The sequence below is a fragment of the Streptomyces sp. B6B3 genome, assembly GCF_039871525.1.
Taxonomy (GTDB): Bacteria; Actinomycetota; Actinomycetes; order Streptomycetales; family Streptomycetaceae; genus Streptomyces.
In genome coordinates this window covers 798,822-855,257 of record NZ_JBDPLU010000001.1, presented here as the reverse complement: position 1 = coordinate 855,257, position 56,436 = coordinate 798,822, and the positions used below count along the sequence as shown (strand labels likewise).

The window sequence follows — 56,436 nt, the reverse complement described above, 5'->3', positions numbered from 1 at the left end:
CTACGAGGAACTCGCCGACTTCGCCAGGCGCGGCGGCGGCTGCGTGGTCCAGCGGCTGCACGGCGATCTGCACCTGGGCCAGGTGCTGCGCACCCCCGACCCGACCGGCCGGGGCAGCCGCTGGTCGCTCATCGACTTCGAGGGCGAGCCGGCCCGGCCGCTCACCGACCGACGCAGACTCGGCCCTCCGGTCCGCGACATCGCCGGCATGCTCCGCTCCTTCGACTACGCCGCCTGCCAGCACCGGACCGGTGGCGCCTGGGCGGACGAGTGGTCCCGGGCCAGCCGCACCGCCTTCTGCCGGGGCTACGCCGAGGCCTCGGGCGCGGACCCGATGGCCCAGCGGGAGCTGCTGCGCGCCTACGAGACCGACAAGGCCGTCTACGAGGTGCTGTACGAGGCGCGGCACCGTCCGGCCTGGTTGCACGTGCCGATGGCCGCCGTCCGCCGGCTGGCGGCCGCGGACTGACCCCGTCGTGACCCACCCGCTGAGAGGAACGCCCGTGTCCGTGCCCGTGCCTGGTCTGGACCCCGGGGAGCGCGCCCGCCTGCTGGCGGGGGCCCACCACGACCCGCACGCCCTGCTCGGCGCCCACCGCCTCCCGGACGGCGTGCTGTTCCGCTGCCTGCGCCCGCTCGCGCGCCGGGTCGAGGTCCTCGTGTCGGGCGCGGAGCAGGCGGCGGGCGGCGCCGGGGGCGAGCTGCGCGCCGAGTTGGTCTCCGAGGGCGACGGCCTGTTCGCGGCGGTGCTGCCGCTACCCGCGGTGCCGGAGCGCTACCGACTGGCGGTGACGTACGCGGCCGACGGGCCCGAACCGCCGGCGCCCGACGCGTACGCCTTCCTGCCGGCCCTCGGCGATCTCGACCTGCACCTGATCTCCGAGGGCCGGCACGAGTGCCTGTGGGAGGCGCTGGGCGCGCGCCCCCTGGAGCACCAGGGCGAGCGCGGCACGCGCTTCACGGTGTGGGCACCGAACGCGCGCGGCGTCCGGGTGGCCGGCGACTTCAACGCCTGGGACGGCACGGGGTTCCCGATGCGCTCGCTGGGCGCCAGCGGCGTCTGGGAGCTGTTCGTGCCGGGCGTCGGCCCCGGCACCCGCTACAAGTTCGACGTCTGCCGCCCGGACGGCGGCCACACGCTGCGCGCCGACCCGCTGGCCCGCCGCACCGAATGCCCGCCCGCCACCGCCTCGGTGGTCTGGGAGAGCCGGCACGTCTGGGACGACGCCGAGTGGCTCGACCGCCGCGCCCGGCGCCCGGCGCACGCCGCCCCGCTCTCCGTCTACGAGCTGCACCTCGGCTCCTGGCGCCCCGGCCTCGGCTACCGGGAGCTGGCGGAGCAGCTCCCGGCGTACGTCCACGACCTCGGCTTCACGCACGTCGAGCTGATGCCGCCGGCTGAGCACCCGTTCGGCGGCTCCTGGGGCTACCAGGTCACCGGCTACTACGCGCCGACCGCCCGGCTGGGCACGCCCGACGACTTCAAGCACCTCGTCGACGCCCTGCACCGGGCCGGCATCGGGGTGCTGATCGACTGGGTGCCCGCGCACTTCCCCAAGGACGACTGGGCGCTGGCCCGTTTCGACGGCACGCCGTGCTACGAGCACCCCGACCCGCTGCGCGCCGAACATCCGGACTGGGGCACCCTGGAGTTCGACTACGGCCGCCCCGAGGTGCGCAACTTCCTGGTCGCCAACGCGGTCTTCTGGTGCGAGGAGTACCACGTCGACGGGCTGCGGGTGGACGCCGTGGCGTCCATGCTCTACCTCGACTACTCGCGCGCCGACGGCCAGTGGACCCCCAACGCCGACGGCGGCCGGGAGAACCGGGACGCGGTGGCGTTCCTGCAGGAGACCAACGCCACGGTCTACCGCCGCTGCCCCGGCGTGCTGACCGTCGCGGAGGAGTCCACCGCCTGGGACGGCGTGACCCGGCCCACCCATCTGGGCGGTCTCGGCTTCGGCTTCAAGTGGAACATGGGCTGGATGCACGACTCGTTGGTCTACCTGGCCAGGGACCCGGTGCACCGGGCCTGGCACCACGACGAGATCACCTTCTCCATGGTCTACGCCTACTCGGAGAACTACGTCCTGCCCATCTCGCACGACGAGGTGGTGCACGGCAAGCGGGCGCTGGTCTCCAAGATGCCCGGCGACTGGTGGCAGCGCCGGGCCAACCACCGCGCGTACCTCGGCTTCATGTGGTCCCATCCCGGTAAGCAACTGCTCTTCATGGGCCAGGAGTTCGCCCAGGGGGCGGAATGGTCGGAGACCGAGGGCCCGCAGTGGTGGGTGCTCGACCCGGGCTACGTCGCGGCGGGCGACCACCGCGGCGTCCAGGACCTGGTCCGCGACCTGAACGCCCGTTACGTCGCCACCCCCGCCCTGTGGGAGCGGGACACCGACCCCGAGGGCTTCTCCTGGATCGCCGCCGACGCGGCGGAGGACAACGTGCTCGCCTTCCTCCGGTACGCCGCCGACGGCTCCCCGCTGCTCGCGATCACCAGCTTCTCCCCCGTGGTCCGCCACGGGTACCGGCTCGGCGTCCCGGTACACGTGCCGGCCTGGACCGAGGTGCTGAACACCGACGACCCGCGCTACGGCGGCAGCGGTGTCGGCAACGCCGACGGGCTGAAGGCCGAGTCGATCCCCGCGCACGGCCGGGACGCCAGCATCGCCCCGACGCTCCCCCCGCTCGCCACCCTCTGGTTCCGCCCGGCGTGAGCCGGAGCGCGGTCCGGGGCCGTCCGACGTCGCCGGACGGCCCGGAACCATCAGGAACGGCCCGGCCGGTCAGGACGCGGGCCGCTCCTCCCGGTAGTACGGGTCGACGACCCGGCCGCGGCGCGCCGCCTCGTCGTACGCGTAGACCTCGCGGCCCTCGACGAAGACGGTGAGCGCCCGGCTCATCACGTCCAGCGGGTCTCCCGACCAGATCACGACGTCGCCGTCGAGGCCGGGGCGGAGCGCCCCGACCCGGTCGTCGAGGCCCATGATGCTGGCCGGGTTGGTGGTGATGGTGCGCAGCCCAGCCGCCCGGTCCAGGCCCTCCTTGACGCTGAGGGTGACCTGGTGGACCAGGAAGTTGATCGGAATGACCGGGTGGTCGGTGGTGATCGCCACCGTGACGCCGGCGCGGTCGAGGATGCCGGGGTTCTCCAGCGTGCGCTGCCGCACCTCGACCTTGCTGCGCGTCGTGAAGAGCGGCCCGCTGATCACCGGCACGCCGCGGCGGGCGATCTCGTCGGCCAGCAGATGCGCCTCGGTGCCGTGGTTGATGATCACCCGGTAGCCGAACTCGTCGGCGAGCCGCAGCGCGGTGGCGATGTCGTCGGCCCGGTGCGTGTGCTGGCACCACGGCAGCTCGCCGTCCAGCACCCGGACCAGCACCTCCAGGCTCGGATCGTGCTCGAACGGCTTGCCCTCGTCGGCGGCGTGCTGGCGCTTGGCCCGGTAGTCCCGGGCCCGGGTGAACGCGTCCCTGATCACCGCGGCGACGCCCTGCCGGGTGGAGGGCAGCTGCTTCTTGTCGCCGTAGACCCGCTTGGGGTTCTCGCCGAGGGCGCTCTTGACGCTCACCGGCTGCCGGATCAGCATCTCGTCGACGCTGCGGCCCCAGCACTTCACCGCGACCGTCTGGCCGCCTATCGGGTTGCCCGAGCCCGGCTTGATGACGGCGCTGGTCACGCCGCCGGCGAGGGCGTCGGCGAAGCCGGTGTCCGCGGGGTTGATGGCGTCCAGGGCCCGCATCCGAGCGCCGTTGGGATCCGTCATCTCGTTGGTGTCCTGGCCGGCCCAGCCCTCGGCCTCCTCGTGCACGCCGATGTGCCCGTGCGCCTCGACGAAGCCGGGCAGCACCCAGCGGCCGGTCGCGTCGACGGTGCGGACCCCGTCGGGGACGGTGACCTCGGCGTCAGGCCCGACGGCGGCGATCTTGCCGTCGACGACGAGCACGGTGCCGGACTCGATGGGCTCCCCGTCGACGGGGACGACATAACCGGATCTGATCGCGATGTCCATGGCCGATGAACTTATCCCATGACCCCGGGCGGCCGGGGTCCCACCAGGAGCGAACGCCGGTACCGACGGACCGTCCGGTCTGCCTACCCTGCCAGGGTGACGCTCACCTACGACGACGTGAAGGCCGCCACCTGGCGGGTGCGCGGCTCGGTCAGGACCGTGGCGCTGGCCCCGGCGGGACCCGACCTGTGGTTCGCGCTCGAGCACCTCCAGCACACCGGCTCGTTCAAGGCCCGCGGCGCGCTGAACTTCACCACGGCCCGGCTGGAGTCCGGCGCGATGCCGGAGGCGGGCATCGCGATCGCCTCGGGCGGCAACGCGGGGCTCGCCTGCGCGTGGGCGGCGCGGCAGCACGGCCTGCCGGCCACCGTGTTCGTGCCCGAGACCGCGCCGCCGGTCAAGGTGGCGGCGCTGCGCGCGCTGGGCGCGGACGTCCGCCAGGTGGGGCGGGAGTACGCGGAGGCGGCCGAGGCGGCGGCGCGGTTCGTGGCGGAGACCGGGGCGCTGGCCTCGCACGCCTACGACCACCCGCTGATCGCGGCGGGCGCCGGCACGCTGCTGGAGGAGATCCGGGCGGCCGGGCCCGACGTCACCACCGTGCTGGTGGCGGTGGGGGGCGGCGGGCTCTTCGCGGGCGTGGCCACGGCCGCCGCGGAGCACGGCATCCGCGTCGTCGCGGTCGAGCCCGAAGGCTGCCGGGCGCTGAACGCGGGCCTGGCGGCCGGCCGTCCCGTGGACGTGCCGGTGGACTCGGTGGCCGCCGACGCGTTGGGCGCGCGCCGGGCCTCGGCGGACGCGGTCCGGCTCGCCGCCAGCCCGCACGTGCGCTCGGTGCTGGTCCCCGACGCGGCCGTCGTGGCGGCGCGCCGGCAGCTGTGGCGGGAGCACCGGATCGCCGTCGAACACGGCGCGGCGACGGCGCTGGCCGCACTGCACACCGGCGCGTACGCGCCGTCCGGCGAGGAGAGGGTCTGCGTGGTCCTCTGCGGAGCCAACACGAACCCCACCGACCTGACGACGTAGCCCACCCGCACCCCCCGGCCGGGGCCGGGACCCGCTGCCCGCGGGACGGAGGGCGCGGACGATCCGCCACCGGACCTCGCGCCGCGGCGACGGCGCTCGCCGCCGCGCCGGCCACCCGGCTGGACGAGCTGCGGCTGGCGGCCAGGGAGGATCTCTGCGAGGCGGAGCTGGCCCGCGGCGTCGGGGCGCGCGAGGCCGCCGCGGTGCTGCCCGAACTGGCGGCACTGGCCGCGGAGCAGCCGCTGCGGGAACGGCCGCTGGCGCTGCTGATGCGGGCCCGGCACGCGGCCGGGCGGCCGGCCGAGGCGCTGGCCGCCTACCGGGACTACCGCGCCCGGCTCGCCGACGAGCTGGGCGTCGACCCCTCACCGGCCCTGGCGGAGCTGCACCTCGCCGTGTTGCGCGGCGAGCTGCGGCCGCCCCCCGGCGCGCCGGCGGGCGACGTCCCGCCCGCGCCGGCCCCACCCCCACCCGGCAACCTGCGGGCCGCGTTGACCAGCTTCGTGGGCCGCGACGAGGAGCTGCGGCTGATCGGCAAACGGCTGGCCGAGGCCCGGCTGGTCACCCTCGTCGGCCCCGGCGGCTCGGGCAAGACCCGGCTGGCCAGCACGGCCGCCGCCGACCTCGTCGGGCACTACCCGGGCGGCGTCTGGCTGGTGGAACTGGCGTCCGTCAGCGATCCGGACGACGTGCCGCGGGCGGTGCTGGCCGCGCTGGGGCGGCGCGTCTCGGGGCTGCTGGACCGGCCGCGCCAGCCGGGCGGTCCCGGGCCGAACGCGCCGGACGCGCTCGGCCGGGTCGTGGGCTCGTCGAGGTAGACCACCTCGGGATGGGCGACCAGGCTGGCGGCGAGGTCGAGCCGCCGGCGCATGCCGCCCGAGTAGGTGCTCGCGCGCCGCCCCGCCGCCTCGGTGAGGTCGAACCACTCCAGCAGTTCGGCGGCCCTGGCCCGGGCCGCGGCGCGGGACAGGTCGAGCAGGCGGCCGATCATCACCAGGTTCTCGGTGCCGGTGAGGTCCTCGTCGACCGAGGCGTACTGGCCGGTCAGCCCGATCCTGCGACGCACCTGCTCGGCCTGCCGCACCACGTCGAAGCCGGCGACCCGGGCGGTGCCGGCGTCCGGCCGGAGCAGCGTGGCCAGGATGCGGACGGCGGTGGTCTTGCCGGCCCCGTTGGGTCCCAACACGCCGAGCACGGTGCCGGGTCTGGCCGCCAGGTCCACCCCGGCCAGCGCGGTGGTCTCCCCGAACCGCTTCACCAGCCCCTCGGCCTGGAAGGCGTAGCTCACGACGGTCTCCCTCTCTCGTCTCGCGATGACGAGACCGAGACTCCCGCGCCCCGCTGTCAGCTCCCGCACAGTCCGCTGACGACGGACCGCGCACGCTGTCAGGTCGCGGGTGGGGGACGGGCCGACCATCCACCCCCGGGCCGGGCCGCGGCCTAGAAGACCGCCTCCGCCTCGTCCATGCGGTTCTGCGGGACGTGCTTGAGCTCCATCGTGGCCGTGGCCAGCGGGGTCATCACGATCTCCGTGCCGCGCAGCGCGGTCATCCTGCCGAACTCGCCGCGGTGCGCGGCCTCCACGGCGTGCCAGCCGAAGCGGGTGGCGAGCACCCGGTCGTACGCCGAGGGGGTGCCGCCGCGCTGGATGTGGCCGAGGATCACGGGACGGGCCTCCTTGCCGAGGCGCCGCTCCAGCTCGTTCGCCAGCCGGTTGCCGATGCCGGCGAACCGCTCGTGCCCGTACTGGTCGATCTTGCCGCGCTCGTACTGCATGGAGCCCTCGGCGGGGCGCGCGCCCTCGGCGACGCAGATCACGGCGAACTTCTTGCCGCGGGCGAACCGGTCCTCGACCATCTTGCAGAGGTCGTCCACCTGGAAGGGCCGCTCGGGGACGCAGACGCCGTGCGCGCCGCCGGCCATGCCCGCCTCCAGGGCGATCCAGCCGGTGTGCCGGCCCATGACCTCGACGACCATGACCCGCTGGTGCGACTCGGCCGTGGTCTTCAGCCGGTCGATGGCCTCGGTGGCGACGCCGACGGCCGTGTCGAAGCCGAAGGTGCGGTCGGTGGCCGAGATGTCGTTGTCGATCGTCTTCGGCACGCCCACCACCGGGATGCCGGCGTCGGCGAGCATCCGGGCGGCGGTCAGGGTGCCCTCGCCGCCGATGGGGATCAGCGCGTCGAGGCTGAGCTTGTGCTGGAACGCCTCGGCGTTGTCGCAGGCCTCGGCGAGCCGGTTCCGCTCCAGGCGACTGGAGCCGAGGATGGTGCCGCCGCGCGCCAGGATGCCGCTCACGGCGTTGATGTCGAGCTCCCGGTAGCGGCCTTCGAGCAGCCCCTTGAAGCCGTCTTCGAAGCCGATCACCTGGTCGCCGCGGTCCACCACGGCCCGGTGCACGACAGAGCGGATCACGGCGTTGAGGCCGGGGCAGTCGCCGCCTGCTGTGAGAACGCCAATACGCATGGGAATGCTCTCCTGCTCCCTGGTGGCTTGCGGGGCCGCCGGAATTCTTTCACGAGCGGCGGTCGCGTTCGAACGGCGCTCACAAAGATGGTGCACGCGCCCCCTGAGTTCCGGTTGTCCGGACGGGTAACCCAGGTGAACGGCATGGTGACGCGCAGTTGTGCGGACTGTCTGCTCTCGACATACCGCCCCAACCGCCCTCGTCCGGGGTACCCGCCGGCGTAACCGGGGAAGACGCTTCCCCATTATTCCGCCTCGGAACAAAACGATAGGATCGCGGGCATGCGTCGTTCCAAGATCGTCTGCACTCTGGGCCCCGCCGTTGACACCTTCGAGAAGCTGAAGAGCCTCATCGAGGCCGGCATGAACGTGGCCCGGTTCAACTTCAGCCACGGCAGCCACGCGGAGCACGAGGAGCGCTACCAGCGCCTGCGCGCGGCAAGCGAGGCGACGGGTCAGCCGGTCGGCGTGCTCGCCGACCTGCAGGGACCGAAGATCCGCCTGGAGACCTTCGAGGGCGGGCCCGTCGAGCTCAGGCGCGGCGACGAGTTCACCATCACCACCGAGGACGTGCAGGGCGACCGGACGATCTGCGGCACCACCTACAAGGGCCTGCCGGGGGACGTCGCCAAGGGCGAGAGCATCCTGATCAACGACGGCAACGTGGCGCTCCAGGTGATCGAGGTGGACGGCCCGCGGGTGCGCACCATGGTCATCGAGGGCGGCGTGATCTCCGACCACAAGGGGATCAACCTGCCGGGCGTGGCGGTGAACGTGCCGGCGCTGTCCGAGAAGGACGTGACGGACCTGGAGTTCGCCCTCCGGCTGGGCTGCGACATGGTCGCGCTGTCGTTCGTGCGCAACGCGGACGACGTGCGGGACGTGCACCAGGTGATGGACCGGGTGGGACGGCGCGTCCCGGTGATCGCCAAGGTGGAGAAGCCGCAGGCCGTGGAGAACATGGACGAGGTCGTCGCCGCCTTCGACGGCGTGATGGTGGCCCGCGGCGACCTGGCGGTGGAGTACCCGCTGGAGAAGGTCCCGATGGTGCAGAAGCAGCTCATCGAGAAGTGCCGGCGGAACGCCAAGCCGGTGATCGTGGCGACCCAGATGATGGAGTCGATGATCGAGAACTCCCGTCCGACGCGTGCCGAGGCGTCCGACGTGGCCAACGCGATCCTGGACGGCACGGACGCGGTGATGCTCTCCGCGGAGTCCTCGGTCGGCCGGTACCCGATCGAGACGGTCAAGACCATGTCGAAGATCGTGACGGCCGCGGAGCGAGAGCTGCTCTCCCGCGGCCTGCAGCCGCTGGTGGCCGGCAAGAAGCCGCGCACCCAGGGCGGTTCGGTGGCCCGCGCGGCCTGCGAGATGGCGGACTTCCTGGACGGCAAGGCGCTGGTGGCGTTCACCAAGTCGGGAGACACCGCCCGCCGGTTGTCCCGGTACCGCGCCCAGCAGCCGATCCTGGCCTTCACCACCGAGCCGGCCACCCGGAACCAGCTCACGCTCACCTGGGGCGTGGAGACGTTCGTGGTGCCCTACGCCAACCACACCGACGAGATGGTCGAGTTGTGCGACGCGGAGGTGCTGAAGCTGAACCGGTACCAGCCGGGCGACACCATGATCATCACCGCCGGCTCGCCGCCCGGGGTGACCGGGACCACGAACATGGTCCGGGTGCATCACCTGGGCGGCCAGGAGTCGGGAGTCTGACCGACCCGGACGCCCGCGACCCACGCAGCGCGACGTCCCCGGCGCCGATGGCGCCGGGGACGTCGATGTGTGCGGCCGGGATGGGCTCCCGGCGGGTCACTCCGTCGGCGTGGGGCCGTCCTGGGTGATGTACGACCGCATGCCCTGCAGGGTGAGCTCGCCCCCGAACTGGCCCGCCTGGGTGACGAGGACGTTGGTGAAGTTGGCGATCGGCAGGTCCAGCGGCGGCTGGTGCTCCGGGTCGAAGACGACCGGGATGATGCCGAACAGGTTGCCCTCCAGGCGCTCGGTGTACATCGTCACCTGGCCGTTGCGGAAGGTCGAGACGGAGCCGGGCTCGGTGCCCACGTGCCGGCGGATCTCGTCCGGGCCGTCCACGATCTGGTGCAGGTCGCCGATGTCGATCTGGTCGGCGGTGAACTTCAGCACCTGCTTGACGGTTCCGTTCGCCGTGGTGACGTTGACGACGCCGTGGTAGTCGAGACCGTAGAGGGTCAGTGACGACGCCTCCAGGTACCAGGGGTCGTTCGGCAGCGTCAGAGCGGTCTCCTCGTCCACGCCCGCGACCTGCTTCTCCTCCGGACAGGGGAACGGTTCCTGGCCCTGCTCGTTCGGGGCGAACGGGTCCTCGGCCGACGGGTCGGAGCCGGCGGCGTCCTCGTCCGCGGCGTCTTCCTCGTCCCGCCCGTCGTTCTGCTCCCGGTCGCCGCCCTCGGACTCCTCGGGGTCGGCGGTCTGCTCGCCGCCACCCCCGCCGGAGGAGCCGGTGCCGCCGTCCGCGGAGCCGCCCGAGCCGCCCGAGGATCCGGAACCGCCGGAGGAGTCGGCGCCGTCGGAGGAACCGCCGTCGCCGCCGGACGAACCGCCGTCCTGCTCGTCCTCGTCGTCGCCGGGGTTCAGCAGGTCCTCCAGGGCGTCGCCGAGCCCGCCCAGCAGGCCGTCGCCGTCGCCGTCGGTGGTGCCGGCGTCCTCGCCCGTCCCCGTGTCGCCGGTCGACCCGAGCAGGTCGGCGTCCGCGGCCTCCTCGGTCGCCTCTCCGGTCGCCTCCCCTGTCGGCTCCTCGGTGGCGTCCCCGGTGGGCTCCTCGGTGGCGTCGCCGCCCGTGCCCTCGGCGGAGCCCCCGTCCGTGGCCGTCGGGTCGGGCTCGGCGGTCTCGCCGCCGCTCTCCGCCTCGTCCGACCCGACGAGGCCCTCGGAGGCCGCGTCGGTCTCCTCGGAAGCATCGGGGCTGGGTTCGTCGGTGGGCTCGGCCGAGTCGGTCGTCTCGTCGGGAGACGCGGTCTCGTCCGGATCCGCGGGCCCGATCTCGCCCTCTCCGGTCGCCGGCTCCTGGTCGTCCTGGTCCGCCGCACCGTCCGAGGCGTCGGCCTCGCCGGTGTCGGTGTCCTCGGCGCCGTCCTCGGCGGGCTCGTCCTGCCCGGCCTGGTCGGGCATCTCCACGCAGGAGTTGCCCGAGAAGGGGTTCTCCGGCTGCGGATCGGCCTTCGCCAGCGGCGAGGTGAACCCGGTCCCGAGGAACACCGCGGAGGGCACCGCGGCGAGCGCCACGGCCTTGCCCACCGGCATGTGCAGCCGCGAGAGCAACGATCTGCGTCGGGCCGCGTGCCGAGGCGACCGTTCGCCGGACGCCTCGGAGGCGTCGGCCGATGTGTCGGCTATGGCCTCGCTCGACTCTTCTTCAGTCGGCACGATGTTTCCCCTTCCCCCGCTCCGCCGCGGCTCCGGCGAAGTCGGCCAGCGCGCTCCCGGTGCCGGGAGTCGCCTCAGGCGCCGCGCCCTCCCCCGTCGGGCCCTGCCCCGCCGCGCTGCCCGGGGCCGCGGCGTCGCCCGGCACCCAGGCCATGCTCATCGCCCCGCCGATCAGCCCGAAGAGGAAGCCCACGAGGAAGCCCCCGAAGTTCGAGACGACCAGGGAGACGATCGACAGCAGTACGGTCGCGACTCCGGCGAACATCCGGACGTGCGGCTGGAACCACACCGTCAACCCCAGCACCACGAGCAACACGCCGATGACCAGCGACCCGGCGCCCGCCGTGGTCGCCATGCGGATGGTGAGATCGCCCAGGGTGACGTCCCGGTACGGGAAGTAGGCGATCGGCAGGCCGGCGATCATGGTGAACAGACCGGCCCAGAACGGGCGCCGCCAGCGGAAGTGCCGGAAGGCCACGCGCCCCCGGCTGAAAAGCGACGCTCTCGTCAGTTCTTCGGTGTGAGTGCTCACGGCACGTACTCCCTGTGGCGCAACGTTTGGGGGTACCTCCCAGGCCCCCATGGCCAGGGATGCACGATACGTTCGGGTGCCCCTGGGGCAGAGGTGCCAGACTCCCCTGCCCCAGGCACGGTTCAGGCCGTCACTCGAAGCACTCGTTCTTGCCGTCGTGCAGGCTCAGGCTCAGGTTGCTGAGCCGGAACGTGCCGGCGGACGTGGCCCACGCGGTCTGCTCGATGTCCGTGAGCGTCACGCTGTCGGCCTGCTGGGCGAAGGAGCCGGCGAGCACGTTCCCCGACGGATCCGGGCCCTTGGTGGTGTCGTCCACGCTCACGCCGATGTCGATGTTCGTGAACACGGCGTCCGCGTCCAACTGCGACACGTCGATGAAGAGGTTCTCCGCGGTGACCGGGTTGTCCGGGTCCGTGCCGGCGGTGATCTTGACCGTCACCTCACCGAGGAACGGTACTCCGGGGATGACCACCGACTGGCAGAGATCCGTGATCTCGGCCGAGTCGAACGCCGACACCGCGACCGGCTCGTGACTCTCCGAACCCGCGGGCGCGACGACCGTGCCGTACTGGACGAAACCCTCGCCCTCGAGCCGGCCGGCCGAAACCTTGAACTCCTGGCCGGACACCGAGAACGACGCGGCCAATGCTCCCTGTGCGATGGCGACGCCTATCGCCGCCGAGGCGGCCACGCTCGGCACCATCACCAGACCGAATCGTCGCCATCTGGTGCCGCCGCGAGGCTGTGACTCCATGACTTTCCTCCTTCTCGGACGAACATCTCCGGCCCTGGCCCACCCATCAGTCGGTAGGCGCATACCCAGCCCGGAGTGGAGAAGCGCGTATCCCCGGTCTGCACCCCGGCGACAGCCACGGGCCACGGGGTTTCCGTGACCGAAACCGGACCAGGCCCCGTGCGAGCACGGGCACCCCCCTGGTCCGGAACCGACGCGTGGCACATCGGCTTGGCTGATCGTGGTGCATCTCACGGCACGACACAAGGCCCGCGTTACTCGCCGGTAATCCAGACGTGCCATGTCCGCGATACTCGACCGCGCGCCTACACGGAGAGTGAAACGGAAGGAGTGCCCCACACGTCAACCAAAGGGACGTAACGCCCGGAGAACGCACGGAAGCGCTTACCGAGCGTCACGGCGGCCGCGTTTACCAAGTTTTGGTAAAACACGGCCGCTTCGAACGCCTGAGAAGCCGTCAGCTCAGAAGAGCACCCGGGCGAGGGCGCCCCGAGCCGCGGTCACCCGCGGATCGTCGGGGCCGACGAGCTCGAACAGTTCGAGCAGACGGACCCGCGCCGCGTCCCGGTCCGCCCCCGCGGTGCGCTGCACGGTGCTGATCAACCGGCCGAATCCGTCCTCGACATGGCCGCCGACCAGGTCCAGGTCCGCCGCCGCCAGCTGGGCCTCCACGTCGTCGGGACGCTCGGCCGCCGCCTTCCTGGTCACCTGCGGGTCCAGCTCCTGCACCCGGGCCAGCAGCTGCGCCTGGCCCAGGCCGAGCTTGGCCTCCGGATTGGCCGGATCGTCGGCGAGCACGTTCTCGTACGCCTGGATCGCGCCATTCAGATCGCCCGAGTCGAGGGCCATGTGGGCGGCGGTCAGCGCCGGGTCGGACGGCGGCTCGGGCGGCTCCGCCTGCGTCGTCTCCCGGGCGGCGGCGGCCTGTTCCGGATCGACCGGGGCTCCGACGATGCCGAAGCGCTGCTCGGCCGCCTGGATCAGCTGGTCGAGCACCTGCCGCACCTGCGGTTCGGGGGCGGCACCCTGGAAAAGCGGCAGCGCCTGGCCGGCGATCACCGCGAAGACCGCGGGAATGCCCTGCACGCCGAACTGCTGGAACAGCATCTGGTTGCTGTCCACGTCGATCTTGGCCAGCACGAACTTCCCGGCATACTCCTCGGCCAGCCGCTCCAGGATGGGGCTCAGCTGTTTGCAGGGCTGGCACCACTCGGCCCAGAAGTCGATGACCACCGGAACCTCGGTGCTGCGCTGCAACACCTCGCTCTCGAACCCGGCCTCGTCGACGTCGATGACCAGCTGGACCGCGCCAGCCGGCTGCGGCCCGCCCGGCTGGGCCGACCGCTGGGCGCGGGCCTGCTCGGCCTTCTGCTTGGCCTCGGCGGCCGCCTTCACCGCGGAGAGGTCCACCGCTCCGCTCATGGACATGTTGCGTGGCTGCATGGCACCAGTCTCCCCCCTTCCACCGTGGTTCCGTAACGCGGCACCTCCCCGGCGCCGACCGGGCGCACCCGGAGGCGCGCCCGGCCCCGCACGGGCCACGGCCCCGTCTGACAAATCCCGCCTGACCGGCGCTATACATCAGACGGAGCCTAGGGCCTGTCGTTTGGATCTTCGTGGATCAGGCCGCGTCGTCTGGCGCCCGACTGGCAAGGCGCCGGATCGCAGCTCGTACTGGGCCGTACTCGCGCGATTCGGCAACGCAGCCAGGTGGGATGCCAGGCGGCGTGGCCCCGCGAAGATCCGAACGACAGGCCCTAGAACCCGGGCGGTTCGGTGTATCCCCCCCATTCGTCGCGCAGCGCCCCGCAGATCTCGCCGAGCGTGGCCTCGGCCCGCACCGCGTCCAGCATCGGCTCGATCATGCCGCGGCCCTCCCGCGCCGCGGCCAACAGCCCGGCCAGCGACGCGCGCACCGCGGCGTCGTCCCTGGCCTTCCGGCGCGCCGCCAGCGCCCGTACCTGCTCGCGCTCCACCTCGTGGCTCACCCGGAGGATCTCCAGCTCGCCGGTGACCGAACCGGTGTGGCAGTTGACCCCGACGATCCGCTTGTCCCCCTTCTCCAGCGCCTGCTGGTAGCGGAACGCGGCCTCGGCGATCTGGCCGGTGAACCAGCCGTCCTCAATGCCGGCCAGCAGCCCCGAGGTGATCGGCCCGATGGGGTGCTGGTCGTCGGGGACCACGCGCCGGCCGCGTTCGATGATCTCGTCGAAGATCCGCGAGGCGTCCTCCTCGATCCGGTCCGTGAGCTGCTCGACGTACCAGGAGCCGCCGAGCGGGTCGGCGACGTTGGTGATCCCGGTCTCCTCCATCAGCACCTGCTGGGTGCGCAGCGCGATCTCCGCGGCCCGCTCGCTGGGCAGCGCCAGCGTCTCGTCCAGGGCGTTGGTGTGCAGCGAGTTGGTGCCGCCGAGGATCGCGGACAGCGCCTCGACCGCGGTGCGCACCACGTTGTTGTACGGCTGCTGCGCGGTGAGCGAGACCCCGGCCGTCTGGGTGTGGAAGCGCAGCCACTGCGCCCGTTCGGTGCGCGCCCCGTAGACGTCGCGCATCCAGCGGGCCCAGATCCGGCGGGCGGCGCGGAACTTGGCGATCTCCTCGAAGAAGTCGACGTGCGCGTCGAAGAAGAAGGACAGGCCCGGCGCGAAGTCGTCGACGGCCATGCCGCGGGACAGCCCCAGCTCGACGTAGCCGAAGCCGTCGGCGAGCGTGAACGCCAGCTCCTGCGCGGCCGTCGAACCGGCCTCCCTGATGTGGTAGCCGGAGACGGACAGCGGCTTGTAGGCGGGGATGCGGCGGGCGCAGTACTCCATCAGGTCGCCGATCAGCCGCAGGTGCGGCTCGGGCTCGAAGAGCCACTCCTTCTGCGCGATGTACTCCTTGAAGATGTCCGTCTGCAACGTGCCGTTGAGCACCTCGGGGGCGACGCCCTGCCGCTCCGCGGCGACCAGGTACATGCAGAAGACGGGGACGGCGGGGCCGCTGATCGTCATGGACGTGGTGACGTCGCCGAGCGGGATGCCCCGGAAGAGGGTCTCCATGTCGGCGGCCGAGTCCACGGCGACGCCGCAGTGCCCGACCTCGCCGAGCGAGCGCGGGTCGTCGGAGTCCCGGCCCATCAGGGTGGGCATGTCGAAGGCCACCGACAGTCCGCCGCCGCCGGCGTCCAGGATCATCCGGTAGCGCTCGTTGGTCTGCTCGGCGTTGCCGAACCCGGCGAACTGGCGGATGGTCCACGTCCGGCCCCGGTACCCGGTGGCATAGAGGCCCCGGGTGAAGGGGAACTCGCCCGGCCAGCCGATCCGCTCGAATCCCTCGTACGTGTCAGTGGGCCGCGGGCCGTACACGGGCTCAACGGGATCGCCGGAGAGCGTGGTGAAGTCGGCGTCCCGGGTGTGGGCCGCGTCGAAACGGGCCTGCCAGCGTCGGCGACCCTCTGCGATGGCGTCAGCGTCCAAGGCATCCATGGCGTCCATGGAGACAATTTACTAGGACGTCCAAATAACTGTCGATCGCACGCGCCGCTGTCAGACCTCGACGGTGGTGCCGTCCCGCCCCGCGTCCGCCCCGGCGACCAGCGGCAGGACCTCGGCGGTGACCCCGCGCTCCACGAAGAACGCGGCGAACGGGATGGTGCCGGAGACCAGCACCCAGAGCAGCCTGCCGAAGGACCAGCGGGCCTTCTGGCCCAGGTCGAAGGCGAACACCAGGTAGACCATGAACAGCAGGCCGTGCGCCTGGGACACCAGCAGCGTGGCGTCCTCGCCCGTGTCGAATCCGTACTTGAAGACCATGCAGGTGCACAGCACCAAAAGCATCACCGCGGTGACGTAGGCCATGGTCCGGTACCGCGTGAGCACACTCCGCTTCATGGAGGAGAGCCTATCGGGTCTTTCCGGGCGTTCCGCGCGTGGCCTCGGAGGATCCCGACACGGCTCAGTCCTCCTTGAAGTCCTGCGCGGCGACCCGCAGCGGCCGGAGCATCGCGAAGATCTCCCGGCACTCCTCGGCGTCGTAGGTGGACAGCCCGAACTCCATCGCCATCAGGTCCCGGGTCGCCGCGTCGCACACCGCGCGCCCCTCCTCGGTGATGGCGGCCAGCGTGCCGCGGCCGTCGTTCGGATTGGGCCGCTTGATGACCAGCCCGGACCTGACCAGCCTGTCCACCGTGTTGGTGACCGAGGTGGGGTGGACCATCAGCCGCTCGCCGATCTTGGACATGGGGAGCTCGCCCGCCTTGCTGAAGGTCAACAGGACCAACGCCTCGTACCGGGCGAACGTCAGGCCGTACGGGCGGACCACCGCGTCCACCTCGGCGAGCAGTATCTGGTGGGCCCGCATGATCGAGGTGATCGCGGACATGGCCGGCGCGGGGCCCCAACGCGCCTGCCAGAGCTCCTCTGCGCGGGCGATCGGATCAAACGGAAGGCTGAGCGGTTTCGGCACGCCAGCGACCCTACCGGCTGGTCGCCCCACGACGGGGGTGCCCACATGCCCCTCGGGCGCCGGGCGCCGGGCCGCGTCAGGCGTCCAGGCGGGCGTTGACCACGCCCTCCCGGCGGGCCCGGGCCGCGATCGCCGCGTCGCCCTGGCTCCGGCGCAGCCGCCGGTCGGCGAAGAACCCGCCGGTGGGCAGCACCGACATCAGGAAGAACCAGGCGGCGGTGCCCAGCGACCATCCCGCGCGCTTCCAGGCGTCGGCCCAGAAGATCACGTAGAGGACGAAGAGGCCGCCGTGCACCGCGCCCATCACCGGCACCGCGTTGAAGTCGGTGGTCCGCTTGAGCACGGAGCAGAGCAGGAGCACCAGGAAGGAGACCGCCTCGGGGACGGACACCAGGCGGAGCCGCCGCAGGGCGCTCGCGGTCTTGAGTTCCATGGAATGCCGCTTTCCGTGGGAAGAGATCTTGTGAACCGATGCACAAACCATTGTGGCAGCCGCGCCGGCGCGCCCGCCGTACGGGGCCCGGCCGGTCCCGTACGGTGCCCGGCCGACCGGGCCGGCCGCTTGGCTAGAGTTCAGGACATGGACGCGGATACCGGCACCGACTGGCTGAGCGAGGCGGAGCAGCGCGCCTGGCGCACCCATCTGGATGTCAGCAGGCTGCTGATGCACCAACTGGAACGGGACCTCCAGCCCTTCGGACTGACCATGAACGACTACGAGATTCTGGTCAACCTCTCCGAGTCCACGGACCGCCGGATGCGGATGAGCGACCTCGCCGCCGCCACGCTGCAGTCCAAGAGCCGGCTCTCCCACCAGATCACCCGCATGGAGCGGTCGGGGCTGGTGCGCCGGGAGCACTGCGACTCGGACAAGCGCGGGCTGTTCGCGGTGCTGACCGAGAAGGGCTGGACGACGATGCGGCAGGTCGCGCCGCACCACGTGGGCTCCGTGCGCCGGCACTTCGTGGACCTGCTCTCGGCCGAGGGCCTGGCGGCGCTCCAGGAGTCCCTGGCCCCGGTGGCCGAGCACCTGCACACGGAGCGCGGCCGCCCCTGACCGGCGCGATGCCCGTCGCGCCCGTCGCACGCGTCGCACGTCCGGCGCCGCCCGGCCGCCGGACGTCACGCCGCGGGCAGCCGCAGCACGAAGAGCGCCCCGCCCTCCGGCGCCCGGTCCACGCCGAGACTGCCGCCGTGCCGCACCGCGACGTCGCGGGCGATGGCCAGGCCGAGGCCGGCGCCGCCGTCGTCCCGGCTGCGCGCGTCGTCCAGCCGGACGAACCGCTGGAAGATGCGTTCCCGGTCCGCCTCGGGCACCCCGGCGCCGTCGTCGGCGACCTCCACCACCGCCTCGGCCCCGTCCCGGCGCAGCGAGACCCGGACCGCGCCGCGGGCGTGCCGCTGCGCGTTGTCCAGCAGGTTGCCCAGCACCCGGGCCAGCTGGCCGCGGGACCCCGAGACGGCGATCGCCGGCAGGCCGATCGTCGCGCTCCGCACCGGCACCGGGCCGCCGGCCCGCCGCTCCAGCTCGTCGCCGACCAGCCGGTCCAGCTCGACCGCACCGGACTGCGGGCGCTCCCCCGCGTCCAGCCGGGCCAGCAGCAGCAGGTCGGCGGCGAGATCCTGCAGCCGCACCGTGTCCTGCACCGCGCCCGGCACGTCGAGCAGCTCGGGGTGGGCCTCGCCGACCTCCAGCTGGGTGCGCAGGGAGGCGATCGGGCTGCGCAGTTCGTGCGAGGCGTCGGCGACGAAGCGGCGCTGCCGCTCCACGGACGCCTCCAGCGCGGCGAGCGTCTCGTTGGTGGTGCGCGCCAGCCGGCCGACCTCGTCGCGGGACGCGGGCTGCGGCACCCGGCGGGAGAGGTCCTCGGAGCGCATGATCGCCACCATCTCCTGCCGGATCCCCTCGACCGGCCGCAGGGCGCGGCGGGTCACCAGCCAGGTCACGCCGGCGACGACGGCGAGCAGCACCGGGAGCCCGACCAGCATCGAGGTGCGGACGCTGTTCACGGCAGCCTGTTCGACGTCCAGGGGCGCACCGGCGTAGACGGTGACGTCCTGCCCGCGCGTGGTGACCGCGTCGACGCTGGCGAAGCGGTACTCGCCGCGCTGGCCGTCCAGCACGGCGGTGCCGTTCGTCACCTCGCCGACCTCCTCGCCCACCTCGCCGGGCGCCAGCCCGCTGTCCTCGCCGTCGGAGTCGTCGCCGGGGCTGCTGTCCTCCCCGCTGCTGTCGTCCGGCCCGTCGTCGTTCGACGTGCCGGTGTCGTCCGAGCCGTCGTCGTCCGAGGTGCCGGTGTCGTCGCCGTCGCCGTCCGAGGTGTCACCGTCGTCGGAGTCGTCGTCGGCGCTGTCGTCCGAGTCGTCGTCCCCGTCGTCGTTGGCCGGATGCCGATACGACTGCGGGGTGGGGTCCGTGCCGCCCCCGTCCCCGCCGTTCGGCGCGGGAATCCGCACCGGAGTGACCGCGTCGGTCGGGGTGCCCGAGATGGCCTCCAGATCGTCGCTCACCGCGATCACCCGGCCCTCGCCGTCGAGCACCTGCACCGGCCCCTCGGCCCCCAGTTCCAGGTCCGCCAGCCCGTTCTCCGTGGCCAGCTGGGCGGCGATCTCCCGGGCGGCCAGCTCGGCCTGCAGGTCCACCTGCTCGTCCAGGTTGTCGCGCAGCATCACCAGCATCAGCAGCCCCGCCACGACCAGGGCCACCGCCACCACCGCCGTCGCGCCCAGGGCCGCCCGGGCCCGCACGCTACCCACGGGGAGCCACCAGCCGGTAGCCGGCGCCGCGCACCGTGACGATCAGGCTCGCGCCCAGCTTCCTGCGCAGCGCGCTGACGTACACCTCCACGATGTTCGGATCGCCGTCGTAGGCGAAGTCCCAGCTGTGCTCCAGGATCTCCGCCTTCGAGACGACCTCGCCCGCCCGGCTGGCCAGATGCTCGAGCACCGCGAACTCCTTCGCCGTGAGGCTGGTCTCCACCCCGGCGTACACCACCCGCCGCGCGCCCCGGTCCACCACGAGATCCCCCACCCGTAGCTCCGGCGCCGCTCCTCGCCCCCGGCGGCGCAGCAGCGCCCGCACCCGGGCCACCAGCACGACGTACGAGAACGGCTTGGTCAGGTAGTCGTCGGCGCCGGTGTCCAGGCCCTCGGCCTCGTCGTACTCGCCGTCCTTCGCGGTCAGCATCAGGATCGGCGTCTCGTCCCCGGCGGCCCGCAGCGCGGCGCAGACCCGGTAGCCGTTCAGGCCCGGCAGCATGATGTCGAGAATGATCAGGTCGTACTCGTGTTCGGTGGCGCGGTGCAGCCCGTCGGTGCCGTTGTGTACCACGTCCACGGCGAAGCCCTCGGCCGTCAGGCCCTGGGCCAGTGACCTGGCCAGTCGGCGTTCGTCCTCCACGATGAGCAGGCGCATGAGCCCAGCTTGGCAAATGCTTCCTGAAGGCGGCTTCAGGAAGCTTCAGCTCCCCTTCAGCAACGGTCCGTCATCGTCGGTCCCATCGATCGGAAACGACCAAGAACCAACGAATGGGGATGAGCTACCCATGAAGCGCAACGTCATCATCGCCGTCGCCGCCGCGGCCGCCGTGATCGGCGGCGGGTCCCTGGCGGGCGCCGCCCTCGGGACGGACGACGGGAACACCGGACAGGCGTCGCAGACCCTGGCCTCCGGCGAGGTCGTCGAGGGCGGCGGCGCGGACGACATCGGCACCGACGACACCGACACCCACTCCGACACCAGCGCCGACACCGGCACCGACGACGCGGCGGGCGACGCGCAGCGGGCGGCCGAGTCCGCCCTGGCCGAGGCGCCGGGCGTGGTGACCTCGATCGAGCGGGACTCGGACGACGGCCAGGGCAACGGCTGGGAGGTCGGCGTCTGGGGCGACGACGGGCAGTGGCACCACCTGCGGGTCTCCGAGGACGGTTCGGAGGTGCTGGTGTCCAGCAGCGGGGGCGACGACTCGGACGACGACGGCGACGACGACGGCTCGGACGACGACGGCCGGGGCCTGGACGACGCCACCGTGAACCTGCTGCGCGAGGACGGCACGCACGTCGGCGCGGCGATCAGGATCGCCGAGGACGAGACCGGCGCCGCGCTTCGGGAGGCGGACCTGGAGGGCGACCACTGGCACGTCGAACTGCGCGGTGACGACGGCACCGAGTACGAGCTGAACGTCGACCTGGCGACGGGCGAGATCACGGGCCAGGAGCAGGAGAACGACGGCGACGACGACGGCAGCGACGACGGCTGGGACGGCGACGACGACTCGGGCACCGGGAACGACGACGCGGACGACCAGAACGACCAGGACGACAACGCCGGTGACACCGACCGGGACGACCGCGACGAGACGGACGACCAGAACGACGACACCAACGACGACACCAACGACGACAGCGGCTCGGACGACCAGAACGACGACCAGGACGACTGACGTCGGACCCGCACCGCGCCTCGCGGCCTCATGGCTATACGATGGGCCGCATGTTTATAGAGGAGCGCACTCCTGACGACCCCGGGCTGGCCCGCCTGCTCGCCGCCGCGTTCGCCGAACTCGTCGCGCGATACGGGCCCCGGGGTCGTTCCGACGTGCTGCCCGACGCGCGCTACCTGGTGGCCGTCGTCGAGGGCGAGGCCGCCGGCTGCGTCGCGCTCCAGCCCACCCCGGACGATCCCGCCACGGGCGAGGTCAAGCGGATGTACGTCATGCCGGAGGCGCGCGGCCGGGGCCTGGCCCGCGGCCTGCTGGCCGAGTTGGAGACGCTGGCCCGGCAGCTCGGCTACCGCCGGCTGCGGCTGGCGACCGGCATGCGGCAGGGCCCGGCGACGGCGCTCTACGAGTCCTTCGGCTTCACCCCCACCCCGCGCTACGGCCGCTATCTGTCCGAGAGTCGCGTGGTGGCCTGCTACGCCAAGCCGCTGACCGGCGTCAGCCCTCGGTGACCCCGGCCACCAGCTCGTCCGCCGCCGCATAGGGATCCAGCGCGCCGGCCACGATCCGTTCGGCCAGCGCGTCCAGCCGCCGGTCGCCGCTGAGGTCGGCGATCCGCTCGCGGAGCGCCGTGACCGCGATCGTCTCCACCTCGCGCGCGGCCCGCCGGGTCCGGCGCTCGGCCAGCACCCCGCGCTCGGCCATCCAGGCGCGGTGCTTCTCCAGGGCCTCGACCACCTCGTCGATGCCCTCCCCCCGGGCGGCCACCGTCCGCACCACCGAGGGACGCCAGTCGCCGGGCGCCCGGGCCTCGCCCAGGCCCAGCATGTGGTGCAGCTCCCTGACGGTGGCGTCCGCGCCCTCCCGGTCCGCCTTGTTCACCACGAAGACGTCGCCGATCTCCAGGATCCCGGCCTTGGCCGCCTGGATGCCGTCCCCCATGCCGGGCGCCAGCAGCACCACCGAGGTGTCCGCCTGGCCGGCGATCTCGACCTCCGACTGGCCGACGCCCACGGTCTCCACCAGGACCACGTCGCAGCCGGCCGCGTCCAGCACCCGGACGGCCTGCGGCGCCGCCCAGGCCAGGCCGCCGAGGTGCCCGCGGGTGGCCATGGAACGGATGTAGACGCCGGGGTCGGAGGCGTGCTCGCCCATCCGCACCCGGTCGCCGAGCAGCGCCCCGCCGGAGAACGGCGACGACGGGTCGACGGCCAGCACCCCGACCCGCCGTCCGGACCTGCGGTACGCGGTCACCAGCGCCGAGGTCGCGGTGGACTTGCCCACCCCGGGCGAGCCGGTCAGGCCTACCACGTAGGCGTTGCCGGAGTACGGCGCCAGCGCGGCCATCACCTCGCGCAGCCGCGGCGAGGCGCCCTCCACGTACGAGATCAGCCGCGCCACCGCCCTGGCCTGCCCGTCCCTGGCCCGCGCCACCAGCTCGGCCACGTCGGGCCCGCGGGCCGCCCCGCCGCTCGTCACCGGCGCGGCACCCGCAGGATCAGCGCGTCGCCCTGGCCACCGCCGCCGCACAGCCCGGCCGCGCCGGTGCCGCCGCCGCGCCGGCCCAGCTCCAGGGCCAGGTGCAGCGCCAGCCGGGCGCCCGACATGCCGATCGGGTGACCGAGCGCGATGGCGCCGCCGTTCACGTTCACTCTTTCGTGAGAGAGGCCGAGGTCCCGCATCGACTGGACGGCCACCGCCGCGAACGCCTCGTTGATCTCGACGAGGTCCAGGTCCCCGACGGTCAGCCCCTCCCGGTCCAGCGCCCGCTGGATGGCCCGCGAGGGCTGCGAGTGCAGCGAGTTGTCCGGGCCCGCGACGTTCCCGTGCGCGCCGATCTCGGCGATCCAGCTCAGCCCGAGTTCCTCGGCGCGCGCCCGGGACATCACGACCACCGCCGCCGCCCCGTCGGAGATCTGCGAGGAGGTGCCGGCGGTGATGGTGCCGTCGGCGCTGAACGAGGGCCGCAGCCGGCCCAGCGTCTCCTCGGTGGTCTCCGGCCGGATGCCCTCGTCCTCCGCGACGACCACCGGATCGCCCCGGCGCTGCGGCACGGTCACCGGCGTGATCTCCGCCTCGAACAGGCCGTTCTTCCTGGCCGCGGCGGCGCGCTGGTGCGAGGCCGCGGCGACCGCGTCCTGTTCCGCGCGCCCGATGCTCAGCAGCGCGTTGAACCGCTCGGTCGACTCGCCCATGGCGATGCCCTCGAACGGGTCGGTCAGCCCGTCGTGCGCCATGGCGTCCAGCATCTGGACCGCGCCGTACTTGATGCCCTCCCTGGCCTTCGGCAACAGGTGCGGCGCGCCGCTCATGGACTCCTGGCCGCCGGCGACCACCACGTCGAACTCGCCGGCGCGGATCAGCTGGTCGGCCAGGGCGATGGCGTCGAGCCCGGAGAGGCAGACCTTGTTCACCGTGAGCGCCGGGACGCTCATCGGGATGCCGGCGGCGACCGCGGCCTGCCGCGCCGGGATCTGCCCGGCGCCGGCCTGCAGCACCTGCCCCATCACCACGTACTGGACCTGCTCGCCGGTGATCCCGGCCCGCTCCAGCGCCGCCCGGATGGCGAAGCCGCCCAGCTCCGCGCCGGAGAACCCGCGCAGCGCCCCGAGCAGCCGGCCCATCGGCGTACGCGCGCCCGCGACGATCACCGATCCCGTGCCGCTTCCCGCCGTCATGCTCCGACTCCCATGTTCCGGCTCCTTCGCCCCTGAGGAAAGTGAACGATGGTTCACTCAAATGTACTGAGCGTGACGCACCGGGTCAGCGGCGCGTCGGTGTGACTCCGCGCACGTTGCGCGCCCCCGCGAAGGGCGGTGCACTGAGGAGATGTTGACGCGCATCGACCACATCGGGATCGCCTGCTTCGATCTTGACGCCACCGTCGAGTTCTACCGGGCCACCTACGGCTTCGAGGTCTTCCACTCCGAGGTCAACGAGGACCAGGGAGTGCGCGAGGCCATGCTCAGGATCAACGGTACCGACGACGGCGCGGCCTCGTACGTCCAGCTGCTCCAGCCGACCAGCGACGATTCCCCGGTGGCCAAGTGGCTGGCCAGACACGGCGAGGGCGTGCACCACATCGCCTTCGGCACGCCCGACGTGGACGGCGACGCCGCCGCCATCCGCGACCGGGGCGTCCGCGTGGTCTACGACACCCCCCGCCGCGGCTCCATGGGCTCGCGGATCACCTTCCTGCACCCCAGGGACTGTCACGGGGTGCTCACGGAGCTGGTCACCACCCCCGGCGCGTCCGCCGCCGGCGCGCCCCCCGCAGACCCGTCGGACCACTGACGCGGGCTCCCCTGCCCGGTAGAGTGGCCGGGGCCGGGGCATGGGCTATCTCCTCGTCCCGCGCTCGGCCGATGATCCGGCGTCAGCCTGCGAGGGCGGCCCTTTCGCGGGCGGGCATCCGGAACAGCAACACCACGACCAGGGGACGGATGGGACCGCGCAGTGCGGGGCTACGACGCCTACCAAACTGACGACCACCTCTCGCGATTCGAAGCCGAGATGGAGCGGCTGAAGAAGGAGCGGGACAAGGCGGTCGACCACGCCGACGACCTCGGCTACCAGGTCGAGGTGCTGCGGGCCAAACTGCACGAGGTCCGCCGTGCCCTGGCGCTTCGCCCGGTCTACGGCGACGCCCCCGCGCATGCGGAGCAGGTGCTCCGCACCGCGCAGATGCAGGCCGACCAGATGCGCTCGGACGCCGAGCGCGAGCTGCGCGAGGCCCGGGCCAGGGCCCAGCGGACGCTGCAGGAGCAGTCCGAGCAGCGCGCCCGGATGGAGGCCGACCTGCACGCCGAGGCGGTGGGGCGGCGGCAGCGGCTGGACGAGGAGCTGGCGCAGCGCCGCTCCACGGTCGAGTCCCACGTCAACGAGAACGTCGCCTGGGCCGAGCAGCTGCGCGCCCGCAGCGAGGCGCAGGCCCGCCGGCTGCTGGAGGAGACCAGGGCCGAGGCCGAGCAGACGCTCAGCCAGGCCAGGACCGAGGCGCAGCGGCTGGCCGAGGAGGCCAGGCTGCGGCTGACCACGGAGGGCGAGACCGCCCGCGCCGAGGCCGAGGAGGTGCTGCGCCGGGCCAGGACGGACGCCGAGCGGCTGCTGACCGCCGCCTCCGCCCAGGCCCAGGAGGCCACCGACCACGCCGAACGGCTGCGCAGCTCGACCGCCCAGGAGACCGACGCCGGGCGCCGCGAGGCGGCGGGCCTGGTGCGCAGGGCCGAGGAGCGGATGGCGGAGGCGCAGGCCGAGCTCCGCACCGCCCGCGAGGAGGCCAGGCGGCTGGTCGACGAGGCCACCGCGGAGGCGGAGAAGCGCCGGTCGGTCGCCGAGTCGGAGTACGAACAGCGCACCGCGACCGCCAAGGCCGAGATCGCCCGGATGGTCAGCCAGGCCACCCAGGACGCGGAGAACAAGAAGGAGGAGGCCGAGCACGCGCTGGCCGAGGCCCGGGCCAAGGCGGAGCAGCTGCTGGCCGAGGCGGCCGACGAGGCCAGGAGCAAGTCGGCCGAGGAGTACGCGGCACAGCTCGCCGACGCGGCCCGCACCGCCGAGGAGGTGCTGACCAAGGCGGCCAAGGACGCCCAGGCCACCACCAAGGCGGCCACCGAGGAGGCCGAGCGGCTGCGCGCCGAGGCCGAGGCGGAGGCCGACCGGCTGCGCGCCGAGGCGCACGACGTCGCGGCGCAGCTCAAGGGCGCCGCCAAGGACGACACCAAGGAGTACCGCGCCAAGACGGTCGAGCTCCAGGAGGAGGCCCGCCGGCTCCGCGGCGAGGCCGAGCAGCTGCGCTCCGAGGCCGTCGAGGAGGCCGAGCGGGTGCGCAGCGAGGCCAGGCGCGAGGCGGTGCAGCAGATCGAGCAGGCCGCGGCCAGCGCGGAGGAGCTGCTGACCCAGGCCAAGGCCGACGCCGAGGAGACCCGCGGCTCCGCCGTTTCGGAGAGCGAGCGGGTGCGCACCGAGGCGATCGAGCGGGCCACCACCCTGCGCAACCAGGCCGAGCAGTCCCTGAAGAAGGCGCGCGCCGAGGCGGAGAAGGAGCGCCAGGACGCGGGCCAGCAGGCCGAGCGCACCACCAGGGAGGCCGAGGAGGCCGCCCGCCAGCTGCGGGCGGACGCCCGGGAGGCGGCGCGCACCGAGCGCGAGGCAGCCTCCGCCGAGCTGGAGCGGCTGCGCCAGGAGGCGGAGCGCCGGGTGGCGCAGGCCGAGGAGTCGCTCGGCGAGGCCAGGGCCGAGGCCGACCGGCTGCACGCCGAGGCGAACGCCGAGGTGGAGCGGCTGCGGGCGGAGGCGGCCGAGCGGATCAGGGCGCTGACCGAACAGGCCGAGGAGGCCGCGGGACAGCTGCGCGACGAGGCGGCGGCGGACGCCGCCAGGGCGCGGGCCGAGGGCGAGGACCTGGCCGTGCGGCTGCGCGGCGAGGCCACCTCGGAGGCCGCCCGGCTGCGCGACGAGGCGCGTCAGGGCGCCGACCGGGTGCGGGCCGAGGCAGCCGCCGCCGCCGAGCGGACCGCCACGGAGGCGGCGCAGGCGCTGGCCGCCGCCCGGGAGGAGGCCGCCCGGCTGCGCTCCGAGGGCGACCGGCTGCTCGACGAGGCGCGGGACGCCGCGCACCGGGAGCGGGCGCAGGCCAGGGAGCAGAGCGAGGAGGTGCTGGCCGCCGCCCGGGCCCGGATGGACGAGGCGGAGCGCCGTGCCGACACGCTGGTGGCCGCCGCCGAGCACAAGGCGCAGCAGGTGCGGGACTCCGTGTCCGGGCTGCGCGAGGTGGCCGAGGCGGAGATCGCGACCCACCGCGAGGAGGCCGAGCGCGAGGCCGCCCGGGTGCTCAGGGAGTCCGCGGAGGAGAAGGAGGCCGCCGCCGCGCTCGCCGAACGCACCGTCAAGGAGGCGATCCAGGAGGCGGACCAGATCCGGTCCTCCGCCGAGGCGGCCGGGGAGCGCATGCGTTCCGAGGCCGACGACATCCTCGACACCGCCAGGCGGGAGGCGTCCCGCAAGCGGAACGAGGCCGCCGCGCAGGCCGACGAGTTGGTGGCCAAGGCACAGGAGGAGGCGCTGCGCATCGCCGCGGCGGCCGAGGAGCAGTCCGACACCATGGTCGCCGCCGCCAGGAAGGAGGCGAACCGACTCACCGCCGAAGCCCAGGAGGCAGGCAGCGAGTTGGTGGAGACCTCCCGGGTGGACGCCAACCAGCTGCTGGACGAGGCCCGCCGGGACGCGGTGTCGATACGGTCCAGGGCCGAGGAGTTGCGGGTCCGGGTCGAGCAGGAGGTCGAGGAACTGCACGACCGCGCCAGGCGGGAGTCGGCGGAGCAGGCCAGGGCCGCGGGCGAGCGGGTGGACAAGCTGGTGAGGGCCGCCGAGGAGCAGCGCGCCGAGGCGCACGCCAGCGCCGAGGCGACGGTCGCCGAGGCCAACTCCGAGGCGAGCAAGGTGCGTATCGCCGCGGTGAAGAAGGCCGAGGCGCTGCTGAAGGAGGCGGAGGAGAAGCGCTCCCAGGTGCTCAGGGAGGCGCAGCAGACGCGCGCCGAGGCCGAGCGCGAGGCCAGGCGGATGGTCGACGAGGGCAAGCGGGAGCTGGAGAAGTTGTCCCGCAGGCGCGAGGACATCAACGCCGAGATCTCCCGGGTGCAGGACGTGCTGGAGGCGCTGGAGTCGTTCGAGGCGCCCAAGTCGCCGGGCGGCGGGGGCGGTAAGGGTGGTCCGGGCACGGTTGCCGCCGGCGCCGGCGCCGGTTCGTCCCGTCCGTCCGGAAAACGCCCCCGGACGTAGTGGGGTGAGAGTGCCTCGGCTGACGCCATACCACCCGAGCGGGTGGAGCGTCACGAAACAGGCGCAACATTCTCCACAGAGAATGGAGATCGGCTCGATGACACGCCGGTTTGCCCCCTAGGATGATGCCTTCGAGGGCGTGGACCCGTCTGAGAAATCGAAGGCTGATCAAACGCTTAGGAGCTCGACCTCGAAGCGCTGAACGCCCAGGCCAAGATCACTACTCACTCACCCCGTCTGAATCGACAGGAACCCCATGAGCGACCTTTCCTCCCCCTTCGGCTTCGAGCTCGTGCGGCGTGGCTACGACCGCGGGCAGGTGGACGACCGCATCTCGAAGCTCGTTGCCGACCGCGACAGCGCACTGGCCCGCATCACGTCCCTGGAGAAGCGGATCGAGGAGCTGCACCTCGAGACGCAGAACGCCCAGGCCCAGGTCAACGACGCCGAGCCGTCCTACGCCGGCCTCGGTGCCCGGGTCGAGAAGATCCTCCGCCTCGCCGAGGAGGAGGCGAAGGACCTGCGCGAGGAGGCCCGCAGGGCCGCCGAGCAGCACCGGGAGCTGGCCGAGGGCGCGGCCCAGCAGGTGCGGAACGACGCGGAGGCCTACGCCACCGAGCGCAAGGCCAAGGCCGAGGACGAGGGCGCCCGCATCGTCGAGAAGGCCCAGGGCGAGGCGGCGGCGACGCTCGCCGAGGCCGACAAGGACGCCCTGGCCAAGCGCGAGGAGGCGGACTCCCTCTTCGAGGAGACCCGCGCCAAGGCGGCCCAGGCCGCGGCCGACTTCGAGACCAACCTGGCGAAGCGGCGCGAGCAGTCCGAGCGGGACCTGGCGTCCCGTCAGGCCAAGGCCGAGAAGCGGCTCGCGGAGATCGAGCACCGCGCCGAGCAGCTGCGCCTGGAGGCCGAGAAGCTGCGCACCGACGCCGAGCGCCGGGCCCGCCAGACGGTGGAGACCGCGCAGCGCCAGGCCGAGGACATCGTGGCCGACGCCAACGCCAAGGCCGACCGGATCCGCAGCGAGTCCGAGCGTGAGCTGGCCGCCCTGACCAACCGTCGCGACAGCATCAACGCGCAGCTGACCAACGTGCGCGAGATGCTGGCCACGCTGACCGGGGCGCAGGTCGCCGCGGCCACGCTGGGCTCCGACGACGACGGCGACGACAACCTCTCCAAGGGCGTGCCCGCCCAGCAGTCCCGCTGACGCCGCGGCGTGACGCACGGTCCACTCGGCCGGTCATCACCCCAACGGCGCAGGGCCCGCCGTCCTCACCGGGCGGCGGGCCCTGCGCCGTCCTAGCGTCGGTCGCATGATCGAGCTGTCGGCGTTGACGAAGCGGTTCGGCGACAAGACGGCCGTGGACCACCTGAGCTTCGCCGTACGCCCCGGCGTGGTCACCGGCTTCCTTGGCCCCAACGGCGCCGGCAAGTCGACCACCATGCGGATGATCCTGGGCCTGGACCATCCCACCAGCGGCGACGTGCTGATCGACGGGAAGCACTACGCGGAGCTGCGCGAACCGTTGCGCCACCTCGGCGCGCTGCTGGAGGCGCGCGCCGTGCATCCGGGGCGCACCGCCTACAACCACCTGCGGTGCCTGGCGCAGACCAACGACATCCCGGAGCGGCGGATCGACGAGGTGCTGGACCTCGTCGGCCTCGGCTCCGTGGCCCGCAAGCGCCCCAAGGGCTTCTCCCTCGGCATGGGCCAGCGCCTCGGCATCGCCACCGCCCTGCTCGGCGACCCGCGGATCCTGATGTTCGACGAGCCGGTCAACGGCCTGGACCCGGAGGGCATCCACTGGGTGCGCACCGTGATGCGCAGACTGGCCGCCGAGGGCCGCACCGTGTTCGTCTCCAGCCACCTGATGAGCGAGATGGCGCTCACCGCCGACCATCTGGTGGTCATCGGGCGGGGCCGGCTGCTGGCCGACACCTCGATGGAGCGGTTCATCGCGGAGAACGCGCGGGCCTTCGTGCGGGTGCGCGGCCCCGAACCGGAGCGGCTGCGCGAGGCCCTGGCGGCCGCGGGCCTGTCGCCGGAGCGCCACCCCGACGACAGCCTGGAGGTGACCGACGCGCCCCCCGAGCGGGTCGGCGAGGTGGCCGCCGCACACGGTCTGGTGCTGCACGAGCTGAGCCAGCAGCGGGCGTCCCTGGAGGAGGCGTTCATGCGGCTGACTCACGAGACGGTCGAGTACGAGGCACACGAGGCGCCCGGCCGGGCCGGCGGATGGGGCCGCTAGCCATGGCGGAGTTCGGCCGGGTGGTGCGCTCGGAGTGGACGAAGATCAGGTCGGTGCGCTCGACGCTGTGGACGCTGGTGACCGCGGTGCTGGTCACCGTCGCGCTCGGCATGCTGATCAGCCTCGTGGTGCGGCACTCCTTCGACGATCTGTCCCGGGAGGAGCAGCTGACCTTCGATCCGACGTTCACCAGCTTCGCCGGCACCACGCTGGGCCAGCTCGCCATGATCGCCTTCGGCATCCTGGTGGTGTCCTCGGAGTACGGCACGGGCATGATCCGCGCCTCGCTGGCCGCGGTGCCGCGGCGCGGGGTGCTGATGTTCGCGAAGCTGCTGGTGGCCACGGCGCTGGCGCTGCTGGTCGGCATGGTCACCAGCTTCCTGGCGTTCTTCCTGGGCCAGGCGCTGCTCGGCCCCTACCGGACGGACCTCGGCGAGCCCCACGTGCTGCGCGCGGTGGTCGGCGGCGGTCTCTACATGGGCCTGATCGCGCTCTTCGCGATGGGCGTGACCTGGATGCTGCGCAGCGCGATGCTCTCCTTCGGGGTGCTGATGCCGTTCTTCTTCCTGATCTCCAGCATCCTGTCCAACGTGGAGGCCACCCGGCGGGTCGGCAACTACCTGCCCGACGTGGCCGGCTCCCGGGTGATGAGCGTGATCGACGACGGCGACCGCCCCTACGGCCCCTGGCTCGGCCTGCTGATCATGCTCGCCTGGGTGGCCGCGGCGGTGCTCGCCGGCTATCTGGTGGTGCAAAAACGGGACGCCTGACGCGGAACCGTACGGCAACAAGTATGGTCTTAGGCCCAACGGGGGCGCATGCGCGTCAGGTGTGACGAACCCTGGCCAGGCCCCACCCAATCGACCAGGGGCAAAGCAGGATGATCGAGGCAGTCGGCCTGACGAAGAGCTTCGGCTCCAAGACGGCCGTGTACAACCTGACATTCCAGGTACAACCCGGCAAGGTCACCGGGTTCCTGGGCCCGAACGGCGCCGGCAAGTCCACCACGATGCGGATGATCCTCGGGCTGGACGCGCCGACCGGCGGCACGGTGACCATCGGCGGCTATCCGTACCGGCAGCTGCCCAACGCGCCACGCCAGGTGGGCGCGCTGCTGGACGCCAACGCCAAGCACGGCGGGCGCAGCGCCCGGGCGCACCTGACCTGCCTGGCTCAGCTGTCCGGGATACCGTCCCGGCGGGTGGACGAGGTGCTCGGCGTGGTCGGGCTCCAGGAGGTGGCGAAGAAGCGCTCCAAGGGCTTCTCGCTCGGCATGGGCCAGCGCCTCGGCATCGCGGCGGCGCTGCTCGGCGACCCGCAGGTGCTGCTCTTCGACGAGCCGGTCAACGGGCTCGACCCGGAGGGGATCCTCTGGATCCGCACCCTGATGCGGCGGCTCGCCGCCGAGGGCCGCACGGTCTTCGTCTCCAGCCACCTGATGAGCGAGATGGCGCAGACCGCGGACCACCTCATCGTCATCGGGCGCGGACAGCTGATGGCGGACATGCCGGTGCGGGAGTTCATCGAGCGCAACTCCACGGGCTTCGCCCGGGTCCGCACGCCCGAGGGCGACCCGGGGCAGCGCGACTCCCTGAACAAGGCCCTGACCGAGGCGGGCGGCCAGGTGCAGCCGGAACAGGACGGCGCACTCAAGGTGTTCGGACTCGACCTGCCGCGGATCAGCGACATCGCGCACGGCGCGGACGTCAGGCTCTGGGAGCTCTCCCCGCACACGGCCTCCCTGGAGGAGGCGTACATGCGGATGACCCAGGGCGCGGTCGACTTCCGCTCCACGGACGACGCCCGCGCGGCGCTTGCCGCGCCCGTCCCCGCCGGCACGTACGGCGCTGGCGCGCCGGTCCACCCGGGCCAGGGCCCCGGAGCACCGGCCGCCGGACAGCCGGGTGCGTACGGCGCTGGCGCGCCGGGCACGCCGCCGGCGGTGCCGGCCCAGCCCGCCGGTGCCGCGCAGCCGCACAGCGGCGCAGCGGGCGCCCCCGCCGGGTACGGCGCTGCCGCGCCGGGCACGTCCCCGGGGCAGGGCCCCGGAGCGCCAGGCGCCCCCGGCGCATACGGCGCCGCCGCGCCGGGCACTCCCCCGGGCCAGCCCGGACAGGGCGCCCCCACACCGCACGGCGGCACACCGGCCGCCACCAGCCACCCCCAGCCGGGCGCCCCAGGCGCACACGCCGCCCCGGGCACGCCCCCCGGCCAGCCGGGGCGGGGCCCCGGCGCATACGGCGCTGGCCAGGCCGGACAGAGCGCGGGTGCTCCCACGCCACACGGGGGCACACCGGCCGCCACCGGCCAGCCGTCGTCAGGCGCCGCAGGCGCGAACGGCGCCGCCGTGCCGGGCGCTCCCCCGGCCGCAGCCGGACAGGGTGCCGGTCAGCCGGGGCAGGGCGCGGGTTCGGCCGCCCGCCAGGGCGACGCTCCGGCGGGGGCGACGTTCCCGCTCGGGGTGCCCGTGCTGCCCAGCCCGGCCCAACCGGACGCCCAGCCCTCCGACACGTCGACCAACGAGGACAACCGATGAGCACGCCGCCCCAGATGCCCACCCAGGCGCCGCAGGCGAGCGCGCCGCCGGCGAACGCGCCGCAGGCAGGTGCGCAGGTCGTGCCGCAGGGGCCGCCGCCACCGCTCGCCGCGCAGCCGCAGGGCGCTCCCGCGCTCAGCGGCTACGCGTCGCCGATCCCGATCCGGCAGACCCATATCGGGCACGCCCTGGCCTCCGAGTGGACGAAGATCCGGTCCGTGCGCTCCACCGTGTGGACGCTGATCACCATGTTCGGGCTCACGGTCGGCGTGGGCCTGCTCACGGCGGTCGGGCTCGCCGCGGCGGACGACGTGAGCGCCCCGCTGTTGGCCGGCGGCTTCTTCGGCCTGATGCTGGGCCAGCTGTGCATCATCACGCTCGGTGTGCTCGTCATCTCGTCCGAGTACGGCACCGGCATGATGCGCACCACGCTGACCGCCTGCCCGCAGCGCGGCCGCGTGCTGCTGGCCAAGGCGACGGTGTTCTTCCTGCTGGCGTTCGTCATGACGTTGCTGGCCACGGCGCTGACCGGGCTGATCCACTCCTCGATGCTGGGCGACCTGCCGGTCGACGACTTCGCCCGGAACGACGCGATTCTGGAAGGCTCCATCGAGGGCGGAAAGGTGGTCGCCACGGGGGAGCACTGGCTGGGCGCCACCGTGGGCGCCTCCCTCTACGTCTCGCTGCTCGGCCTGCTCGGCCTGGCCGTCGGGGGTCTGCTGCGGCACTCCGCGGGAGCCATCACCGCGATGGTCGGGGTCGTCCTGCTGCCGCTGGTGATGGCGGGGTTCATGGTGACCGACAGCCTGAAGGACGTCCGCGAGGCGCTCCTCGAGTACTCGCCGCTCAACGGGCTGGCCTCGCTCTACGGCATCCCGATACAGGACGAGGACAGCACGGGTTGGCCGCTGCTCGGGCTGCTGGCCGCCGTCACGCTGACCGCGCTCGTCGGCGCGTACGCCAGGCTCGCCTCCTCGGACGCCTGAGCCGTCACCCGCCACCGCACGCCCGCGCGCGCCACAACGCGCCCTCGGGCGCGCTCAGTAGCGGGGTGCGTTCCGGGACCGCTGGGGCCGCACGCTCCGGCGGTCCCGCGCGTTCCAGCAGGCCCGGTGCCAGTGCCGCCGGTCCGCCACGTCGCCGTTTCGCGGCCAGGCCACCAGATGCGGGACGCCGGGCGGAATCTCCTGGTCGCAGCCCGGGCACCGGTAGTGCTTGGCCGCGGCGCCCGCGGCCATGCCGCGCACCATCCAGTCCTCGCCCCGCCAGTCCTCCGTCTGCTCCAGGCCGTAGCGCGCCGGCGCCTGGCCGGGCTGCGGACTCTTCTGCGGGCCGCGCGGGCGGTTGCGACGCGGGGACACGGAAACACCTCGGAAGCGGTACGGGAACGGACACGATGTCGTCCTACGAGTCTACGCACCGTTCCCGGCCGCACACGGACTCATGATCATCGGAGAAACTCCCGTCGGCCCGTGCCTCGGGGCACGTGTCGGACGTTAATGCCTGTGGAACATGCCAGAGATGGCGCGAGCCGCGCGAGAGGGGCGAGGGCGATGCACGAGGGGCTGCGGGTGGGGGTGTTCCTGCTGGCCGGTCAGTATCCGGGCCAGAGCCAGCAGGAGGCGCTGCGCCGGACGACGGGGGCCGCGGAGACGGCCGAGGCGGCGGGACTCGACGCGGTCTGGCTGGCCGAGCACCACTTCGTGCCGTACGGGGTGTGCCCCTCGGCCGTGACGCTGGCGGCGCTGTTACTGGGCCGCACCCGGCGCATCCAGGTGGGCACCGCGGTCAGCGTGCTGCCCACCACGCACCCGGTGACGCTCGGCGAGCAGGCCGCGATGCTGCACCTGCTGTCCGGCGGGCGGTTCTCGCTGGGGGTGGGCCGCGGCGGCCCGTGGGTCGACCTGGAGGTCTTCGGCGGCGGCCTGGCGGCGTACGAGCGCGACTTCCCCGAATCGCTCGACCTGTTGCTGCGCTGGTTGCGGGAGCCGCGGGTGGGCGCGGCCGGCGAGCGGTTCCGCTTCCGCGAGGTGCCGGTGGTGCCCAGACCGGTGCCGGACGAGGCACCGGACGGGGTGCCGGACGACGGTCCCCCGGTGCTGGTCGCCTGCACCTCGCCGGGCACGGTCCGGCTGGCCGCCCGGCACGGGCTGCCCATGCTGCTCGGCATGCACATCGGCGACGAGGAGAAGGCCGGGATGGTGTCGCTGTGGCGGGAGGCCGCCGACGCGGCGGGGCACGCCCCCGAGGCCGTCGCCGCGGCCGCGGCGCGGCACGTCTCGGCGGGCGTGGCACAGGTCGCCGACAGCCACTCGGAGGCCGTGCAGACGCTGCGCCGGGCGCTGCCCGGCTGGCTGCGGCAGGGACTGGCCGCGCACCAGACCTTCGACGGCGGTCCGCGGCGGATGCGGGACCCGCTGGCCTACACGGAGTTGCTGTGCGAGCTGCACCCGGTGGGCGACGCCCGGCTGTGCGCGGACCGGCTGGCGGCGACGGCGGAGCGCACCGGGATCCGGCGCTTCGCCCTGCTGGTCGAGGGCTCCGGCGAGCGCGCCGCCACCGAGCTGAACGTCCGGCGGCTCGCGGACGACGTGCTGCCGCTCCTGCCCCGGCACGCGGAGCGGTCCGCGGGGACGGGGAGGGCGGCAGCGGCCGTCAGGGCGACGTCCGGTGGACTGGGCGTCGAGCGGTTCAGCAGTCGCGCAGCTCCGGCGACTGGTTGAGCAGCTGGCCTCGGACCGAGGTGAACCGGGCCAGCCGCTCGTCCGACGAGGCGTCGAGGGGGAAGACCGCGACCCGGTGACAGTTCTGGAAGGCCAACCGCACGCCGAAGTGCCGTTGCAGCGCCCCCCTGATGGCGTCACTGGCCAGCGCGCGGAGCAGTTGGCCCCGCGCCTGCTCGTCCGGCGGCGGCGTGGTGTTGTCGGCGAACTCTCCGCCGTCCACCTGCAGCCGAGCGACCAGCGAGCTGATCATGTCCCACGCATAGGGCAGAGAGTGTCGGACGCAGTCGACGAATTCCGCTTCGTCGACCTCGCCTCGCTCGGCCTGCGCGAGCAGTGCCGGTGAGACGTCAAGCGACATGGAAGTCTCCTCTCACGACCCCGGAAAGGGGTCGAGGCGGGCGGGATTCACAGGACCCGCCGCCCCCCACACCGCGTCCATGAGGCGACCGTCCGGACGGCGATGTCCCCGGCCCAACGGTAGAGCTCACGGCTCCCTTATGTCAGTGGAATGGGCACATAACAGGCCACTGTCGAATCCCATCAATCCCACGCATTTCCCGGGCCGCTGGCGGCGCTTCAGGCTCGGTCGCCGACCTCTAGGCTGGGGGCCATGCGTCTCGTCATCGCCCGCTGCTCCGTGGACTACGTCGGGCGGCTCACCGCCCATCTGCCCACGGCGCCCCGGCTGCTCCTGATCAAGGCGGACGGCTCGGTCTCGGTCCACGCCGACGACCGTGCCTACAAGCCGCTGAACTGGATGTCTCCCCCCTGCTCGCTGAAGGAGGGCGAGCAGGACGGCGGCACGGTGTGGACCGTGGAGAACCGCGCCGGCGAACGGCTGATCATCTCAATGGAGGAGATCCTCCACGACTCCTCGCACGAACTCGGCGTCGATCCCGGGCTGATCAAGGACGGCGTCGAGGCCCACCTCCAGGAACTGCTCGCCGACCGCATGGAGACGCTGGGTGAGGGCTGGAGCCTGATCCGGCGCGAATACCCCACCGCCATCGGCCCGGTCGACATCCTGGGCCGCGACGCGACGGGCGTGACCGTCGCCGTGGAGATCAAGCGCCGGGGCGAGATCGACGGAGTCGAACAGCTCACCAGGTACCTGGAGTTGTTGAACCGGGATCCGCTGCTGGCCCCGGTGCAGGGGGTGTTCGCGGCCCAGGAGATCAAGCCGCAGGCCCGCACGCTGGCGACCGACCGTGGGATCCGGTGCGTCACGCTGGACTACGAGGCGCTGCGCGGCACCGACGACGACAAGCTGCGGCTCTTCTAGCCGGACACCGGCCGGTCGGGGGGACGGTCAGGGGGCGGTCGGGGTCTCGGTGGCGGTCTCCTCCGGGGTGCCGGTGCCGCCGTCCGCCCCCTCGGAGGTGCCCGCGGTGGTGCCGGCGGTCGTGCCTTCGGTGGATCCCTCGGTGGATCCCTCCGTCGAGCCGTCGGACGTGCCCTCGTCGGTGCCGCCGTCACCGCCCTCGGACGTGCCCTCGTCGGTACCGCCGTCACCACCCTCGGACGTGCCCTCGTCGGTACCGCCGTCACCACCCTCGGACGTGCCCTCGTCGGTACCGCCGTCACCACCCTCCGAGGTGCCCTCGTCCGTGCCACCCGTGCCGCCCGTGCCGCCCGTGCTGGTGCCCTCGTCCGTGCCACCCGAGCCGCCGCCCGTGGCGACGTTGCCGGTCTCGGACTCGGTGGGCGGTGCCGGGGTGGTCGAGTCGGAGGACTCCGGGGTGGTGGCCGGGTCCTCGAACGTCGGGTCGTCCGGGGTGTAGGGCTGCTCCGTCGTCGGGTCCGGGGTCTCGGACTGGGTCGGCGTCTCGTCGCCCTTGCCGTCGCCGGTGTCCTCGGCGGTCGGGGTGTCCTCGTCGGCCGCGGGCGTGGTGGCGTCGCCGCCCAGGCCGGTGTCCGGGTCGGCGACCGTGGGATCCGTGCCGCCGCTGTCCCCGTCGTCGCCGCCGCCCGTGAGGCCGAGCGCGACGAACGTGCCCAGCACCGCCGCGAGCACCGCGCCCGCGCCGGCGGCGACCACGCTGCGGCGGCCGCCGGTCCGCGCCGGACGGTGGTGGCCCGTGGCGTGCCGCGCCTCGTGCTCCGCCGGCTGGGGCGCGATGATCCGGGTGTCGTCCGTCGCGCCGGTGGGTGTGAGCACCAGCGGCACCCGCCGGGTGTCGGCCTCGTCGGCGCCGGCGGCCGGCCCGGCCGGAGCGGCCACCGGCGTCGCGCCGGCCCCCGGGGGCAGGCCCAGCCGCGTCGCGGGACGCCCGGGCGGCGGCACGGCCGGGCGGGTCAGGTCCTGGGCCAGCGCCAGGGCGCGCCGCCCGAGCACGGAGCCGCTGGTGTCGGCCAGCACGCCGCGGAGCGCGGTGGAGGCCTCCAGCTCCGCCCTGGCCCGGTCGAGGCGGCCCTGGCAGATGGCGAGCACGCCCAGCTCGTGGTGGAAGTACGCCTGTCTGGCCACGTCGCCGGCGCTCCTGGCCGACTCGCCGCCGTTCCGCAGCATCCGCTCCCAGGCGCTCCAACGCAGCGCCGCGGCGAGCAGTGGCGCGGTGCTCCTGGCCAGCGCGGACACCGCGGCGGCGTGGCCGCCGCGGTGCGCGGAGCGGGCCACGCCGAGCAGCACGTCGGCCTCGACGCCGGCGCGCTCGACGAGCTCGCGGGTGCCTCCCTGGTCCGCCGGGCCCAAGGAGGAGTCCGCGTACCAGCGGGTGTAGTGCCGGGCGGCGCTCAGCGCGCGCTCGGACGCGTCCTCGACGAAGCCGGCGGCGGTCAGCTGGGCCCCGGTCGCGGCGGAGACGCGGTGCCGGGTTCCGGTGGCGGTGACCAGGCCGCTGGCGAGCACCTCGGCGTGGGTGGCGGCGGCCCGCGGGTCGCCGGTCAGGATCGGCAGCCGGTCGGGTTCCGGCAGCTCGCCGCCGAGCGCCATCGCCAGCCGCAGGACCTCGGTGGCGGCGTCGGGCAGCGCCAGGGCCAGTGTGGAGGCCAGCTGGGGCCCGGCCGGCAGCGGTCCGCCCGAGCCCCGGTCGCGCTGCCGCAGCAGCGCGCCGGCCTGCACGAAGCGCAGCGGCAGGCCCTCCACGGTGTGCCACAGCACGGCGCCCCAGCCGGACTCCGCCTCGTCCAGCGGGCGGCCGGCGCAGCGGGCGAGCAGCTCCAGGCAGGCGTCCCGGCTGAGCCCGCCGAGCGGGAACTCGGTCAGCCGGGAGGGGATCCCGGGCCCTGGGGTGTCCTGCGGGGAGGACAGCAGGAAGGCGCATTCCGGCGTGGCGTCGAGCAGCTCGTCCAGCGCGGCGCCGCCGAACTCGACGTCGTCCACGACGACCACGGCGCCGATCTCGCGGAGCGCGGCGGAGCGTTCGGTGCGGCCCGGACGGTAGCGGGGGGTGTGGTGGACGGCGGCGTACAGCTCGTGCAGCACGTCGTCGACGGTGCGGTGGTGGCCGCTGAGGCGTATCACCCCGTCGGGGGCGAGCGCGGAGGAGTCCTCGGCGACGGCGTTGAGCAGCGTGGTGCGGCCGGCGCCGCTGGGCCCGGTGACGCGGACCGAGCGGCCCTTGGCCATCAGCCGGCCGAGCCGGTGCCGCTCCTGCTGGCGTTCGAGCATCCTGTCGTCGAGGAGGGGTAGGGTGGCGTCGGCGCCGCCACCGGCGGCGGTGGCACCCGGTCCCTGGGGCTCGCGGGCGCGCCTCGGGGCTATCGGCCGGCGCCCCGGCGGGCAGGGCTCGATCTCGCAGCCGTCCACCGGGTTGACGGTGAGCAGGAAGTCACCCGCCACCAGCTCGACGGCCCGCTCCGGACCGGCCTCGCTCGCCCTGCCCGGTGACGCGGGGTGGTTGGAGTCCATGACGCAGAGTCCCTCGGCAGTCTCTGGGTGGTGGTGCGGCTCCGCCGCCTCAACGGCACCACGCTACCGCCCCGCCCCAGGAGTGGGAGGGCGGGTGGGCTACCGGTTCAGGAGGCGATGGTGAGAATCCGGTGCAACCGGGTGGCGACCAGCACTCGTTGCATGCGCGGCGGGACGTCCCGTAGCACCAGCCGCCGTCCGCACCGGCCCGCCCGCCGATGCGCCCCCATGATGACCCCGAGCCCGGTGGCGTCCCAGGCGTCCAGGCCCCTGAGGTCGAGCACCAGGTCGCCCTGCCCGGCGTCGACGGCCCGGTGCAGCGCCAGCCGCGCGTCCGCCGCGCTCCGCACGTCCAGACGTCCTCCGACGACGACGATTTCCTCGTGGTCGCCCGTGATGTGCATATGCGTTCCCGCTTCCTCGCGTGTGGCGACGGCTGATACGGCCTGATGCGGCTGAGTACGACGGCTGTTACAGCTGACGGCCCGGGGGCCGGTGAGGTTGCTGTCCGTGCTCGAACCGATACCAATATCACCCGCGCGAGTGAGCACCGGCTCGGGGCATGCCGAACAGTCGTGAAAGACCGTCAGTAGGAGTAGAAACCGTGTCCGCTCTTGCGACCGATCCGGCCGGCCTCCACCATCCGCCGCATCAGCTCGGGCGGTGCGAACTTCTCGTCCCTGGTCTCGGCGTAGACGTTCTCGGTGGCGCGGGCCAGCACGTCCACGCCGGTGAGGTCGGCGGTGGCCAGCGGGCCCATGGTGTGCCCGAAGCCGAGGCGGCAGGCGGTGTCGATGTCCTCGGCGGTGGCCACGCCCGACTCGTACAGCCGGATCGCCTCCACGACCAGCGCGGTGATGAGCCGGGTGGTGACGAATCCGGCGACGTCCCGGTTGACGACGACGCAGGTCTTGCCGGTGGACTCGGCGAACTCCCGGGCGACTGCCAGGGTCTCGTCGCTGGTCCGCAGGCCGCGGACCAGCTCGCAGAGCGGCATCATCGGGACGGGCGAGAAGAAGTGCGTACCCACCACCGCCTCGGGACGCCCGGTGGCGGCGGCCAGCTTGGTGATCGGGATGGCGGAGGTGTTGGAGGCCAGCACCGCGCCGTCCCTGACCAGGCCGTCCAGGGTCCGGAACAGCTCCCGTTTCGTGTCCACGTCCTCGAAGACCGCCTCGACGACGAGGTCGGCGTCCGCGGCGGCGTCCAGGTCGGTGGTGGTGATGATCCGGGCCATCGCGACCTCGGCCTGGTCCTCGGTCAGCTTCTCCTTGGCCACGAATCTCGCCAGCGAGCCGGCGACGGCGTCCCGCCCGCGGCCCAGCTCCCGGTCGGTGAGATCTCGCAGCACCACGTCCCACCCGGCCAGGGCGGAGACCTGGGCGATGCCCGATCCCATCAGTCCGGCGCCGACCACGGCGAGCTTCCTGGCCACGTGCGATCTCCCTTGATCCGACCCGAGTTGAGGCGCCACGACGGCGCCGAAAAACTTCCGGGCGCGCCACCGTAGTGCATCCTGGCACGGAGTGCAGGGCCGGGAGCGCGCAAAGAGACCAGAGTCACGCAGAGGTGTCACACGGGGGTCACGCGGGGGTCACGCGGGTCGGCGGAGATAGCCCCTGACCTCGTCGCCGTACAGCCGCTCCAGCGTGTCGAGCTTCTCCAACAGCAGCCGGGCGATGTCGTCCTCGGACGCGCCCTCGGCCGTGCCGTGCGCGACGGTGCGGAACGCGATGCCGTAGAGCAGCATCAACTGGCCTGCGACCACCTCGGGGGTGTGGTCGTCGGGACCGGCGCCCGCCTCCCCGCGGAGGGTCTCGGCCAGCCGGCCCGACATCCGGATCTGCATGCCCATCAGGCGGGACTGGAGGGTGGGCGCGGCCTGGATGACCTGGAGGAAGCGGTCGTACCCGCCCTGCAGGCCGACCCGTGAGCTGCGCTCCTCGACGTCCTGCCGCAGGCCGCCGAGCAGGGCGTCCGCGGCCGACTGGCCGGGCCCGCGCTCGCGCACCCGCCGGGACGGGAGGTCGACGACCTCCTCCTCGCGGTCGAAGAAGAGGTCCTCCTTGGCGGGGAAGTAGTTGTACACGGTGTTGACGGAGACGTCCGCCGCGTCCGCGACCTCGGCGACGGTCACCGTCACGAAGCCGCGTTCCAGGAAGAGCCGGGTGGCCACGTCGGAGATGTGCTGCCTGGTCTGCTGCTTCTTCCGCTCCCTGAGGCCCGCCATGGGGCACATCGTAGCGATCCTTGACCAAATGAAAACTTGGAGACGTTGCAAATTTTAAGCGTCTCTGTTTTTCTGGGCGGCATGGCTCCCATCCTGACCACCCACGACCTCGCCCGTACCTTCGAGACCAAACGCGGCCCGGTGGAGGCGGTGCGCGGCATCGACCTGACCGTCCAGACCGGCGAACTGCTCGGCTTCCTCGGGCCCAACGGCGCCGGGAAGAGCACCACCCTGCGGATGCTGACCACGCTGCTCGCGCCCACCCGCGGCACCGCCACCGTCGCCGGGTACGACCTGGCCCGCCAGCCGACGGCGGTCCGCACCGCCATCGGCTACGTCGCGCAGGCCAGCGGCGTGGCCCCGGACGAGACGGTGCGCGCCGAACTGGTGCTGCAGGGCCGGATGTACCGGCTGTCGAAGGCGGACGCCGTCGCCCGCGCCGACGAACTGGCCGCGGACCTGGAGCTCACCGATCTGCTGGACCGCAAGTGCTCCCAGCTCTCGGGCGGGCAGAAGCGGCGGCTCGACATCGCGCTGGCGCTCGTCCACCGGCCCCGGGTGCTGTTCCTCGACGAGCCGACCACCGGCCTCGACCCGGGCAGCCGCGCCGACGTGTGGGACCTGATCCGCAGGGTCCGCGCGGAGAGCGGCACCACGGTGTTCCTCACCACGCACTACCTGGACGAGGCCGACGCGCTGGCCGACCGGCTGGTCGTCGTCGACGGCGGCCGGATCGTGGCCGACGGCACCGCCGCGGAGCTGAAGACCCGGTACACGGGCTCGACCGACGCCACGCTCCAGGACACCTTCGTCGCCATCACCGGGCGCGGCCCGGCCAAGAAGGACGACCGCGCGCCGGTCGCCATCTGACCCCACCCCAACGATCCCGAGACACCCGACCTCGACAGGGGACCCACGCCCACCATGCCCATTCCGTCCAGCCCGTCCAGCCCACCCAGTCCGTCCGGTCCGTCCGGCACCGTCGCGGCGCCGGTCGCCCCCGCGCCGCCCGGCCGGAGCACGCTGACCAGCGTGCTCTCCGACACCGGCCTGATCTTCGGCCGTTATCTGCGCCAGACCCTGCGCTCCCGGATCAGCCTGGTCTTCGGGCTGCTCCAGCCCATGCTCTACCTGGCCTTCTTCGGCCCGCTGCTGGAGGACGTCCCGCTGGGCGGCGACGGCGACTCCTGGCAGACCCTGGTGCCGGGCCTGCTGGTCCAGCTCGCGCTGTTCAGCTCCGCGTTCGCGGGCTTCGGCATCATCATGGAGAAGCAGCTGGGCATCGTGGAACGGATGCGGGTGACGCCGGTCAGCCGGCTGGCGCTGCTGCTCGGCCGGGTGCTGCGGGACGCCGCGCAGCTCCTCGTGCAGTCCACGATCCTGCTGCTGACCGGGGTGGCCTTCGGGCTGCGCGCCCCCGTCCTCGGGGTGCTGGTCGGCTTCCTCTTCGTCGCCGTGCTCGGCATCTCGCTGGCGTCGCTCTCCTACGCGTTCGCCATGCGGGTGAGCACCGTCCAGGAGTTCGCGCCGGTGGTCAACTCCTTCAGCCTGCCGGCCATGCTGCTCTCCGGGATCCTCCTCCCCATGGCGCTCGCCCCGGCCTGGCTGGACGTGGTCTCGCACTTCGTGCCGTTCCGCTACCTGGTGGACGGCGTCCGGGCGGCCTTCGTCGGGGACTACCTCAGCACCGACCTCGGACTCGGCGTGCTGGTCGGGGCCGTGTTGGCGGGCGCGACCCTCACCCTGGGAACCCAGCTGTTTCGCAGGGCCGGGGCCTGAGGCCCCGCCGGGTAGGCTCGCCGCATGGTGAACCTCACCCGGATCTACACACGCACCGGCGACGACGGGACGACGGCGCTGGGGGACTTCAGCCGGACCGCCAAGACGGATCAGCGGATCGCGGCCTACGCCGACGCGAACGAGGCCAACGCGGCGATCGGCGCGGCCCTGGCCCTCGGACAGCTGCCCGAGGAGATCCGGGTCGTGCTGGTCCGCGTGCAGAACGACCTGTTCGACGTCGGCGCCGACCTGTGCACGCCGGTCGTGGCGGAGCCCGAGGTGCCGCCGCTGCGGGTCGAACAGGGGTACGTGGACCGGCTGGAGGCGGACTGCGACCGGTTCCTCGCCGGGCTGGAGAAGCTGCGCAGCTTCATCCTGCCCGGCGGCTCCCCCGGCGCGGCGCTGCTGCACCAGGCGTGCACCGTGGTCCGGCGCGCCGAACGCTCGACCTGGGCGGCACTGGAGACGCACGGCGACACGATGAACCGGCTCACCGCGACCTACCTCAACCGCCTGTCCGACCTGCTGTTCATCCTCGCCCGCACGGCGAACAAGGAGCACGGCGGCGACGTGCAGTGGGTGCCGGGGGAGAACCGCTGAGCCGGGCCGGCCGGCTCTCCCCCGGCGCCGGCTAGGACGCGTCGGTCACCTGGATGATGCGGGAGCCGTGCGGCGGCACCGCGGTCGCGGTCCAGGTGCCGTCCGCCGTGCCGAGGTCCGCGCGGGCGGCCAGGTCGCGGACGTTCCGGGCGCCGTCGAGGCCGAGCGCGGCCAGGTCGACCGTGATGTCGCTGGCCGAGCCGCCCAGGTTGTAGACGGCGATGACCGTGCTGCCGTCCGGCAGCTGCTTCTGCCAGCGCTGGAGCGTGCCGCCGTTGATCCGGGTCGGCAGCACGCCGGCCTGGTTCACGGCGACGACCTCGGGGTTGGTGAGGATCGACCGGGCGGCGTCGTCGATCAGGGCGATGTCCCCGCCGACGTAGAGCGGGGCGGAGGCCATCGACCAGAAGGTCATCACACTCTGCCGCTCGACGTCGTCGATGCCGTCCTGGATGCCCTGGCCCGTGTTGTTGCTGATCGGCATGGAGTCCAGGTCGGGCCAGTAGTTCGGGCCCACGTCGCTGAGCCAGTCGGGCAGGTCGCGCCACCGGTCGTCCACCGAGTTCGGCCAGGAGCTGACGGTCTCGCAGTAGCACTCCACGTCGGTGTCGACGCGCACGCTGTTGGCGTGCGGGCGCAGGTCGTCGCCGATGGCGCGGGGCACCGGCCAGGCGCTGGCCGTGAGCCACATGGTGCGTCCGGTCTGGTCGATCGCGTCCGACCAGGCGGCGATGTCGGCGACGTTGTCCTCGGTGGTGCCGTCCACCTTGACGAAGTCCACGCCCCATGCGGCGAACCGGTCCGCGATGGAGTCGATGTAGGCCTGGGCGCAGGGGTTGGCGTAGTCGATCTTCCAGTTGCCGCCCCACATGTTGGTGGGCGTCAGCGGCTGGACGGCGATGTCGCGGGTGGTGCAGTCGGTGCCGAGGATGGGGACGGCCCGGTCGTAGGCCTCCTTCTCCAGCCCGGCGGCGACGTAGAGGCCGGCGTTCAGCCCTTTGTCGTGGATGTGGTCGACGAGGCTGGCCATGCCGTTCGGGAAGCGCGCGGGGTCGGGGTCGGGGATGCCGTTGGCGTCGCTGTGGAAGTTCCATTCGAGATCCGCGTTCCAGCCGGCGTCCATGTTGATGTTGCGGTAGCCGGCCGGGGCCAGGTGTTCCGCCATGGCGTCGGCGGCGCGCCTGACGTTGGCCTCGTTCAGCCAGTTCTGGCCGTAGTCCTGGTGGGTGGAGGACTGCACGCTCCAGCTGCTCCAGCCCATGAAGGGACGGGCCGAGAAGTCGCTCTTGGCCGCGGCCGGCTGGGCGGGCAGCGCCACGACGGAGAGCACGGCGGCCACCAGCGGCGCCAGTATTCCGCGGGGAGTCAGGAGACGTCGGGGACGGCTGGGCAGGGACACTGGGTGACCTCCGTGGGGGGCGGTGCGGGGCGGCGGGACGACGGGGGAACGGCGGGCGGCTCAGCGCGTGGGCGCGGCGGTCCGGTGGGTGACGAGGTCCTGGATGGCGACGGCGGCGGCGCCGCGGGCCCACTCCTCGAACGGCAGCGGGCTGAGGATCAGGGGACAGTCGGCGGCGCCGAACGCCTGGCGGGCGAAGGTCGTCCGGATCGCCTCCTCGAACAGGTCGTAGGCGGCGACGCCCTCGCCGGAGACCACGATCCGCTCCGGGCCGACCAGGTTGGCCACGGCCGCGAGCCCCTGGCCGATAGCGTGTCCGGCCCGCTCGAACAACGGGCGCACCCGGTCGTCGCCCGCCCTGGCCAGCCGGACGGCGTCCGGGAGGGTCAGCGCGCGGTCGCCGGTGGCCAGCCGGGCGGCGTCGACGATCGCCTGGGTGGACGCGATGGCCTCCACGCAGCCCACTCCCCCGCAGTGGCAGGGCGGCCCGTCGGGTCGCACCGGCACGTGCCCGATCTCGCCGGCCACCCCGCGGGCGCCGGCCACCAGCGCGCCGCCCACGATCAGCGCGCAGCCGATGCCGGCGCCGACGGTGACCAGGGCGAGGTCGTCCGAGCCCACTCCGTGGCCGAACAGGTACTCGGCGACCGCGAGGGACTTCACGTCGTTCTCCACCGTCACGGTCAGCCCGGTCGCCTCGCCCAGCAGCTCGCCGAGCGGAACGTCGCGCCAGCCGAGGAACGGCGAGTAGCGCACCGAACCGGTGGCCCGGTCCACGTCGCCGGAGACGGCGACTCCCAGGCAGTGCGCCCGCGCCCGGTCGTCCGGCCGGGTGGCGAGCAGCTCGTCCGCCAGCCAGGACAGGGCGCGCACCACCTCGCCCACGGACCGGCCGCCGAGCGGGCGGTGCAGGCTGTGCCGGGTGCGCGCCCGCAGGTCGGTGACGACGCCGATCAGCTCGTCCGCGGTCACCTTGACGCCCAGGAAGAACTCCCGGTCGGCGCACACCCCGAGGGGAACCGTGGGCCGTCCGGCGCCCGTCGCGCGCAGCACCGGATCCAGCTCCCGCAGGTAGCCGGCGTCGATGAACGGCCGTGCGGCCTTCGTCACCGCCGCCGAGGACAGGCCGGTCAGCCGGGCCACGTCCTGGCGGGAGATCGGGCCGTGGGTCAGGACGGTGGTGAAGACCTGCGCGGTCGCCGGGGTGGTGATGGGGGCGCGAACCGTCCGGGGGGCCGTCATGGCCGTAAGCTAGAGGAAATAATTAACTTCTTCAATAATTTTGACCGGACCGCTCCGCCATGCGCGCGGGCTCCCCGGTCGACTGCTCGGCGTCGGGCCTCTCCTCGCCGCGCCAGATCGTGTAGCAGAGCGCGATGATCAGGTGGATGCCGAGCACCCGCAGGGCCGACAGCTGCCAGTTGACCAGCGGCTCCGTGCGGTCCGCGTCGCCGATGCCCCAGATCATGCCCTGGAGCACCGCGCAGCCGATCGCCACCGCGAGCAGCGTCAGCGACCACAGTCGCCACTCGTGCCTCGCGCGCGCCCAGCCGCCCTTGGGCGCCTTGGGCGGCTTCGGTCCCCTGCCCAGGCGGTGGGCGGCGTGCCCGTCGGCCCAGGCGATCACGGTGTGCCCGTAGGCGACCGTGAAGCCCAGGTACAGGGCCGCCAGCCCGTGCGCGTGCGACGGCTCGCCGCCGTTGCGCAAGTCGAGCACGGTGGCCGTGAGCAGCAGCACGTCGATCAGCGGCACGCCCAGCAGCAGCGCCGTGCTGAGCCGCGGCATCCGCAGCAGGTAACGGGCGCCCAGCCCGGCGGCGAGCACCACCCAGAAGGCGATTTCCGCGGCGACGATCAACGCGACGATCACGAGGGCTCCTTCCGTCGTTCCCCTCCAGCGTCCCGGTCCTCGCGGGCCCGCACGTCGTCGCGCGCGACGATTCGCCGGCGGCCCGCTGCATCCTTCGATGTACGTCCTTCAGGTGGTGCCGGGCGTGCCCCCGACGTGCTCTGATGGAGCCATGCGCCGCCCCGCCCGTCCCCATCGCCACGACGTGTGGATCGCGGTGGCGGGACTGGCCGGCGGCCTCGTGGGCGTGATCTTCCACTTCTTCTACACGTTCCGAGCCGACGGCTCCGGCGGCCCGCCGGTGCTCGTCGGGCTGTTGGCCATGTGCTGCGCCGAGTTGTTGCGCCGCACCCCGGCCGTCGCCCTGCCGCTGTCCGTCGCGGGTCTGGTGGGCGACGCCCTGTCGGGCGGGCAGCTCGCCGTCATGATCATGTTCACCGACGTGGTGTACGCGGCCGTGCTCTACGGCTCCCCCCGCATGTCCCGGGCGGTGATGTGGCTCAGCGTGGTGCTGACCGCCGCGATCACCGTCGGCGCGCTGGCCGTCTTCCGTGAGCCGGAGGCCCTGCTGCTCGGCGCCCTGGGCGCCGGCGTCCTGGTCACCCCCGCGTGGACCGGCCTGACCATCCGCACCCACCGCGACGCCGCCGCGGCGGAGCGGCTCCGCGCGGAGCAGACCGCGCTGCTGGCCGAGATGGACCGGGTCCAGGCGGTCGCCGCCGAACGCGCCCGGATGGCGCGCGAGCTGCACGACATGGTCGCCAACCACATGTCCGCCATCGCCATCCACGCCACGGCGGCGCTCTCGCTGGACACCCCGGACGCCTCCAGGAACGCGCTGACCGTGATCCGGGAGAACAGCACCCAGGGCCTGGCCGAGCTGCGCCGGGTGATCCAGCTGCTCCGGCGGGCCAGCAGCGACGAGGAGCCGGGGGCGACACCTAGCCTGGACGGGCTGGACGCGCTGCTGCGGCAGGCCGCCGGCGCGGGCGCGGCCAGCCAGCTGCGGTTCGTCCGCCGCGACGCGGCCGAGCCGGCGGGCGGGCGGCCCCGGCCGCCCGCGCCGGTGGAGCTGGCCGCCTACCGCATCGTGCAGGAGTCGCTCACCAACGCGGTCAAGCACGCCGCGCCCGGCGAGGTGGTCGTCGCCCTCGACCACCGGGACGAGGCGCTGGTGGTGACGGTGACCAGCCGGTACGAGAGGCGCGCCACCGCCCGCGCGCCCGGCTCCGGGGCCGGGCTCGCCGGGATGCGGGAGCGGGTGGAGCTGCTCGACGGAGACCTGGCGGCCGGGCAGGTGACCGGGCCCGACGGCACCCCGCTGTGGCGGGTGCGGGCCGCCCTGCCGCTCGCCGAGCCGGCGGCGATGGCCGAACGCGGCGGCCGGACGGACCGTCCGGACCGCACCGAGCCGGCCGCGCACCCGGTCCGCGACGGCCGGACGCACGGGGCCGACCGGGCCCACCGGGCCGACGCGAACGACCCGGACAGCGGGGACCACCGGAACAGCCGGCGGGAGAGCACGGAGAGGACGTACCGCGGGTGACCATCCGGGTGATCGTGGCCGAGGACCAGGCGGCGGTGCGGCAGGGGCTCGTGCTGATCCTGGGCAGCGCCCCCGACGTCGAGGTGGTGGGCGAGGCCCAGGACGGCGAGGCCGCGGTCGCGCTGGCCACCGAGCTGCGCCCCGACGTGGTGCTGATGGACGTGCAGATGCCGCGCCTGGACGGGATCTCGGCCACCCGGCTGATCGCCGGTCAGGGCCTCGCCGACGTGCTGGTGTTGACCACCTTCGACTTCGACGACTACGTCTTCGGCGCGCTGCGGGCCGGCGCGGCCGGCTTCCTGCTCAAGGACAGCGACGCCGCGGGGCTCCTCGACGCGGTCCGGACCGTGGCCGCCGGCGACGGGCTGATCGCCCCCGCGGTGACCCGGCGGCTGATCTCGGAGTTCGTCCGCGGCTCGGCCGCGCCGCGCGCGCCGCGCGCCGATTCGGCCAGACTGCACGGCCTCACCCCGCGCGAGCGCGAGGTGCTGGCCGAGGTGGGCGCGGGCCTGTCCAACGCGCAGATCGCCGCCCGGCTGCACATGGCGGAGGCCACCGTGAAGACCCACGTCAGCCGCATCCTGCACAAGCTCGACCTGCGCAGCCGGGTCCAGGCGGCCGTGCTCGCCCAGGAGTTGGGCCTCGGCCAGGACGGCCCACGGGAACGCTCCTAGCGCGCGGCCGGTCCACACCCGTCACACCGTAATTGGTCCAGACCCATTGACCACTGGTCCAGACCTTTCTACGCTCCCCTTGCTCACCCCCACCTGTCCGGCCGCCGCCCGCGGCCGAACCGAACCAAGGAGCAGCCCGTTGCGGACCCTGGCACGCACAGCCTTCAGACGAACCCGGCGTCGGATCACCGCGATCGCGGCGGCCCTGACGCTGCTCCCGCTGGGCGGCGCCCTCGCGCTCGCCAGCACCTCACAGGCGGAGGAGGGGCCGGTCGGCACCACGGCCGCCGAGCCCGTGACCCTCGGCTACTTCGCCGAATGGGGCGTCTACGACCGCGGCTACCACGTCAAGGACATCGTGGACTCGGGCTCCGCCGAGGACATCACCCACATCAACTACGCCTTCGGCAACGTGCAGAACGGCGAGTGCACCATCGGCGACTCGTACGCCGCCTACGACCGCTTCTACAGCGCCGAGGAGAGCGTCAGCGGCGTGGCCGACAGCTGGGACACCGGTGCCCTGCGCGGCAACTTCAACCAGCTGCGGCAGCTCAAGGAGCAGTACCCGAACATCAAGGTGCTGTGGTCCTTCGGCGGCTGGAGCTGGTCGGGCGGCTTCACCCAGGCCATGCAGGACCCGCAGCGGTTCGCGCAGTCCTGCTACGACCTGGTCAACGACCCGCGCTGGGCCGGCGTCTTCGACGGCATCGACCTGGACTGGGAGTACCCCAACGCCTGCGGCCTTCAGTGCGACAGCAGCGGCCCGGCCGTCTTCGGCGAGATGATGGGCGCCTTCCGTGACGTCTTCGGCGACCAGCTGGTCACCGCCGCCATCACGGCCGACGCCTCGGAGGGCGGCAAGATCGACGCGGTGGACTACGCCACTGGCGCCCAGTACGCCGACTACCTGGCGGTGATGACGTACGACTTCTTCGGCGCCTTCGACGCCGACGGACCGACCGCCCCGCACTCGCCGCTGGGCTCCTACGACGGGATACCGCAGCAGGGCTTCAACAGCGAGGCGGCCGTCGCGGCGCTCAAGGACCAGGGCGTGCCGTCCGAGAAGCTACTGCTCGGCATCGGCTTCTACGGCCGCGGCTGGACCGGGGTGACGCAGGCGGCGCCCGGCGGCACCGCGACCGGCGCGGCGCCCGGCACCTACGAGGCGGGCATCGACGACTACAAGGTGCTGGTCGGCGAGTGCCCGGCCACCGGCACCGTGGCCGGCACCGCCTACGCGCACTGCGGCTCCGAATGGTGGAGCTACGACACCCCGGAGACGATCGCGGGGAAGATGGACTACGCCATCCAGCAGGGCCTGGGCGGCGCGTTCTTCTGGGAGTTCTCCGGCGACACGGCCGACGGTGACCTGGTAAACGCCATCCGCGGCGGACTCACCTGACACCCACACCACCGCCCCACGACGGCGTGGCCCGGCTCAGGACAGCGGCTCGTCCGGACCCGGGCCACGCTCGTGCGTACGCTCGCGGGAGGACGGGCCAGGCCGCGCGATCTAGGCGACGTTGACGCGCTGGCCCGGCGGGGCCGCCTCCAGCCAGGCGAGGAAGCCGGTGAAGGCGTCCTCGCTCATCGCCAGCTCCACGTCCTGCCCGTCGTGCCGGCAGTTCAGCACGAGGGCGCCCGGCAGCAGCGCCAGCTCCTCCTCGCCGTGCGGATGGCGCCGCTCCCTGACCTGGATACGGTCGCGCTGGAGTGTGCGCCGGGGGCGCGGAGCGTAGGAGAAGACCCGGAACCACTCGACATGGTCACCGTTGTACCGGGCCACGCCGTACAGCCAGCCCTTGCCGGACGACTGACCGGCACGCGGGGCGGTGAACCGGGCGCTGCAGTCGAAGGTGCCGCCGGAGCGCTGGATCAGCCGACGCCGCAGCCCGAAGACGAAGAGTCCGAGCACCAGCAGCAGGAGCACCGAGCCGACCACAAGCAGCGCGAGGACCATGCCGACTGACCTCCTCGCCTCGTGGTGTGTCCGGTGTCTCCCGGGTGTCTGACGCCCATGCCCGCCGCGCGGGCCCGCCTGTGTGACTGCCTCAGCGGCCGGCCGTCACCGCCTGCAGTCGCACCGAGGCGCGCCGCTCGGCGGACGCGTCCTCGCCGGCCCTGGCCTGCTCCAGAGCCCGCTCGGCGCGCTCGACGTCGATCTCGTCGGACAGCTCCGCGATCTCCGCGAGCAGCGACAGCTTACCGTCCGTGTACGAGATGAAGCCGCCGTGCACCGCCGCGACCACGGTGCCCTGGCCGTTCTCTCCGGTGGTCCTGATCGTCACGGGTCCCGACTGCAGCACGCCCAGCACCGGCTGGTGGCCCGGCATGATGCCGATGTCACCGCTGGTGGTGCGCGCCACGACCAGGCTGGCCTCGCCGGACCAGACCCGCCGGTCCGCGGCCACCAGCTCGACGTGCAGCTCAGCCACGACGGCTCTCCGTCCTCGTCATCGTTGCCATGGTCATCCTCGCCATGCCTCTCGCTTCTCCATCGAAGAATAGGTGCCTGCGCCGACGGCCGCGGGACGGGGGTCGCCCCCCGCCCCGCGCGCGTCCGACGATCGGTCAGGAGACGCCGAGCTTCTTGGCCTTCTCCTTGAGGTCGTCCAGCCCACCGCACATGAAGAACGCCTGCTCCGGGTAGTGGTCGAAGTCGCCGTTGGCGATGGCGTTGAACGCCGCGATCGACTCGTCCAGCGAGACGTCGGAGCCGTCCATGCCGGTGAACTGCTTCGCCGCGTGGGTGTTCTGCGACAGGAACCGCTCGATCCGGCGGGCGCGCTGGACGGTGAGCTTGTCCTCCTCGCTCAGCTCGTCGATGCCGAGAATCGCGATGATGTCCTGGAGGTCCTTGTACTTCTGCAGGATCCCCTTGACCCGCGAGGCGCAGTCGTAGTGGTCCCGCGAGATGTAGCGCGGGTCCAGGATCCGCGAGGTGGAGTCCAGCGGGTCCACCGCCGGGTAGATGCCCTTCTCGGAGATGGGCCGGGAGAGCACCGTGGTGGCGTCCAGGTGCGCGAACGTGGTGGCCGGCGCGGGGTCGGTCAGGTCGTCCGCGGGCACGTAGATCGCCTGCATCGAGGTGATGGAGTGACCGCGGGTCGAGGTGATCCGCTCCTGGAGCACGCCCATCTCGTCCGCGAGGTTCGGCTGGTAGCCCACCGCGGAGGGCATGCGGCCCAGCAGGGTGGACACCTCGGAGCCGGCCTGGGTGAAGCGGAAGATGTTGTCGATGAAGAACAGCACGTCCTGCTTCTGCACGTCGCGGAAGTACTCCGCCATCGTCAGGCCGGCCAGCGCGACGCGCAGCCGGGTGCCCGGCGGCTCGTCCATCTGACCGAAGACCAGCGCGGTCTGCGGGAGCACGCCGGACTCGTCCATCTCGGCGATCAGGTCGTTGCCCTCACGGGTGCGCTCGCCCACGCCGGCGAAGACGGAGACGCCCTCGTGCAGCTTGGCGACGCGCATGATCATTTCCTGGATCAGCACCGTCTTGCCGACGCCGGCGCCGCCGAACAGGCCGATCTTGCCACCCTTGACGTACGGGGTGAGCAGGTCGATGACCTTCAGGCCGGTCTCGAACATCTCGGTCTTGGACTCGAGCTGGTCGAAGTCCGGCGCCTTGCGGTGGATCGTCCACCGCTCGCTGATCTCGGACTCCGCCTCGGGCTCGTTCAGAATCCGGCCCAGGGTGTCGAACACCCGGCCCTTGGTGACGTCGCCGACCGGCACCGTGATGCCCTTGCCGGTGTCCGTCACGGGCGACTGGCGGACCAGGCCGTCGTTGGGCGCCAGGGCGATCGTGCGCACCAGGCCCTCGCCCAGGTGCTGCGCGACCTCCAGGGTCAGCGTCTTGGTCTCGCCGGCGTTCGCCGGGTCGGCGATCTCGACGGTCAGCGCGTTGTAGATCTCCGGCATCGCGTCGACGGGGAACTCCACGTCGACGACCGGGCCGATGACACGGGCCACGCGGCCCGTGGCCTGCGTCGGGGCCTCAGCAGCAGTAGTCATGGTTATCGCTCACTCCCGGCGGTCGCGTCGGCCAGGGCGTTGGCGCCACCGACGATCTCGCTGATTTCCTGGGTGATGTCGGCCTGGCGGGCCTGGTTGGCAAGCCGCGTGAACGACTTGATGAGCTCCTCGGCGTTGTCCGTCGCCGACTTCATCGCCCGCCGCGTGGCGGCGTGCTTGGAGGCGGCCGCCTGGAGCAGGGCGTTGTAGATCCGGCTCTCCACGTACCGCGGCAGCAGCGCGTCGAGCACCTGCTCACCCGAGGGCTCGAAGTCGTACAGCGGATGCGGCTGACCGCCCCGCTGGAAGACCTCGGCCGACTCCTCGGCGGTCGAGTCGAGGGTCAGCGGCAGCATCCGCCGCTCCACCGGGGTCTGCGTGATCATCGACTCGAACTCGGTGTAGGCGATGTGCAGCTCGTCCACGCCGCCCTCGTCGGTGTCCCGCTCCAGGGCCTCGATCAACGGCTCCGCGATCCGCTTGGCGTCGGCGTACGTCGGGTTGTCCGTGAAGCCGGTCCAGGACTGGGTCACGGGCCGCTCGCGGAAGCCGTAGTAGGCCACGCCCTTGCGGCCGACCAGATAGGTGTCCACCTCCTTGCCCTCGGCGACGAGCTCACCGGTGAGGTGCTCGCCCGCCTTGAGCACGTTGGCCGAGTACCCGCCGGCCAGGCCGCGGTCGCTGGTGATCACCAGCACCGCGGCCCGCCGGGCCGGGTCCGCCTCGGTGGTCAGCGGGTGCCGCAGCTCCGAGGAGCCGTACGCCACCGCGGCCACCGCGGCGGTCAGCTCGTCGGAGTACGGGGTGGACGCCGCCACCCGCCGCTGCGCCTTGACGATGCGCGAGGCGGCGATCATCTCCATCGCCCGGGTGATCTTCTTGGTCGCGGAGACCGACCGGATACGACGCTTGTATACGCGTAGCTGAGAGCCCATCGTCAGCCCTCGCCCAGCAGCTTGCCGTCCGAGGTCTCGAACTGCTGCTTGAACTTGTTCACAGCCGAGCGAAGGGCCTCGACGGTCTCGTCGGACATCTTCCCGCCCTCGCGGATGGCGGTCAGCAGGTCCTTGTGCTCGCGGCCCATGTAGTCGAGCAGCTCCCGCTCGAAGCGGCGGATGTCGCCGACCGGGACGTCGTCCATCAGGCCGGTGGTGCCCGACCAGACGGAGACCACCTGGTTCTCCGTGGAGAACGGGCTGTACTGCTCCTGCTTCAGCAGCTCCACCACGCGCCGGCCGCGCTCCAGGGCGGCCTTGGACGCCGCGTCCAGGTCCGAGCCGAAGGCGGCGAACGCCTCCAGCTCGCGGAACTGCGCCAGGTCCACGCGGAGCGAACCGGTGATCTGCCGGATCGCCCGGTGCTGGGCGGCGCCGCCGACCCGGGAGACGGAGATGCCGACGTTCAGCGCCGGCCGCTGGCCCGCGTTGAACAGGTCGGACTCCAGGAAGCACTGGCCGTCGGTGATGGAGATCACGTTGGTCGGGATGAACGCGGAGACGTCGTTGGCCTTGGTCTCCACGATCGGCAGGCCGGTCATCGAGCCCGCGCCCATGTCGTCGGACAGCTTGGCGCAGCGCTCCAGCAGCCGGGAGTGCAGGTAGAACACGTCGCCCGGGTACGCCTCGCGGCCCGGCGGGCGGCGCAGCAGCAGCGAGACGGCGCGGTAGGCGTCGGCCTGCTTCGACAGGTCGTCGAAGATGATCAGCACGTGCTTGCCCGCGTACATCCAGTGCTGGCCGATGGCCGAGCCGGCGTAGGGGGCGATGTACTTGAAGCCGGCCGGGTCGGACGCCGGGGCCGCCACGATCGTGGTGTACTCCAGCGCGCCGGCCTCCTCCAGGGCGCCGCGCACCGAGGCGATGGTGGAGCCCTTCTGGCCGATCGCCACGTAGATGCAGTGCACCTGGCGGCCCGGGTCGCCGGAGCGCCAGTTGTCGCGCTGGTTGATGATCGTGTCGACGGCCAGGGCGGTCTTGCCCGTCTGCCGGTCGCCGATGATCAGCTGGCGCTGGCCGCGGCCGATCGGGGTCATGGTGTCGACGGCCTTGTAGCCGGTCTCCATCGGCTCGTGCACCGACTTGCGCTGCATCACCGAGGGGGCCTGCAGCTCCAGGGCGCGGCGGCCCTCGGCCTCGATGTCGCCGAGGCCGTCGATGGGGTTGCCCAGCGGGTCCACGACCCGACCGAGGTAGCCGTCCCCGACCCCGATGGAGAGCACCTCGCCGGTGCGCCGCACCGACTGGCCCTCCTCGATGCCGCTGAACTCGCCGAGGACGACGACGCCGATCTCCCGCTCCTCAAGGTTGAGGGCGAGGCCGAGGGTGCCGTCCTCGAACTGCAGCAGTTCGTTCGCCATGGCCGAGGGCAGCCCCTCGACCTTCGCGATGCCGTCGCCGGCAACGCTGACCGTCCCGACCTCTTCCCGCGAGGCCGCGTCCGGCGAGTACGACTGGACGAAATCCTCCAGCGCGTCCCGGATCTCATCCGGCCGGATCGTGAGCTCCGCCATCTGGGTTCCCTGCTCTCCTTGTTGGGCCCGTCATATCTGTTACGGCCCAACTCGGGCCGCTGAGTGCGTTGTATGTGGTCGGCGCCGGGCCGGCCGGGGACCGGCCGTCAGTCCAGCCGCCGGTCCACCTCGTCGAGCCGGCCGACGACGGTGCCCTCGATGACCTCGTCGCCGATCCGCACCGAGATCCCGCCGAGGACCTCCGGGTCCACGTCGAGGTTCAGCCGGATCGCCCGGCCGTACAGCTTCGCCAGCGCGTCGCCGAGGCGGCGCTGCTGGCTGTCGCTGAGTGGCACCGCCGACGTGACCACCGCGACGGAACGGTCGCGGCGCTCGGCGGCCAGCTTGCTCAGGTCCTCCAGCCCGCCTTCCAGGCTACGACCCCGCGGCCGTTCCACCAGCCGGACCACGAGGCGCTGGGTGACCTCCTGGGCACGTCCGCCCAGCAGCCGCCGCACCAGCGCGCTCTTGGCCGAGCGCGCCACCTCGTCGTCGTCCCGGCCGGCGAGGGTGGAGCGCAGCTCGGGCGAGGAGACGACGATCCGGCCGAACCGGAACAGCTCGTCCTCGGCCGTGTCGAGCACTCCGGCCCGTTCGGCCGCGATGAGGTC

52 protein-coding genes and 1 pseudogene (2 of these 53 running past the window's edge) are annotated in these 56,436 nt (G+C 73.0%); 23 read left to right on the top strand and 30 right to left on the bottom strand.

Translation table 11 applies throughout. The annotated features are described in order from the left end of the window. Positions 1–469: the final stretch of a maltokinase gene (locus ABGB06_RS03605; protein ID WP_347585174.1), read on the top strand. Its footprint begins 1,064 nt before the window's first position; the window shows 469 of its 1,533 coding nt (coding positions 1,065–1,533); its start codon lies off the left edge, out of view; it ends in the stop codon at positions 467–469. Positions 470–503: 34 nt separating this feature from the next. Next, the gene (gene glgB / locus ABGB06_RS03600; RefSeq protein WP_347585173.1) at positions 504–2,723 is read left to right on the top strand and encodes a 1,4-alpha-glucan branching enzyme; all 2,220 of its coding nucleotides are present in this window, start codon (positions 504–506) and stop codon (positions 2,721–2,723) included. Between the two features lie 69 nt (positions 2,724–2,792). Here glgB and ABGB06_RS03595 read toward each other — a convergent pair whose 3' ends face one another. Further along, complete coding sequence (locus tag ABGB06_RS03595; RefSeq protein ID WP_347585172.1) at positions 2,793–4,019, bottom strand: amidohydrolase; 1,227 nt, start codon at positions 4,017–4,019, stop codon at positions 2,793–2,795. A 96-nt stretch (positions 4,020–4,115) separates the two neighbouring features. Here ABGB06_RS03595 and ABGB06_RS03590 point away from each other — a divergent pair, with 96 nt between their 5' ends. Together ABGB06_RS03590 and ABGB06_RS03585 are read left to right on the top strand one after the other, a co-directional pair. Further along, positions 4,116–5,042, top strand: a complete 927-nt coding sequence (locus ABGB06_RS03590) for a serine/threonine dehydratase (RefSeq protein ID WP_347585171.1) — start codon at positions 4,116–4,118, stop codon at positions 5,040–5,042. Beyond that, positions 4,991–5,860, top strand: a complete 870-nt coding sequence (locus ABGB06_RS03585) for a BTAD domain-containing putative transcriptional regulator (protein ID WP_347585453.1) — start codon at positions 4,991–4,993, stop codon at positions 5,858–5,860. The genes ABGB06_RS03590 and ABGB06_RS03585 overlap by 52 nt, the downstream gene beginning before the upstream one ends. Here the strand turns inward: ABGB06_RS03585 and ABGB06_RS03580 are convergent. Continuing rightward, positions 5,839–6,330 (bottom strand): annotated as a pseudogene (locus tag ABGB06_RS03580) (ATP-binding cassette domain-containing protein); the annotation flags it as partial. The gene ABGB06_RS03585 and the pseudogene ABGB06_RS03580 sit on opposite strands and share 22 nt — an antisense overlap. Positions 6,331–6,482: 152 nt before the next feature. Beyond that, positions 6,483–7,508: an ATP-dependent 6-phosphofructokinase gene (locus tag ABGB06_RS03575; RefSeq protein WP_347585170.1), complete on the bottom strand. Its 1,026-nt coding sequence runs from the start codon at positions 7,506–7,508 to the stop codon at positions 6,483–6,485. A gap of 282 nt (positions 7,509–7,790) precedes the next feature. Between ABGB06_RS03575 and pyk the strand changes: the two genes are divergently transcribed. Then, on the top strand, positions 7,791–9,224 hold the full coding sequence (gene pyk, locus ABGB06_RS03570; RefSeq protein ID WP_347585169.1) for a pyruvate kinase: 1,434 nt from the start codon (positions 7,791–7,793) through the stop codon (positions 9,222–9,224). Between the two features lie 96 nt (positions 9,225–9,320). Here the strand turns inward: pyk and ABGB06_RS03565 are convergent, their stop codons facing one another. The 8 genes from ABGB06_RS03565 to ABGB06_RS03530 form a co-directional block, all read right to left on the bottom strand. Further along, positions 9,321–10,913: a hypothetical protein gene (locus ABGB06_RS03565; protein ID WP_347585168.1), complete on the bottom strand. Its 1,593-nt coding sequence runs from the start codon at positions 10,911–10,913 to the stop codon at positions 9,321–9,323. Continuing rightward, positions 10,903–11,445 (bottom strand): DUF6114 domain-containing protein, encoded by a 543-nt coding sequence (locus tag ABGB06_RS03560; protein ID WP_347585166.1) that lies wholly within the window; start codon positions 11,443–11,445, stop codon positions 10,903–10,905. The genes ABGB06_RS03565 and ABGB06_RS03560 overlap by 11 nt, the downstream gene beginning before the upstream one ends. Before the next feature lie 130 nt (positions 11,446–11,575). After that, on the bottom strand, positions 11,576–12,199 hold the full coding sequence (locus ABGB06_RS03555) for a DUF6230 family protein (protein WP_347585165.1): 624 nt from the start codon (positions 12,197–12,199) through the stop codon (positions 11,576–11,578). Positions 12,200–12,661: 462 nt separating this feature from the next. Further along, positions 12,662–13,642, bottom strand: coding sequence for a tetratricopeptide repeat protein (locus tag ABGB06_RS03550; protein WP_347585164.1), 981 nt, complete (start codon positions 13,640–13,642; stop codon positions 12,662–12,664). Between the two features lie 314 nt (positions 13,643–13,956). Then, positions 13,957–15,657, bottom strand: a complete 1,701-nt coding sequence (locus ABGB06_RS03545; RefSeq protein WP_347585451.1) for a methylmalonyl-CoA mutase family protein — start codon at positions 15,655–15,657, stop codon at positions 13,957–13,959. Between the two features lie 69 nt (positions 15,658–15,726). Beyond that, complete coding sequence (locus ABGB06_RS03540; RefSeq protein WP_347585163.1) at positions 15,727–16,071, bottom strand: DUF3817 domain-containing protein; 345 nt, start codon at positions 16,069–16,071, stop codon at positions 15,727–15,729. A gap of 64 nt (positions 16,072–16,135) precedes the next feature. Next, positions 16,136–16,645 (bottom strand): MarR family transcriptional regulator, encoded by a 510-nt coding sequence (locus ABGB06_RS03535; protein ID WP_347585161.1) that lies wholly within the window; start codon positions 16,643–16,645, stop codon positions 16,136–16,138. A gap of 76 nt (positions 16,646–16,721) precedes the next feature. Next, positions 16,722–17,078 carry a DUF3817 domain-containing protein gene (locus tag ABGB06_RS03530; protein ID WP_347585160.1) on the bottom strand — a complete coding sequence of 119 codons (357 nt, stop codon included), beginning with the start codon at positions 17,076–17,078 and terminating at the stop codon, positions 16,722–16,724. Between the two features lie 147 nt (positions 17,079–17,225). On the opposite strand from ABGB06_RS03530, the gene ABGB06_RS03525 reads away from it, so the two are divergent. Next, positions 17,226–17,702: a MarR family transcriptional regulator gene (locus ABGB06_RS03525; RefSeq protein WP_347585159.1), complete on the top strand. Its 477-nt coding sequence runs from the start codon at positions 17,226–17,228 to the stop codon at positions 17,700–17,702. A 65-nt stretch (positions 17,703–17,767) separates the two neighbouring features. Here ABGB06_RS03525 and ABGB06_RS03520 read toward each other — a convergent pair whose 3' ends face one another. Then, entirely contained in the window at positions 17,768–19,402 is a 1,635-nt protein-coding gene (locus ABGB06_RS03520) for a HAMP domain-containing sensor histidine kinase (protein WP_347585158.1), read from the bottom strand. Continuing rightward, positions 19,395–20,060, bottom strand: coding sequence for a response regulator transcription factor (locus tag ABGB06_RS03515; protein ID WP_347585156.1), 666 nt, complete (start codon positions 20,058–20,060; stop codon positions 19,395–19,397). The genes ABGB06_RS03520 and ABGB06_RS03515 overlap by 8 nt, the downstream gene beginning before the upstream one ends. Before the next feature lie 130 nt (positions 20,061–20,190). Between ABGB06_RS03515 and ABGB06_RS03510 the strand changes: the two genes are divergently transcribed. After that, a complete protein-coding gene (locus ABGB06_RS03510) occupies positions 20,191–21,087 on the top strand; it encodes a PepSY domain-containing protein (RefSeq protein ID WP_347585155.1) in 897 nt (298 codons plus the stop codon). Positions 21,088–21,137: 50 nt separating this feature from the next. Next, complete coding sequence (locus ABGB06_RS03505) at positions 21,138–21,596, top strand: GNAT family N-acetyltransferase (protein ID WP_347585154.1); 459 nt, start codon at positions 21,138–21,140, stop codon at positions 21,594–21,596. On the opposite strand, the gene meaB is transcribed toward ABGB06_RS03505, so the two are convergent. Together meaB and ABGB06_RS03495 are read right to left on the bottom strand one after the other, a co-directional pair. Further along, on the bottom strand, positions 21,583–22,563 hold the full coding sequence (meaB, locus tag ABGB06_RS03500) for a methylmalonyl Co-A mutase-associated GTPase MeaB (protein ID WP_347585153.1): 981 nt from the start codon (positions 22,561–22,563) through the stop codon (positions 21,583–21,585). The two genes, ABGB06_RS03505 and meaB, sit on opposite strands and share 14 nt — an antisense overlap. Then, positions 22,560–23,762: an acetyl-CoA C-acetyltransferase gene (locus ABGB06_RS03495; RefSeq protein WP_347585152.1), complete on the bottom strand. Its 1,203-nt coding sequence runs from the start codon at positions 23,760–23,762 to the stop codon at positions 22,560–22,562. The genes meaB and ABGB06_RS03495 overlap by 4 nt, the downstream gene beginning before the upstream one ends. Before the next feature lie 151 nt (positions 23,763–23,913). Between ABGB06_RS03495 and mce the strand changes: the two genes are divergently transcribed. The 7 genes from mce (at position 23,914) to ABGB06_RS03460 (ending at position 33,632) form a co-directional block, all read left to right on the top strand. Continuing rightward, entirely contained in the window at positions 23,914–24,378 is a 465-nt protein-coding gene (gene mce / locus ABGB06_RS03490; protein WP_347585150.1) for a methylmalonyl-CoA epimerase, read from the top strand. Positions 24,379–24,540: 162 nt separating this feature from the next. Beyond that, positions 24,541–27,864 (top strand): hypothetical protein, encoded by a 3,324-nt coding sequence (locus tag ABGB06_RS03485; RefSeq protein ID WP_347585149.1) that lies wholly within the window; start codon positions 24,541–24,543, stop codon positions 27,862–27,864. Positions 27,865–28,120: 256 nt separating this feature from the next. After that, entirely contained in the window at positions 28,121–29,068 is a 948-nt protein-coding gene (locus tag ABGB06_RS03480) for a cellulose-binding protein (protein WP_347585148.1), read from the top strand. A 106-nt stretch (positions 29,069–29,174) separates the two neighbouring features. Next, positions 29,175–30,110, top strand: coding sequence for an ABC transporter ATP-binding protein (locus ABGB06_RS03475; RefSeq protein ID WP_347585147.1), 936 nt, complete (start codon positions 29,175–29,177; stop codon positions 30,108–30,110). 2 nt (positions 30,111–30,112) lie between these two features. Further along, entirely contained in the window at positions 30,113–30,880 is a 768-nt protein-coding gene (locus ABGB06_RS03470; RefSeq protein WP_347585146.1) for an ABC transporter permease, read from the top strand. A 110-nt stretch (positions 30,881–30,990) separates the two neighbouring features. Next, positions 30,991–32,646, top strand: coding sequence for an ATP-binding cassette domain-containing protein (locus ABGB06_RS03465; protein WP_347585145.1), 1,656 nt, complete (start codon positions 30,991–30,993; stop codon positions 32,644–32,646). Further along, a complete protein-coding gene (locus ABGB06_RS03460; protein ID WP_347585144.1) occupies positions 32,643–33,632 on the top strand; it encodes an ABC transporter permease in 990 nt (329 codons plus the stop codon). The genes ABGB06_RS03465 and ABGB06_RS03460 overlap by 4 nt, the downstream gene beginning before the upstream one ends. Before the next feature lie 54 nt (positions 33,633–33,686). Here ABGB06_RS03460 and ABGB06_RS03455 read toward each other — a convergent pair whose 3' ends face one another. Next, entirely contained in the window at positions 33,687–34,007 is a 321-nt protein-coding gene (locus tag ABGB06_RS03455) for an ATP/GTP-binding protein (RefSeq protein WP_347585143.1), read from the bottom strand. Between the two features lie 204 nt (positions 34,008–34,211). On the opposite strand from ABGB06_RS03455, the gene ABGB06_RS03450 reads away from it, so the two are divergent. Next, positions 34,212–35,369 carry an LLM class flavin-dependent oxidoreductase gene (locus ABGB06_RS03450; protein ID WP_347585450.1) on the top strand — a complete coding sequence of 386 codons (1,158 nt, stop codon included), beginning with the start codon at positions 34,212–34,214 and terminating at the stop codon, positions 35,367–35,369. Here ABGB06_RS03450 and ABGB06_RS03445 read toward each other — a convergent pair. Then, a complete protein-coding gene (locus ABGB06_RS03445; protein WP_347585141.1) occupies positions 35,338–35,730 on the bottom strand; it encodes an SCO5389 family protein in 393 nt (130 codons plus the stop codon). The two genes, ABGB06_RS03450 and ABGB06_RS03445, sit on opposite strands and share 32 nt — an antisense overlap. 252 nt (positions 35,731–35,982) lie before the next feature. On the opposite strand from ABGB06_RS03445, the gene nucS reads away from it, so the two are divergent. Next, positions 35,983–36,654 carry an endonuclease NucS gene (gene nucS, locus ABGB06_RS03440; protein ID WP_347585140.1) on the top strand — a complete coding sequence of 224 codons (672 nt, stop codon included), beginning with the start codon at positions 35,983–35,985 and terminating at the stop codon, positions 36,652–36,654. A gap of 27 nt (positions 36,655–36,681) precedes the next feature. On the opposite strand, the gene ABGB06_RS03435 is transcribed toward nucS, so the two are convergent. From ABGB06_RS03435 to ABGB06_RS03420, 4 genes are all read right to left on the bottom strand, one after another. After that, complete coding sequence (locus ABGB06_RS03435) at positions 36,682–39,222, bottom strand: ATP-binding protein (RefSeq protein WP_347585139.1); 2,541 nt, start codon at positions 39,220–39,222, stop codon at positions 36,682–36,684. Between the two features lie 107 nt (positions 39,223–39,329). Continuing rightward, positions 39,330–39,626 (bottom strand): STAS domain-containing protein, encoded by a 297-nt coding sequence (locus ABGB06_RS03430; protein WP_347585138.1) that lies wholly within the window; start codon positions 39,624–39,626, stop codon positions 39,330–39,332. A 182-nt stretch (positions 39,627–39,808) separates the two neighbouring features. Next, the gene (locus tag ABGB06_RS03425) at positions 39,809–40,657 is read right to left on the bottom strand and encodes a 3-hydroxyacyl-CoA dehydrogenase family protein (protein WP_347585137.1); all 849 of its coding nucleotides are present in this window, start codon (positions 40,655–40,657) and stop codon (positions 39,809–39,811) included. A gap of 159 nt (positions 40,658–40,816) precedes the next feature. Then, positions 40,817–41,452 carry a TetR/AcrR family transcriptional regulator gene (locus ABGB06_RS03420; RefSeq protein WP_347585136.1) on the bottom strand — a complete coding sequence of 212 codons (636 nt, stop codon included), beginning with the start codon at positions 41,450–41,452 and terminating at the stop codon, positions 40,817–40,819. A gap of 81 nt (positions 41,453–41,533) precedes the next feature. Between ABGB06_RS03420 and ABGB06_RS03415 the strand changes: the two genes are divergently transcribed. From ABGB06_RS03415 to ABGB06_RS03405, 3 genes are all read left to right on the top strand, one after another. After that, complete coding sequence (locus ABGB06_RS03415; RefSeq protein ID WP_347585135.1) at positions 41,534–42,322, top strand: ABC transporter ATP-binding protein; 789 nt, start codon at positions 41,534–41,536, stop codon at positions 42,320–42,322. 153 nt (positions 42,323–42,475) lie between these two features. Beyond that, positions 42,476–43,231, top strand: coding sequence for an ABC transporter permease (locus tag ABGB06_RS03410; RefSeq protein WP_347585448.1), 756 nt, complete (start codon positions 42,476–42,478; stop codon positions 43,229–43,231). Positions 43,232–43,255: 24 nt separating this feature from the next. Beyond that, positions 43,256–43,831 carry a cob(I)yrinic acid a,c-diamide adenosyltransferase gene (locus ABGB06_RS03405; protein ID WP_347585134.1) on the top strand — a complete coding sequence of 192 codons (576 nt, stop codon included), beginning with the start codon at positions 43,256–43,258 and terminating at the stop codon, positions 43,829–43,831. Positions 43,832–43,862: 31 nt separating this feature from the next. Here ABGB06_RS03405 and ABGB06_RS03400 read toward each other — a convergent pair whose 3' ends face one another. From ABGB06_RS03400 to ABGB06_RS03390, 3 genes are read right to left on the bottom strand one after another with little or no spacing between them, the layout of a single operon-like run. Then, positions 43,863–45,230, bottom strand: a complete 1,368-nt coding sequence (locus ABGB06_RS03400; protein ID WP_347585133.1) for a glycoside hydrolase family 27 protein — start codon at positions 45,228–45,230, stop codon at positions 43,863–43,865. Between the two features lie 60 nt (positions 45,231–45,290). Further along, entirely contained in the window at positions 45,291–46,472 is a 1,182-nt protein-coding gene (locus tag ABGB06_RS03395; RefSeq protein WP_347585132.1) for an ROK family protein, read from the bottom strand. A gap of 31 nt (positions 46,473–46,503) precedes the next feature. Next, on the bottom strand, positions 46,504–47,100 hold the full coding sequence (locus tag ABGB06_RS03390; protein ID WP_347585130.1) for a hypothetical protein: 597 nt from the start codon (positions 47,098–47,100) through the stop codon (positions 46,504–46,506). A 151-nt stretch (positions 47,101–47,251) separates the two neighbouring features. Here ABGB06_RS03390 and ABGB06_RS03385 point away from each other — a divergent pair, with 151 nt between their 5' ends. The 3 genes from ABGB06_RS03385 to ABGB06_RS03375 all read left to right on the top strand — a co-directional run bounded on the left by ABGB06_RS03385 (position 47,252) and on the right by ABGB06_RS03375 (position 50,701). Continuing rightward, entirely contained in the window at positions 47,252–48,625 is a 1,374-nt protein-coding gene (locus ABGB06_RS03385; protein ID WP_347585129.1) for a histidine kinase, read from the top strand. Then, positions 48,622–49,299 carry a response regulator transcription factor gene (locus ABGB06_RS03380; RefSeq protein ID WP_347585128.1) on the top strand — a complete coding sequence of 226 codons (678 nt, stop codon included), beginning with the start codon at positions 48,622–48,624 and terminating at the stop codon, positions 49,297–49,299. Before ABGB06_RS03385 ends, ABGB06_RS03380 begins: the two co-directional genes overlap by 4 nt. A 184-nt stretch (positions 49,300–49,483) precedes the next feature. Continuing rightward, a complete protein-coding gene (locus tag ABGB06_RS03375) occupies positions 49,484–50,701 on the top strand; it encodes a glycoside hydrolase family 18 protein (RefSeq protein ID WP_347585446.1) in 1,218 nt (405 codons plus the stop codon). A gap of 111 nt (positions 50,702–50,812) precedes the next feature. On the opposite strand, the gene ABGB06_RS03370 is transcribed toward ABGB06_RS03375, so the two are convergent. From ABGB06_RS03370 to ABGB06_RS03345, 6 genes are all read right to left on the bottom strand, one after another. Further along, the gene (locus tag ABGB06_RS03370; RefSeq protein WP_347585127.1) at positions 50,813–51,259 is read right to left on the bottom strand and encodes a DUF2550 domain-containing protein; all 447 of its coding nucleotides are present in this window, start codon (positions 51,257–51,259) and stop codon (positions 50,813–50,815) included. 91 nt (positions 51,260–51,350) lie between these two features. Then, a complete protein-coding gene (locus ABGB06_RS03365; protein WP_347585126.1) occupies positions 51,351–51,734 on the bottom strand; it encodes a F0F1 ATP synthase subunit epsilon in 384 nt (127 codons plus the stop codon). 136 nt (positions 51,735–51,870) lie between these two features. After that, a complete protein-coding gene (atpD, locus tag ABGB06_RS03360; protein WP_347585124.1) occupies positions 51,871–53,316 on the bottom strand; it encodes a F0F1 ATP synthase subunit beta in 1,446 nt (481 codons plus the stop codon). 2 nt (positions 53,317–53,318) lie between these two features. Continuing rightward, entirely contained in the window at positions 53,319–54,251 is a 933-nt protein-coding gene (locus ABGB06_RS03355; protein ID WP_347585123.1) for a F0F1 ATP synthase subunit gamma, read from the bottom strand. A gap of 2 nt (positions 54,252–54,253) precedes the next feature. Beyond that, positions 54,254–55,825, bottom strand: a complete 1,572-nt coding sequence (gene atpA / locus ABGB06_RS03350) for a F0F1 ATP synthase subunit alpha (RefSeq protein ID WP_347585122.1) — start codon at positions 55,823–55,825, stop codon at positions 54,254–54,256. A 107-nt stretch (positions 55,826–55,932) separates the two neighbouring features. After that, a protein-coding gene (locus ABGB06_RS03345; RefSeq protein ID WP_347585121.1) for a F0F1 ATP synthase subunit delta crosses the window boundary here: on the bottom strand, positions 55,933–56,436 show its 3' portion. It continues 327 nt past the right edge of the window; the window shows 504 of its 831 coding nt (coding positions 328–831); its start codon lies beyond the right edge, outside the window; its stop codon occupies positions 55,933–55,935.

Coding starts and splice junctions, on each gene's coding strand:
- ABGB06_RS03415 (WP_347585135.1), top strand. CDS start 41,534: ATGGCTCCCATCCTGACCACCCACGACCTCGCCCGTACCTTCGAGACC.
- ABGB06_RS03505 (WP_347585154.1), top strand. CDS start 21,138: ATGTTTATAGAGGAGCGCACTCCTGACGACCCCGGGCTGGCCCGCCTG.
- ABGB06_RS03595 (WP_347585172.1), bottom strand. CDS start 4,019: ATGGACATCGCGATCAGATCCGGTTATGTCGTCCCCGTCGACGGGGAG.
- ABGB06_RS03555 (WP_347585165.1), bottom strand. CDS start 12,199: ATGGAGTCACAGCCTCGCGGCGGCACCAGATGGCGACGATTCGGTCTG.
- ABGB06_RS03550 (WP_347585164.1), bottom strand. CDS start 13,642: ATGCAGCCACGCAACATGTCCATGAGCGGAGCGGTGGACCTCTCCGCG.
- ABGB06_RS03385 (WP_347585129.1), top strand. CDS start 47,252: ATGCGCCGCCCCGCCCGTCCCCATCGCCACGACGTGTGGATCGCGGTG.
- ABGB06_RS03355 (WP_347585123.1), bottom strand. CDS start 54,251: ATGGGCTCTCAGCTACGCGTATACAAGCGTCGTATCCGGTCGGTCTCC.
- ABGB06_RS03510 (WP_347585155.1), top strand. CDS start 20,191: ATGAAGCGCAACGTCATCATCGCCGTCGCCGCCGCGGCCGCCGTGATC.
- ABGB06_RS03420 (WP_347585136.1), bottom strand. CDS start 41,452: ATGGCGGGCCTCAGGGAGCGGAAGAAGCAGCAGACCAGGCAGCACATC.
- ABGB06_RS03480 (WP_347585148.1), top strand. CDS start 28,121: ATGAGCGACCTTTCCTCCCCCTTCGGCTTCGAGCTCGTGCGGCGTGGC.
- ABGB06_RS03430 (WP_347585138.1), bottom strand. CDS start 39,626: ATGCACATCACGGGCGACCACGAGGAAATCGTCGTCGTCGGAGGACGT.
- pyk (WP_347585169.1), top strand. CDS start 7,791: ATGCGTCGTTCCAAGATCGTCTGCACTCTGGGCCCCGCCGTTGACACC.
- atpA (WP_347585122.1), bottom strand. CDS start 55,825: ATGGCGGAGCTCACGATCCGGCCGGATGAGATCCGGGACGCGCTGGAG.
- mce (WP_347585150.1), top strand. CDS start 23,914: ATGTTGACGCGCATCGACCACATCGGGATCGCCTGCTTCGATCTTGAC.
- ABGB06_RS03460 (WP_347585144.1), top strand. CDS start 32,643: ATGAGCACGCCGCCCCAGATGCCCACCCAGGCGCCGCAGGCGAGCGCG.
- nucS (WP_347585140.1), top strand. CDS start 35,983: ATGCGTCTCGTCATCGCCCGCTGCTCCGTGGACTACGTCGGGCGGCTC.
- ABGB06_RS03530 (WP_347585160.1), bottom strand. CDS start 17,078: ATGGAACTCAAGACCGCGAGCGCCCTGCGGCGGCTCCGCCTGGTGTCC.
- ABGB06_RS03445 (WP_347585141.1), bottom strand. CDS start 35,730: ATGTCGCTTGACGTCTCACCGGCACTGCTCGCGCAGGCCGAGCGAGGC.
- ABGB06_RS03495 (WP_347585152.1), bottom strand. CDS start 23,762: ATGACGGCGGGAAGCGGCACGGGATCGGTGATCGTCGCGGGCGCGCGT.
- ABGB06_RS03435 (WP_347585139.1), bottom strand. CDS start 39,222: ATGGACTCCAACCACCCCGCGTCACCGGGCAGGGCGAGCGAGGCCGGT.
- ABGB06_RS03525 (WP_347585159.1), top strand. CDS start 17,226: ATGGACGCGGATACCGGCACCGACTGGCTGAGCGAGGCGGAGCAGCGC.
- ABGB06_RS03540 (WP_347585163.1), bottom strand. CDS start 16,071: ATGAAGCGGAGTGTGCTCACGCGGTACCGGACCATGGCCTACGTCACC.
- ABGB06_RS03470 (WP_347585146.1), top strand. CDS start 30,113: ATGGCGGAGTTCGGCCGGGTGGTGCGCTCGGAGTGGACGAAGATCAGG.
- ABGB06_RS03370 (WP_347585127.1), bottom strand. CDS start 51,259: ATGGTCCTCGCGCTGCTTGTGGTCGGCTCGGTGCTCCTGCTGCTGGTG.
- ABGB06_RS03575 (WP_347585170.1), bottom strand. CDS start 7,508: ATGCGTATTGGCGTTCTCACAGCAGGCGGCGACTGCCCCGGCCTCAAC.
- ABGB06_RS03515 (WP_347585156.1), bottom strand. CDS start 20,060: ATGCGCCTGCTCATCGTGGAGGACGAACGCCGACTGGCCAGGTCACTG.
- ABGB06_RS03475 (WP_347585147.1), top strand. CDS start 29,175: ATGATCGAGCTGTCGGCGTTGACGAAGCGGTTCGGCGACAAGACGGCC.
- atpD (WP_347585124.1), bottom strand. CDS start 53,316: ATGACTACTGCTGCTGAGGCCCCGACGCAGGCCACGGGCCGCGTGGCC.
- ABGB06_RS03465 (WP_347585145.1), top strand. CDS start 30,991: ATGATCGAGGCAGTCGGCCTGACGAAGAGCTTCGGCTCCAAGACGGCC.
- ABGB06_RS03395 (WP_347585132.1), bottom strand. CDS start 46,472: ATGACGGCCCCCCGGACGGTTCGCGCCCCCATCACCACCCCGGCGACC.
- ABGB06_RS03405 (WP_347585134.1), top strand. CDS start 43,256: ATGGTGAACCTCACCCGGATCTACACACGCACCGGCGACGACGGGACG.